Annotated in this window: 53 protein-coding genes and 1 tRNA gene (2 of these 54 cut by a window edge); 25 read left to right on the top strand and 29 right to left on the bottom strand. The window is 64.9% G+C overall.

Features of this window, described 5'->3' with window-relative positions; all coding sequences use genetic code 11:
- Together CAP37_RS03065 and hemC are read right to left on the bottom strand one after the other, a co-directional pair.
- Positions 1-246, bottom strand: partial view of a uroporphyrinogen-III synthase gene (locus CAP37_RS03065; protein ID WP_256926863.1) — the beginning only. 651 nt of this gene lie to the left of the window's left edge; the window shows 246 of its 897 coding nt (coding positions 1-246); it begins with the start codon at positions 244-246; its stop codon lies beyond the left edge, outside the window.
- 4 nt (positions 247-250) lie between these two features.
- Complete coding sequence (hemC, locus tag CAP37_RS03060; protein WP_086122815.1) at positions 251-1,207, bottom strand: hydroxymethylbilane synthase; 957 nt, start codon at positions 1,205-1,207, stop codon at positions 251-253.
- Positions 1,208-1,340: 133 nt separating this feature from the next.
- Between hemC and ppc the strand changes: the two genes are divergently transcribed.
- The 6 genes from ppc to CAP37_RS03030 all read left to right on the top strand — a co-directional run bounded on the left by ppc (position 1,341) and on the right by CAP37_RS03030 (position 8,564).
- Positions 1,341-4,151 (top strand): phosphoenolpyruvate carboxylase, encoded by a 2,811-nt coding sequence (gene ppc, locus CAP37_RS03055; RefSeq protein ID WP_086124790.1) that lies wholly within the window; start codon positions 1,341-1,343, stop codon positions 4,149-4,151.
- A gap of 43 nt (positions 4,152-4,194) precedes the next feature.
- Positions 4,195-5,049, top strand: coding sequence for a 3',5'-nucleoside bisphosphate phosphatase (locus CAP37_RS03050; RefSeq protein WP_086122814.1), 855 nt, complete (start codon positions 4,195-4,197; stop codon positions 5,047-5,049).
- 14 nt (positions 5,050-5,063) lie between these two features.
- The gene (locus CAP37_RS03045) at positions 5,064-5,699 is read left to right on the top strand and encodes an L-threonylcarbamoyladenylate synthase (RefSeq protein ID WP_086122813.1); all 636 of its coding nucleotides are present in this window, start codon (positions 5,064-5,066) and stop codon (positions 5,697-5,699) included.
- Between the two features lie 47 nt (positions 5,700-5,746).
- On the top strand, positions 5,747-6,415 hold the full coding sequence (locus tag CAP37_RS03040; protein WP_086122812.1) for a site-2 protease family protein: 669 nt from the start codon (positions 5,747-5,749) through the stop codon (positions 6,413-6,415).
- Between the two features lie 13 nt (positions 6,416-6,428).
- A complete protein-coding gene (locus CAP37_RS03035; RefSeq protein ID WP_086122811.1) occupies positions 6,429-7,721 on the top strand; it encodes a tryptophan--tRNA ligase in 1,293 nt (430 codons plus the stop codon).
- Between the two features lie 249 nt (positions 7,722-7,970).
- Positions 7,971-8,564 (top strand): response regulator transcription factor, encoded by a 594-nt coding sequence (locus CAP37_RS03030; protein ID WP_086122810.1) that lies wholly within the window; start codon positions 7,971-7,973, stop codon positions 8,562-8,564.
- 6 nt (positions 8,565-8,570) lie between these two features.
- Here the strand turns inward: CAP37_RS03030 and CAP37_RS03025 are convergent, their stop codons facing one another.
- On the bottom strand, positions 8,571-9,989 hold the full coding sequence (locus CAP37_RS03025; RefSeq protein WP_086122809.1) for a HAMP domain-containing sensor histidine kinase: 1,419 nt from the start codon (positions 9,987-9,989) through the stop codon (positions 8,571-8,573).
- 110 nt (positions 9,990-10,099) lie between these two features.
- On the opposite strand from CAP37_RS03025, the gene CAP37_RS03020 reads away from it, so the two are divergent.
- Positions 10,100-10,190: transfer RNA gene (locus CAP37_RS03020), tRNA-Ser, on the top strand.
- Positions 10,191-10,284: 94 nt separating this feature from the next.
- Here CAP37_RS03020 and CAP37_RS03015 read toward each other — a convergent pair.
- Complete coding sequence (locus CAP37_RS03015; protein ID WP_086122808.1) at positions 10,285-10,707, bottom strand: helix-turn-helix domain-containing protein; 423 nt, start codon at positions 10,705-10,707, stop codon at positions 10,285-10,287.
- Positions 10,708-10,788: 81 nt separating this feature from the next.
- Between CAP37_RS03015 and CAP37_RS03010 the strand changes: the two genes are divergently transcribed.
- The 3 genes from CAP37_RS03010 to CAP37_RS03000 are packed head-to-tail and all read left to right on the top strand — an operon-like array spanning position 10,789 to position 12,102.
- Positions 10,789-11,295, top strand: a complete 507-nt coding sequence (locus CAP37_RS03010) for a DUF2938 domain-containing protein (protein ID WP_086122807.1) — start codon at positions 10,789-10,791, stop codon at positions 11,293-11,295.
- 16 nt (positions 11,296-11,311) lie between these two features.
- Positions 11,312-11,884, top strand: a complete 573-nt coding sequence (locus CAP37_RS03005; protein ID WP_086122806.1) for a flavodoxin family protein — start codon at positions 11,312-11,314, stop codon at positions 11,882-11,884.
- Positions 11,881-12,102 (top strand): DUF2798 domain-containing protein, encoded by a 222-nt coding sequence (locus CAP37_RS03000; protein ID WP_086122805.1) that lies wholly within the window; start codon positions 11,881-11,883, stop codon positions 12,100-12,102. Before CAP37_RS03005 ends, CAP37_RS03000 begins: the two co-directional genes overlap by 4 nt.
- A 46-nt stretch (positions 12,103-12,148) precedes the next feature.
- On the opposite strand, the gene serS is transcribed toward CAP37_RS03000, so the two are convergent.
- From serS to CAP37_RS02985, 3 genes are read right to left on the bottom strand one after another with little or no spacing between them, the layout of a single operon-like run.
- Positions 12,149-13,462 carry a serine--tRNA ligase gene (gene serS, locus CAP37_RS02995; protein ID WP_086122804.1) on the bottom strand — a complete coding sequence of 438 codons (1,314 nt, stop codon included), beginning with the start codon at positions 13,460-13,462 and terminating at the stop codon, positions 12,149-12,151.
- 43 nt (positions 13,463-13,505) lie between these two features.
- Positions 13,506-14,477: a 4-hydroxy-3-methylbut-2-enyl diphosphate reductase gene (gene ispH, locus CAP37_RS02990; RefSeq protein ID WP_086122803.1), complete on the bottom strand. Its 972-nt coding sequence runs from the start codon at positions 14,475-14,477 to the stop codon at positions 13,506-13,508.
- Positions 14,474-14,923: a peptidylprolyl isomerase gene (locus CAP37_RS02985; protein WP_086122802.1), complete on the bottom strand. Its 450-nt coding sequence runs from the start codon at positions 14,921-14,923 to the stop codon at positions 14,474-14,476. Before CAP37_RS02985 ends, ispH begins: the two co-directional genes overlap by 4 nt.
- A 65-nt stretch (positions 14,924-14,988) precedes the next feature.
- Here CAP37_RS02985 and radC point away from each other — a divergent pair, with 65 nt between their 5' ends.
- Together radC and CAP37_RS02975 are read left to right on the top strand one after the other, a co-directional pair.
- A complete protein-coding gene (gene radC / locus CAP37_RS02980; RefSeq protein ID WP_086122801.1) occupies positions 14,989-15,681 on the top strand; it encodes a DNA repair protein RadC in 693 nt (230 codons plus the stop codon).
- Positions 15,682-15,700: 19 nt separating this feature from the next.
- Positions 15,701-16,336, top strand: a complete 636-nt coding sequence (locus tag CAP37_RS02975; protein ID WP_086122800.1) for a Smr/MutS family protein — start codon at positions 15,701-15,703, stop codon at positions 16,334-16,336.
- Positions 16,337-16,343: 7 nt separating this feature from the next.
- Here CAP37_RS02975 and CAP37_RS02970 read toward each other — a convergent pair whose 3' ends face one another.
- A complete protein-coding gene (locus tag CAP37_RS02970; RefSeq protein WP_086122799.1) occupies positions 16,344-17,231 on the bottom strand; it encodes an SMP-30/gluconolactonase/LRE family protein in 888 nt (295 codons plus the stop codon).
- A complete protein-coding gene (locus tag CAP37_RS02965; RefSeq protein WP_086122798.1) occupies positions 17,228-18,070 on the bottom strand; it encodes an IclR family transcriptional regulator in 843 nt (280 codons plus the stop codon). Before CAP37_RS02965 ends, CAP37_RS02970 begins: the two co-directional genes overlap by 4 nt.
- A 115-nt stretch (positions 18,071-18,185) precedes the next feature.
- Between CAP37_RS02965 and CAP37_RS02960 the strand changes: the two genes are divergently transcribed.
- The 3 genes from CAP37_RS02960 to CAP37_RS02950 all read left to right on the top strand — a co-directional run bounded on the left by CAP37_RS02960 (position 18,186) and on the right by CAP37_RS02950 (position 20,285).
- The gene (locus CAP37_RS02960) at positions 18,186-18,887 is read left to right on the top strand and encodes an antibiotic biosynthesis monooxygenase (RefSeq protein WP_086122797.1); all 702 of its coding nucleotides are present in this window, start codon (positions 18,186-18,188) and stop codon (positions 18,885-18,887) included.
- A gap of 63 nt (positions 18,888-18,950) precedes the next feature.
- Positions 18,951-19,958, top strand: a complete 1,008-nt coding sequence (locus CAP37_RS02955; protein ID WP_086122796.1) for a TRAP transporter substrate-binding protein — start codon at positions 18,951-18,953, stop codon at positions 19,956-19,958.
- A gap of 69 nt (positions 19,959-20,027) precedes the next feature.
- A complete protein-coding gene (locus CAP37_RS02950) occupies positions 20,028-20,285 on the top strand; it encodes a hypothetical protein (RefSeq protein ID WP_086122795.1) in 258 nt (85 codons plus the stop codon).
- An 8-nt stretch (positions 20,286-20,293) separates the two neighbouring features.
- Here the strand turns inward: CAP37_RS02950 and CAP37_RS02945 are convergent, their stop codons facing one another.
- From CAP37_RS02945 to CAP37_RS02900, 10 genes are all read right to left on the bottom strand, one after another.
- The gene (locus tag CAP37_RS02945; protein WP_086122794.1) at positions 20,294-20,713 is read right to left on the bottom strand and encodes a group II truncated hemoglobin; all 420 of its coding nucleotides are present in this window, start codon (positions 20,711-20,713) and stop codon (positions 20,294-20,296) included.
- The gene (locus tag CAP37_RS02940) at positions 20,710-23,265 is read right to left on the bottom strand and encodes an ABC transporter permease (RefSeq protein ID WP_086122793.1); all 2,556 of its coding nucleotides are present in this window, start codon (positions 23,263-23,265) and stop codon (positions 20,710-20,712) included. The genes CAP37_RS02945 and CAP37_RS02940 overlap by 4 nt, the downstream gene beginning before the upstream one ends.
- A gap of 144 nt (positions 23,266-23,409) precedes the next feature.
- Positions 23,410-24,042, bottom strand: coding sequence for a uracil phosphoribosyltransferase (upp, locus tag CAP37_RS02935; protein WP_086122792.1), 633 nt, complete (start codon positions 24,040-24,042; stop codon positions 23,410-23,412).
- A 54-nt stretch (positions 24,043-24,096) separates the two neighbouring features.
- Entirely contained in the window at positions 24,097-24,957 is an 861-nt protein-coding gene (locus CAP37_RS02930) for a formate dehydrogenase accessory sulfurtransferase FdhD (RefSeq protein WP_086122791.1), read from the bottom strand.
- A 97-nt stretch (positions 24,958-25,054) separates the two neighbouring features.
- Complete coding sequence (locus CAP37_RS02925; protein WP_086122790.1) at positions 25,055-25,441, bottom strand: hypothetical protein; 387 nt, start codon at positions 25,439-25,441, stop codon at positions 25,055-25,057.
- Between the two features lie 47 nt (positions 25,442-25,488).
- Positions 25,489-26,709, bottom strand: a complete 1,221-nt coding sequence (locus CAP37_RS02920; protein ID WP_086122789.1) for a formate dehydrogenase subunit gamma — start codon at positions 26,707-26,709, stop codon at positions 25,489-25,491.
- A 9-nt stretch (positions 26,710-26,718) separates the two neighbouring features.
- Positions 26,719-26,973, bottom strand: coding sequence for a hypothetical protein (locus tag CAP37_RS02915; protein ID WP_086122788.1), 255 nt, complete (start codon positions 26,971-26,973; stop codon positions 26,719-26,721).
- A complete protein-coding gene (fdh3B, locus tag CAP37_RS02910; protein WP_056272861.1) occupies positions 26,970-27,572 on the bottom strand; it encodes a formate dehydrogenase FDH3 subunit beta in 603 nt (200 codons plus the stop codon). The genes CAP37_RS02915 and fdh3B overlap by 4 nt, the downstream gene beginning before the upstream one ends.
- Positions 27,573-27,587: 15 nt before the next feature.
- Positions 27,588-30,551: a formate dehydrogenase subunit alpha gene (locus CAP37_RS02905; RefSeq protein ID WP_086122787.1), complete on the bottom strand. Its 2,964-nt coding sequence runs from the start codon at positions 30,549-30,551 to the stop codon at positions 27,588-27,590.
- A 16-nt stretch (positions 30,552-30,567) separates the two neighbouring features.
- The gene (locus tag CAP37_RS02900) at positions 30,568-30,798 is read right to left on the bottom strand and encodes a formate dehydrogenase (RefSeq protein WP_086122786.1); all 231 of its coding nucleotides are present in this window, start codon (positions 30,796-30,798) and stop codon (positions 30,568-30,570) included.
- A 431-nt stretch (positions 30,799-31,229) separates the two neighbouring features.
- On the opposite strand from CAP37_RS02900, the gene CAP37_RS02895 reads away from it, so the two are divergent.
- On the top strand, positions 31,230-32,624 hold the full coding sequence (locus CAP37_RS02895) for a sigma-54 dependent transcriptional regulator (protein WP_086122785.1): 1,395 nt from the start codon (positions 31,230-31,232) through the stop codon (positions 32,622-32,624).
- The gene (locus CAP37_RS02890) at positions 32,621-34,729 is read left to right on the top strand and encodes a cache domain-containing protein (RefSeq protein ID WP_256926861.1); all 2,109 of its coding nucleotides are present in this window, start codon (positions 32,621-32,623) and stop codon (positions 34,727-34,729) included. Before CAP37_RS02895 ends, CAP37_RS02890 begins: the two co-directional genes overlap by 4 nt.
- A 38-nt stretch (positions 34,730-34,767) precedes the next feature.
- On the opposite strand, the gene CAP37_RS02885 is transcribed toward CAP37_RS02890, so the two are convergent.
- The 8 genes from CAP37_RS02885 to CAP37_RS02850 all read right to left on the bottom strand — a co-directional run bounded on the left by CAP37_RS02885 (position 34,768) and on the right by CAP37_RS02850 (position 44,517).
- Complete coding sequence (locus CAP37_RS02885; RefSeq protein ID WP_086122784.1) at positions 34,768-35,388, bottom strand: molecular chaperone; 621 nt, start codon at positions 35,386-35,388, stop codon at positions 34,768-34,770.
- 14 nt (positions 35,389-35,402) lie between these two features.
- A complete protein-coding gene (locus CAP37_RS02880) occupies positions 35,403-37,472 on the bottom strand; it encodes a 4Fe-4S binding protein (protein ID WP_086122783.1) in 2,070 nt (689 codons plus the stop codon).
- Positions 37,432-38,115, bottom strand: a complete 684-nt coding sequence (locus tag CAP37_RS02875) for a DUF3306 domain-containing protein (protein ID WP_086124788.1) — start codon at positions 38,113-38,115, stop codon at positions 37,432-37,434. The genes CAP37_RS02880 and CAP37_RS02875 overlap by 41 nt, the downstream gene beginning before the upstream one ends.
- A 2-nt stretch (positions 38,116-38,117) precedes the next feature.
- Positions 38,118-38,750 (bottom strand): DUF3305 domain-containing protein, encoded by a 633-nt coding sequence (locus CAP37_RS02870; RefSeq protein WP_086122782.1) that lies wholly within the window; start codon positions 38,748-38,750, stop codon positions 38,118-38,120.
- Between the two features lie 90 nt (positions 38,751-38,840).
- The gene (gene boxA, locus CAP37_RS02865; RefSeq protein ID WP_086122781.1) at positions 38,841-40,133 is read right to left on the bottom strand and encodes a benzoyl-CoA 2,3-epoxidase subunit BoxA; all 1,293 of its coding nucleotides are present in this window, start codon (positions 40,131-40,133) and stop codon (positions 38,841-38,843) included.
- Positions 40,134-40,194: 61 nt separating this feature from the next.
- Positions 40,195-41,622 carry a benzoyl-CoA 2,3-epoxidase subunit BoxB gene (boxB, locus tag CAP37_RS02860; protein WP_086122780.1) on the bottom strand — a complete coding sequence of 476 codons (1,428 nt, stop codon included), beginning with the start codon at positions 41,620-41,622 and terminating at the stop codon, positions 40,195-40,197.
- Positions 41,623-41,753: 131 nt separating this feature from the next.
- Positions 41,754-43,427 carry a 2,3-epoxybenzoyl-CoA dihydrolase gene (gene boxC / locus CAP37_RS02855; protein ID WP_086122779.1) on the bottom strand — a complete coding sequence of 558 codons (1,674 nt, stop codon included), beginning with the start codon at positions 43,425-43,427 and terminating at the stop codon, positions 41,754-41,756.
- Between the two features lie 148 nt (positions 43,428-43,575).
- Entirely contained in the window at positions 43,576-44,517 is a 942-nt protein-coding gene (locus CAP37_RS02850; protein ID WP_086122778.1) for a helix-turn-helix transcriptional regulator, read from the bottom strand.
- A gap of 174 nt (positions 44,518-44,691) precedes the next feature.
- Here CAP37_RS02850 and CAP37_RS02845 point away from each other — a divergent pair, with 174 nt between their 5' ends.
- Together CAP37_RS02845 and CAP37_RS02840 are read left to right on the top strand one after the other, a co-directional pair.
- Entirely contained in the window at positions 44,692-46,266 is a 1,575-nt protein-coding gene (locus tag CAP37_RS02845) for a 3,4-dehydroadipyl-CoA semialdehyde dehydrogenase (RefSeq protein ID WP_086122777.1), read from the top strand.
- 19 nt (positions 46,267-46,285) lie between these two features.
- Positions 46,286-47,845, top strand: coding sequence for a benzoate-CoA ligase family protein (locus CAP37_RS02840; protein ID WP_086122776.1), 1,560 nt, complete (start codon positions 46,286-46,288; stop codon positions 47,843-47,845).
- Positions 47,846-47,849: 4 nt separating this feature from the next.
- On the opposite strand, the gene apbC is transcribed toward CAP37_RS02840, so the two are convergent.
- Positions 47,850-48,941: an iron-sulfur cluster carrier protein ApbC gene (gene apbC / locus CAP37_RS02835; protein ID WP_086122775.1), complete on the bottom strand. Its 1,092-nt coding sequence runs from the start codon at positions 48,939-48,941 to the stop codon at positions 47,850-47,852.
- A gap of 152 nt (positions 48,942-49,093) precedes the next feature.
- On the opposite strand from apbC, the gene metG reads away from it, so the two are divergent.
- A complete protein-coding gene (gene metG / locus CAP37_RS02830) occupies positions 49,094-51,151 on the top strand; it encodes a methionine--tRNA ligase (RefSeq protein WP_086122774.1) in 2,058 nt (685 codons plus the stop codon).
- An 8-nt stretch (positions 51,152-51,159) separates the two neighbouring features.
- Complete coding sequence (locus CAP37_RS02825; RefSeq protein WP_086122773.1) at positions 51,160-51,900, top strand: YoaK family protein; 741 nt, start codon at positions 51,160-51,162, stop codon at positions 51,898-51,900.
- A 12-nt stretch (positions 51,901-51,912) separates the two neighbouring features.
- On the opposite strand, the gene bamE is transcribed toward CAP37_RS02825, so the two are convergent.
- On the bottom strand, positions 51,913-52,422 hold the full coding sequence (bamE, locus tag CAP37_RS02820; RefSeq protein ID WP_256926860.1) for an outer membrane protein assembly factor BamE: 510 nt from the start codon (positions 52,420-52,422) through the stop codon (positions 51,913-51,915).
- A gap of 98 nt (positions 52,423-52,520) precedes the next feature.
- Here bamE and CAP37_RS02815 point away from each other — a divergent pair, with 98 nt between their 5' ends.
- The 4 genes in view from CAP37_RS02815 to nadB are tightly spaced (at most 50 nt apart) and all read left to right on the top strand, a layout consistent with a single transcriptional unit that may run on beyond the window.
- Positions 52,521-54,164 carry a SulP family inorganic anion transporter gene (locus CAP37_RS02815; RefSeq protein ID WP_086122772.1) on the top strand — a complete coding sequence of 548 codons (1,644 nt, stop codon included), beginning with the start codon at positions 52,521-52,523 and terminating at the stop codon, positions 54,162-54,164.
- 50 nt (positions 54,165-54,214) lie between these two features.
- Positions 54,215-54,427: a DUF3460 family protein gene (locus CAP37_RS02810; protein WP_086122771.1), complete on the top strand. Its 213-nt coding sequence runs from the start codon at positions 54,215-54,217 to the stop codon at positions 54,425-54,427.
- Positions 54,428-54,435: 8 nt separating this feature from the next.
- Positions 54,436-55,287 (top strand): ScpA family protein, encoded by an 852-nt coding sequence (locus CAP37_RS02805; RefSeq protein WP_086122770.1) that lies wholly within the window; start codon positions 54,436-54,438, stop codon positions 55,285-55,287.
- A protein-coding gene (nadB, locus tag CAP37_RS02800; protein WP_086122769.1) for an L-aspartate oxidase crosses the window boundary here: on the top strand, positions 55,284-56,119 show its 5' portion. 772 nt of this gene lie beyond the right edge of the window; 836 of the gene's 1,608 nt are visible here — the first part of the coding sequence; the start codon lies at positions 55,284-55,286; its stop codon lies beyond the right edge, outside the window. Before CAP37_RS02805 ends, nadB begins: the two co-directional genes overlap by 4 nt.

The following is a 56,119-nucleotide window of genomic DNA, read 5'->3' as shown; positions in this document are numbered from 1 at the left end:
GTTGACCGCCGCCCCGCTCACAAAAAGAATGGCATCGGCCTGCGGCCAATGGGCGCGCCAGTGGCGAAGGCCCTCTTTCTCATCCGGCGATTCGGGCTCGCCGATGTGGATCAACGGCAGGGCTTCGGCCGGCCACCCCTGCTCGCGCAGGGCCTTCACCCAGGTTTCGGCCTCTGGCGCAGGGCGCGTGACGATGAGTCGATCCAGCCGACGCGCGTCGGCCGCCGGGCGCGGAGCGGGTGTCAAGAAATCAGGCCTCCGCCAGCGGCGGTTTTGCGCCGGCCTGGCGCAAGTCGCCGGCCACCCGCTGCCCGAGTGCTTCGGCGTCCGCCAGCGAGCGCACGGTGGCTTCGCCCGCCACCCGCACCAGCGCGTGCCGCCCATCGGGATCGCCCCAGGCAGCCTGCAGGCGCAGTTGGCCAGCGACGTCCCAATCGGCGTATGCCGCCAGCGGCATCGAACAACTGCCGCCCATGGCGCGCGAGACCGTGCGCTCGGCCGCCACGCGCTGCCATGTGGGCGCATGCGCCAGGGGCGCCAGCGCGGCCAGCAGGTCTGAGCGGTCGGCACGCACCTCGATGCCCAGCGCCCCCTGCCCCGCCGCCGGCAGCGATTCGGTGGGCTCGAAGATGTGGCGAATGCGCGCCGACAGCCCGAGACGCTTGAGCCCGGCGGCGGCAAGCACGATGGCGTGGTACTGGCCTTCATCGAGCTTGCGAAGGCGCGTGTCGAGGTTGCCGCGCAGGGGTTCGATGCGCACGTCGCTGCGGCCGGCCTGGTCCAGCGCTTCGCGCAGCAGCACCAGTCGACGCAGGCTGGAGGTGCCCACGACCCCATTGGCTGGCAGATCGGCCAGGCCCGCGCAATGCGGTGACACCCACGCGTCGCGCGGGTCTTCGCGCTCCATCACGCAAGCGAGTGCAAAGCCGGCCGGCAGGTCCATGGGCACGTCCTTGAGCGAATGCACGGCGATATCGGCGCGCCCTTCCTCCAGTGCCACTTCGAGTTCCTTGACGAACAAACCCTTGCCGCCCACCTTGGACAGGCTGCGGTCGAGAATCTGGTCGCCCAGCGTGGTCATGCCCAGCAAGGTCACGCGGTGGCCCAGGCCTTCGAGCAACGCCTTGACGTGCTCGGCCTGCCAGAGAGCAAGCCGGCTCTCACGGGTGGCGATGGTGATGGCCAGTGGGGCAGCGCTTGAAGACATGGGCAGAGGGTGCGTCTGCCGGGCCGAAACCCTTGCGCGGTCTCGTACCCAGCTGGTAACTGGAAGGGTGTTTTTGAATGCTAGCATGGCCGTTTGCCGCAGCGCCGGTCCACCCCCACTGAACGCCAATCCCATGACGCGCCCACCCAACCGCACCGACAAGGACCAGCCGCTGATCGAAGACATCCGTCTGCTGGGCCGGATTCTGGGGGATGTGATCCGCGAGCAGGAAGGCCAGGCCGCCTACGACCTGATCGAGCAGATCCGCCAGCTTTCAGTGGCGTTCCGGCGCCACGCGGACCAATCGGCCGACAAGGCGCTCAAGAAGCTGCTCAAGGGCCTCAGCGGCGATCAGACGGTCAGCGTGATCCGCGCCTTCACGTACTTCAGCCATCTGGCCAACCTCGCCGAAGACCGCCACCACATTCGCCGCCGCGCGGTGCACGAGCGGGCCGGCGACCTGCAGGAAGGCAGCCTGGCGCGCACGCTGCAGCGCCTGCACAAGGCCGGCATCACACAGGCCGAGGTGGTGCGGACGCTGGCGCAAAGCCACATCTCGCCGGTGCTCACGGCGCACCCCACCGAAGTGCAACGCAAGAGCATTCTGGACGCCGAGCGCGCCATCGCCCGACTGCTGGCCGAGCGCGACGAGCACGACATCCTGCCGCGCGAGCGCACCGACAACGAGGCGCAGATTCGCGCGCGTGTAACCCAGCTCTGGCAGACGCGCCTGCTGCGCTTTACCAAGCTCACAGTGGCCGACGAGATCGAGAATGCACTGAGCTACTACGAAGCCACCTTCCTCAGCCAGATACCGCGCCTGTACCGCGAGCTGGAAGAAGGCCTGGGCGAAGGCGGCCAGTTCGCGAGCATCGCCCCCTTCCTTCGCATGGGCCAGTGGATTGGAGGCGACCGCGACGGCAATCCCAACGTGACGGCACAGACGCTGGAGCTGGCGCTGCACAGCCAGTCCGAAATGGTGTTGCGTCACCACCTCACGCAACTGCACCACCTCGGCGCCGAGCTCTCGGTATCGGCCATGCTCACCAGCGTGAGCCCGGCCATGAAAGCCCTGGCCGAGCGCTCCCCCGACACCAACGCCCATCGCCAGGACGAGCCCTACCGTCGCGCGCTCACGGGCATGTACGCACGGCTGGCCGCCACCTTGAAAGCACTCACCGGCGGCGAGGCCGCGCGCCACGCCGTGGCACCGCAAGACCCCTACACCAGCGCCGACGAACTGCTGACCGACCTGCGCACCATCGAGGCTTCGCTCAAGGCCCATCACGGCGAAGCGTTGGCCCGCGCGCGCCTGGCACCGCTGATGCGCGCGGTCCAGGTGTTTGGCTTTCACCTCGCCACCGTGGACCTGCGCCAGAGTTCCGACAAGCACGAAGAAGTGGTTGCCGAACTGCTCGCCGTGGCCCGCATCGAGGCGAATTACTCCGGGCTGGACGAAGCGGGCAAGCGCGCCTTGCTGCTGCGCCAGCTCAACGACGCGCGGCCGCTGCGCGTGCCCGGCGTTGCCTACTCGGCGCACACGCTGGGTGAACTCGCCATCTTCGACAACGCGCGCAGCGGACGCCAGCGGTTTGGCGCCCAGGCCATCCGCCACGCCATCATCAGCCACACCGAGACCGTGAGCGATCTGCTTGAAGTGCTGCTGCTGCAGAAGGAAGCAGGCCTCCTGCGCGGCACACTCGACGCCGACGCAACGTGCGACCTGATCGTGGTCCCGCTCTTCGAGACCATCGAAGACCTGCGCAATGCGGCGCCCATCATGCGCGACTATTACGCGCTTCCCGGCGTGCGCACCATGGTGCAACGCGGCGCAAGCGACGGCTATTGCGAGCAGGACATCATGCTCGGCTACTCCGACAGCAACAAGGATGGCGGCATCTTCACCAGCAACTGGGAGCTTTACCGCGCCGAGATTGCCCTCGTCGAACTTTTCGATGCGCTCAACAAGGCGAGTCCACAACCCATTCAGCTCCGCATGTTCCACGGCCGTGGCGGAACGGTGGGGCGAGGGGGAGGCCCCAGCTTTCAGGCGATTCTGGCGCAGCCCCCGGGCACAGTGCGTGGGCAGATCCGTCTGACCGAGCAGGGCGAGGTGATCGGATCGAAGTACGCGAACCCCGAGATCGGCCGGCGCAACCTCGAAACACTGGTGGCCGCCACGCTGGAGGCCACGCTGCTGCAACCCACACGCGCCGCACCCAAAGCGTTCCTTGAAGCCGCCGATGAGATCTCTCGCCAGAGCATGGCCGCCTACCGCGCGCTGGTGTACGACACCCCGCGCTTCGCCGAGTATTTTTTCGCCGCCACACCCATCCGCGAAATCGCCGAACTCAACATCGGCTCGCGCCCCGCGTCTCGCAAGGCCACGCAGAAGATCGAGGACCTGCGCGCCATTCCGTGGGGTTTCAGCTGGGGCCAGTGCCGCCTCACGCTGCCAGGCTGGTACGGCTTCGGATCGGCGGTTCACGCGTTCCTGCACCGCGATGGCCCCAAGGGCGTGGCTGCGCAGAAGGCGCTGCTGCAGAAGATGGTGAAGCAGTGGCCATTTTTCAGCACCTTGCTCTCCAACATGGACATGGTGCTGGCCAAGAGCGACCTGGCGCTGGCTTCCCGCTACGCCGAACTGGTGGACGACAAGCGACTGCGCACCAAAGTGTTTTCAGCCATCGAGGCGGAGTGGCACCGCACCGCCGGCGCGCTGGCGCTGATCACCGGCGAGAAACAACGGCTGGTGAACAACGCGGCGCTGCAGCGCTCCATGCGCCACCGCTTTCCCTACATCGATCCGCTTCACCACCTGCAGGTGGAACTGGTGCGCCGCTACCGGGCTGGTGAAAACCATGCCGACCGGGACGAGCGCGTGCGGCGGGGCATTCACATCTCGATCAACGGCATTGCGGCTGGCCTGCGCAACACGGGGTAGCCTCGGCCGAGCGGGGTGAACCAGTAAAACCTAAAATGCACCAGTGAACACCTTGACCAACGCCGACCTCCACTGCCACTCCGTGGTCTCCGACGGCACCCTGACACCCGAGGCACTGGCGCAGCGCGCCAAGGCCAATGGCGTGGAACTGTGGGCGCTGACCGACCACGACGAGCTGAGCGGCCAGGACCGCGCCATGGCCGCCGCACGTGAGGTGGGCCTGCCCTACCTCACCGGTACCGAAATATCGGTCACCTTCGCGGGCATCACAGTGCACATCGTGGGTCTGGGGATGGATCATTCAAATCACGCCCTCCTGGCGGGCCTGCGCGCCACGCGCGGCGGACGCGAAGAGCGCGCACGCGAGATGAGCGACGACCTTGCACGGGTGGGCATCCCGGGGGTTTATGAAGGCGCCCTGAAATACGTGGGCAACCCGGAGCTGATTTCGCGTTCGCACTTCGCCCGCTACTTGGTGGAGATTGGCGTCTGCAAGGAAACCAACGAGGTGTTCCGCAAGTACATCACCGAAGGCAAGCCCGGCTTCGTGCCACACCGCTGGGCCTCGCTGGGCGACGCCGTGCGCTGGATCGTGGATGCGGGCGGCGTGGCGGTGATCGCGCATCCCGGGCGCTACAAGCTCACGCCCACCGAAGAATTCGCGCTCTTCACCGAGTTCAAGGCGCACGGCGGGCGGGGCGTGGAAGTGATGACCGGCGCCCATGGACAGGCCGACTACGTGAAGTACGCCGGCTACTGCCAGGAATTCGATCTGGCCGCTTCACGCGGCAGCGACTTCCACAGCCCCGACGAGAGCCACACGGATCTGGGTTCGCTGCCCGACCTGCCAGGCAGTGTCACGCCCGTCTGGGAACTGCTGGAGTCGCGCATCCAGTAGGTCCACGCCTGGCCATGTCGCAGTACTTCGACGTCCATCCCGAGAACCCGCAACCCCGCCTGCTCAAGCAGGCGGTGCAGTTGCTCGAGCGCGGCGGTGTGCTGGCCGTGCCCACCGATTCGAGCTACGCGCTGGTGTGCCACCTTGACGACAAGGCTGCGGCCGATCGGCTGCGCCGCATTCGCCAGGTCGACGACAAGCACCACCTCACGCTGCTCTGCCGTGACTTGAGCGAACTGGCCAGCTACGCGCGCGTCGACAACCGGCAGTTTCGACTGCTCAAGCTCGCCACGCCCGGCCCCTACACCTTCATTCTGGAGGCCAGCAAGGAAGTGCCGCGGCGCTTGAGCCATCCCTCGCGCAAGACCATCGGCCTGCGGGTGCCTGCGCACAAGACCCTGCAAGACCTGCTGGCCCTGCACAACGCGCCGCTGCTGGCCACCACGCTGATCCTGCCGGGCGCAACCGATCCATTGAACGACGCGCATGAAATTCGAGACCTGCTCGAGCACGATCTGGCCGGCGTGATCGACGCCGGAGCCTGCGCGCTCGAACCCACCACGGTGATCGATCTCACGCCCATGGGCACCGGTGGCGAGCCCGAGGTGCTGCGCACCGGCCAGGGCTCGCTGGCAGCGCTCGGCCTCTAGCCGCGCGCTCTGGGACAATACGCGTTTGCCCGACGCAGCCCCACCCCATGGATTTCGCCCAGATCGCTCAGACCGTTGCTCTCTACGCCATCCCGGTGCTGTTCGCCATCACGCTGCACGAGGCGGCGCACGGCTACGCCGCGAAGCGTTTTGGCGACAACACGGCCGAGATGCTGGGGCGCATCACCCTCAACCCGATCAAGCACATCGACCCGGTGGGCACCATCGCGATGCCGCTTCTGCTGTATTTCGCCACATCGGGCGCTTTCCTGTTCGGCTACGCCAAACCGGTGCCGGTGAATTTCGGACGCCTGCGCAACCCCAAGCGCGACATGATCTGGGTCGCGCTGGCCGGCCCGGGCGCCAACCTCGTGCAGGCGATCGGCTGGACGGTGCTGTTCTATGTGCTGCTGTCCTCGGGCGTTGAGGAACCCTTCTTCCTCAAGATGTGCCAGGCCGGTCTGCTGGTCAATCTGGTGATGTTCGCCTTCAATCTTTTTCCCCTGCCCCCGCTGGACGGTGGCCGCATCCTGGTCGGCCTGTTGCCCTGGAAACAGGCCGAGCTGGTGTCCCGCATTGAACCCTGGGGCTTTTTCATCGTCATGGCGCTGGTCATCACCGGCGTGGTGGGCAACCTCTGGCTGCGCCCGCTCATGATGCTCACCGGCAGCGCCATCGAAACGCTGCTCACGCCCGTCCGCATGTTGCTGCTCTGACCTGAACCCGTTCATGAAAACCCAACGCGTCCTCACCGGCATCACCACTTCGGGCACCCCGCACCTGGGCAACTACGTGGGCGCCATTCGCCCCACCGTGCGCGCCAGCCGGCTGGCCGAAGTGGAGAGCTTCTACTTCCTGGCCGACTACCACGCCCTCATCAAGGTGGGTGAACCTGCCCGCGTGCAGCGCTCCACACTCGAGATCGCTGCCACCTGGCTGGCCTGCGGGCTCGACCCTGAACGTGTGACCTTCTACCGCCAGTCCGACATTCCCGAGATCCCCGAACTCACCTGGCTGCTGACCTGCGTGACCGGCAAGGGGGTGCTCAACCGCGCCCACGCCTACAAGGCCTCGGTGGACAAGAACACCGCCGCTGGCGTCGACCCGGATTCAGGCGTGACCGCCGGCCTCTTCATGTACCCCGTGCTCATGGGCGCCGACATCCTCATGTTCAACGCCCACCAGGTGCCGGTGGGCCGCGACCAGATCCAGCACATTGAAATGGCGCGCGACATGGCCGCCAGCTTCAACCACCTCTACGGCGAGCACTTCACGCTGCCCGAAGCGGTGATCGAGGAGCACGTGGCCACGCTGCCCGGCCTGGACGGCCGGAAGATGAGCAAGAGCTACGACAACACCATCCCGCTGTTCGCCCCGCGCGAGCAGCTGAGGAAGCTCATCATGGGCATCGTCACCGACTCGCGCGCCCCGGGCGAGCCCAAAGCCACCGAGGGTTCGGCCCTGTTCCAGCTCTACCAGGCCTTTGCCTCGACCGATGAAACCACCGCGCTGGCTGGCGCCTACGCTGAAGGCATCGCCTGGGGCGATGCCAAGCAGGCGGTGTTCGAGCGGCTGGACCTTGAGATCGCGCCGATGCGCGAGGTGTATGAGCAACTCATACAGGACCCGGCCCGCATCGAAAAAACCCTGCAGGCCGGCGCTCGCAAAGCCCGCGCCATTGCCACCCCCTTCACCGCCCGCCTGCGCCATGCAGTGGGCCTGCGCCGGCTCGACAGTGCGCAGACCGGCCCGAAAGAAAAGTCGGCCAGGACGGCGGTACCCTCTTTCAAGCAATACCGCGAAAGCGACGGCCTGTTCCATTTCAAGCTGGTGGACGCAGCCGGACAGTTGTTGTTGCAGAGCAGAGGCTTTGATACACCCCGTCAGGCAGCCCAGGCTATTGCCACTTTGCAGCAACACGGTATTGCGGCACTCGACGCGATGCAGCCTCAATTGGCCGTGCAGGCCGATGCCGATGCATTGAGCGCGGCGTTGGCGCACTTCCAGACGCCTGCCGCATGAGGGTCCCCAAGGCACCAGGACCCTCCCCCGAGATTGGTGGAAAATCTACCCCTGCGTGTTCCTGAGTCATGTACATTCGTTCCTCAACCCAAGGTCCAGGCAGTTTTGAGGCAGTGCGTTCGACTCCCGGCTTCAGAAATCATGCAAAAGTAAAAAGAACGACTGCCTTTGAGCGGCTTTGGCTATCGCCAAGAGCCACTGTTCTCGATATGCTGTCTTATTGAAACCCCTTATTACCGCGCGCCAGACATGAGTATTTTCGTAATTGACGACCACCCGCTGATGCGGGAAGCCGTCGTCATGCTGCTTCGCCGCCTGAGGGCGTCTACCCAGGTAGTCGAGCTGGAACGTCTGGCTGCAGTGAGCAAGGCCATTGCCGAGCACGGTGAACCCGAACTGGTCTGCCTGGACCTGAAATTGCCCGACACCAATGGCGTGTCTGGCGTGCGCGAAGTGCGCCAGATGCTGCCCGACACCTCCCTGATCGTGCTTTCGGCGTCCCCCTCGTCCGACTACGAAGACCTGGCCCGGGAAGCCGGTGCCGACGCTTATGTGGAGAAGTCGGCCGGTGCGGCCCAGATCGCGAAGGTCTTGCGGGAATTCCTGGCCGAAGAGGTGGAAGACGAGAACGCGCCCACCATTCCGGAAAAACTCTCCAAGCGGCAAAAACAGTTGCTGGTGATGCTGGACCGGGGCCTGAGCAACCGCGATATTGCGGAGCAGCTTCAGATCAGCGAGCACACCGTCAAGGTGCACCTGTGGCGTCTGTTCCGCCGCCTCAACGTCAAGAGCCGTTCGCAAGCCAGCCACCTGGCCCGAACTGCCGGCTTGCTGGACCTCTAAGCGGCCCTAAGCGGCTTCTGCGCCCGCCTCGGCGGGCGGCTCCTGTTGCGTGAACGCCGGCAGCATCACGCGAAAGACACTGCCTCGACTGGCCTCTGAATTCAGCGACAGCTGATAGCCCATGAGCGACGTGAGCTTGGAGACGATCGTCAGGCCCAGGCCCAGGCTGTCTTCGGTGCCCTGATGCTGGGACACCCGAAAGAACTCCTGAAAAATCGCTTGCTGGTGCTCGCGCGCAATGCCCACGCCGGTGTCCCACACCTCGAACACCAGCATGCCTTCGCGCTGGCGCAACCCTAGCAACACACCGCCCTGGTGGGTGTGGCGCAGGGCGTTGGACAGCAGATTGCCCAGGATGCGGCGCAGCACCACGGGGTCTGACCAGATCGTGCAGGGCCGGGCATGGGTGCGCAGCCGCAGCGACTTGCCCACCGCCACCGGCTCGAACTGCAGCGAAAGATCCGCAAAGAGCTTGCGCACATCCACATGCTGCAACCGAACCTTGTAGTTGCCCGCGTCGATGCGCGTGAGGTCGAACAGCGAATCAAACAGCTCGTTGATCGCACGGGTGGATTGCAGGATGCGCGGCGCAATGTCGCGCGCCATCTCGGGCTCGGTGGCCAGCCAGTCGGCGTACAGGCTCAGCGCGTGCACCGGCTGGCGCAGATCGTGCGCGGCTGAGGCCAGAAAGCGGTTCTTGGTCGCCACGGCGCGCAACGAGGCGCGCGTCTGCAGGGTCAGCGAATCGATCAGTTCCTGATTGGAGAACTGCAGCTCGAAACTGGATCGGTGCACATCGTGCAGCCGTCGGCCAGCCATCACCAGCAACCCCCAGAACACCAGCAGCAGTGCGATCAACACGAGGCTCACCTGGATCGCACCCGGCCGGTCAATGAAGCGGATGGTGTTGGCGAGCAACCCAACGGCAACCGAAAGGATGAGCATGCCCGCGTAGTGGCGGAACACAGGTAGGTAAGCGCTGAACGAGGTGAGGGTGAGCAGGCCATGACCCAGCACCACCAGGCCACAAATGAACTGAACCGAATGCGGCGCCTGCAGGTAAGTCAGGATCACCGGCCCGCCCCAGAGGAACGCCGAAGCGGTCCAGGTCCAGCGGTAGCGCTCCAGAAAGTTCAGGCGCTGCGGACCTTCCAGGCTGTCGTAGCGCAGGCGGTAGATACCAATGAGCCGGTAGCGGTAAATCAACATCACCAGCATGAGCACGGCCCAGACCGCCAGACCACCCGAATGCACATGTCCGGCCATTAGGTACACCAGCAGCGGCAGCGCCAGCGCGGTCGCCAGCAGCGACGGGCCCACGTTGTCCATGAGCACCCCAATGAGGTGGGAGACCACCCATGTGTCCCGCACCTCGGGCGAGGCGGGCATGTGCTGATAGGTGGCGGGTTGGGTGTCGACGAGCATGAAGGGCCACGTGGGCAGGCGCTGAAGCGGGCATTGTCTCACCGGCCAGCGCCGGCCTGGGGAACCCGGCCCGTACAGCGCCTGCTGCTAGAATCGCAGGCTTCGAACACGGAGAGGTGGCAGAGTGGTCGAATGCGCGGGACTCGAAATCCCGTGTACGTTTTCAACGTACCGTGGGTTCGAATCCCACCCTCTCCGCCAGGAAACTGGACCCGTAAAAAGCCCTTTTAGATCTAGCATCTACGAGGGCTTTGTTTTTGGACTTTCCCCTCACGTGGAGAGTGTGATCCACGGGCTATTGATTGCCGAGGGAGCCAGTCTTCGCTTTCGACAGCGCGCCAGAACCGGCAGCGCGAAGCAGCTTCTGGAAAGTGGGGCAGGACGCGTGGTTGGTTGCCGGGCACACGGCTGCATGAGCCAGCCCTCGGCTCATCGCCTTCAAGCGTCTGATCGTCCCATCGAGCTCTTTCGCTTTAGCGGCCAGCATCTGGCGGTCAATGCTGAACTTTCCATCCGGCAACAGCATGGAGCCGATTTCATCCAGCGACAGCCCGCCTGCCTGCCCCAAGGCAATCAACGCCAACTGGTCGAGCACTTCGGGCCCGAAGCGCCGTCGCAGGCCATCCCGCCCCACCGAGTGAATGAGTCCCTTCTCCTCGTAGAACCGCAGCGTCGAGGCCCGCACACCCGTCTTTTTCGCCACTTGCGCGATATCCATAAAAAACCCCTTGACCTCAAGTTGACTTGAGGTTCTACAGTACCTCCAGGTTGGCACTCCAGTCAACTTGAAAGGACTTTAATGAACGACTTGATCGACGCCGCGTCCCGCGTCATCCTCATCGGATTCGGGGCCACAGCCATCATGGACATCTGGCTCTTGCTGCTGAAAGCGCTGGGCGTTCCCACCCTCAATTTCGCTCTCATTGGACGCTGGGCAGGCCACTGGCGCCATGGCGTCTGGAAGCACAAGGCAATCGCAACGGCGCCCGCGATGCGCGGAGAGCTGGCTCTGGGGTGGGTCGTCCACTACGCGGTGGGCATTGGATACGCCGGCCTCGCCGTCGCGCTGTTCGGCGTCGAGTGGATGCACAGCCCGAACCTCTTGCCGGCGGTCGCCATGGGCATGGCAACTGTTGCAGCTCCCTGGCTGGTGATGCAGCCCGCAATGGGCGCCGGCATCGCTGCGTCCAAAACACCAGCTCCGGGGCGCAACCGAATCAGGAGCCTCGTGAACCACACGGTATTCGGTGGAGGCCACTTCCTCTCAGCACTCGCTGTTGCCCGCCTTCAAGGCGCAGCGTCTTAACTCAACTGGATTCATCATGAAAAAACTTGCAGTCATCTATCACAGCGTCAACGGGCATACCGAGCAGATCGCTGGACACATCGCATCTGGCGCCCGCGAAACGTCAGACGTTGACGTGACGCTGCTCAAGGCCGAAGGGCTCGTGCCCCAGGACCTCCTCGCCTACGACGCTTTCGTCTTTGGTTCACCCACCTACCTTGGCGGTGTGTCTGGCGTGTTCAAGTCCTTCATGGACTCCACGGGTGGCATGTGGAAGCGCCAGCAACTGAAGGGCAAGCTGGCCGCTGGGTTCACCGTCTCGGCGCTTCCGTCAGGCGACAAGCAGTCCACCCTGCTCTCCATGTTCGTCTTCGCCATGCAGCACGGAATGGTCTGGGTGGGCAACGCCATCCTGCCCGAACAGCATAGCGGCGTGCCCTATGAGGAAGCTGCGAACCGGCTGGGCTCGTGGTCGGGCCTGATGGCGCAGGCAGGGCACACCCTCAACGGTGACACCCTGGTTCCCGGCGATATCAAGACGGCAATAATGTTCGGCGCCAACATTGCCGAAGCCCTGATGCGGATGACTTCACAGGAGGTCACTCAATGATCCCAAGGAAATTCGAGCCTGTGCTGAACGGGTTGGTCCTCTCGGGGATCATGTCTTTGCTCGTATCGGGCGTTGCGACGCTCCACGCCGCGCAGCCAGGCGCCGCGTCTCTATCTGTTTGGGCATCCTCATGGCTGACCGGCTGGTTTGTCGCCTTCCCGAGCGTCCTGCTCGCCGCACCGTTCACACGCAGCATCGTTCGGAGGATGGTCGGCTGACGATTCACAGCCCACGTCTCCAGGCCACCTTGGCATCTGAGGTGACTCAGGCCGGAGCGAGCCGCTCCAGCCCACCCATGTAAGGCCTCAGCACCTCAGGCACGGTCACGCTACCGTCGGCATTCTGGTAATTCTCCAGCACCGCCACCAGCGCCCGGCCCACGGCCAGGCCCGATCCGTTGAGGGTATGCACCAGTTCGTTCTTGCCCTGGGCGTTCTTGAAGCGGGCCTGCAGGCGGCGCGCCTGGAAGGCTTCGCAGTTGGAGACCGAGCTGATCTCGCGGTAGGTGCCTTGCGCGGGCACCCACACTTCCAGGTCGTGCGTGCGCGTGGAGCCAAACCCCATGTCGCCGGTGCACAGCACGAGCACGCGGTACGGCAGGCCAAGCTTCTGCAGCACGGCCTCGGCATGGCCGGTCATGGCGTCGAGCGCTTCGTAGCTCTTCTCGGGGTGCACGATCTGCACCATTTCCACCTTGTCGAACTGGTGCTGGCGGATCATGCCGCGCGTGTCGCGCCCGGCGCTGCCGGCTTCCGAGCGAAAGCACGGCGTGTGGGCGGTCATGCAGATCGGCAGATCGGCCTCGGCCAGCACGGTGTCGCGCACCACGTTGGTCAGCGTCACTTCGCTGGTGGGAATGAGGTAGAGCGCCTGGGTGTCGGGCACGGGCTCACCTTCCTGGCCGCCCTTCTTCACGGCGAACAGGTCGGCTTCAAACTTGGGCAGCTGACCGGTGCCGTGCAGCGTTTCGGCGTTGACGATGTAGGGCGTGTAGCACTCGGTGTAGCCATGCTCCTGCGTCTGCACATCCAGCATGAACTGCGCCAGCGCTCGGTGCAGGCGCGCCATGGGGCCGCGCATGAAGGTGAAGCGCGAGCCGGCCAGCTTGGTGCCGGTTTCAAAATCGAGCCCGAGCTTTTCACCAATGTCGACGTGATCGCGCAATTCAAAGTCAAACACGCGAGGTGTGCCCCAACGTCGCAGCTCCACGTTGCCGTGTTCGTCGCTGCCCACGGGAACACTGGCGTGCGGCAGGTTGGGCACGGCCAGCAGAAGGGTCTGCAACTCGGCCTGAATGGCTTCGAGCCGAACGCCGGAGGCTTCGAGTTCGGCCTTGAAGGACGCCACCTGCGCCATCACGGAATCTGCGCCCTCGCCTTTGGCCTTGAGCTGGCCGATCTGTTTCGACAGCGTGTTGCGCTGGCTCTGCAGGTCTTCGGTGCGGGTCTGCAGCGCCTTGCGCTCCGCCTCCAGCGCGCGGAAGGCCGCCACATCCAGATAGGGCTGGGGCTGCTTGCGGGTTTCCAGGCGCGCCACGACGGTGTCGAGGTCTTTTCTCAGTTGAACGATGTCTAGCATGCGGCGATTGTAGTTTTGCGCCCTGGACGGGGCGGGCGCGCGCCTAGCGCAGGTGCTGGAGCGGAGCGGCGTCGCCGTCTTCGGACTTGAGGCCCTTGGGCAGTGGGAACTTGATGGTCTCGGTCAGGCCGTCCATGGTGCGCACGGAGATGGCCCCCAGCGCCTTGATGCGATCAATCACCTGGCGCACCAGGATCTCAGGCGCCGATGCGCCGGCGGTCAGGCCCACACGGCGCTTGCCCACGAACCACTCGGCCTTCAGTTCATCGGCGCTGTCCACCATGTGGCTGGCCGTGCCCAGCTTGATCGCCACCTCGCGCAGGCGGTTGCTGTTGGAGCTGGTGGGGCTGCCCACCACAATGACGATGTCCACCTGGGGGCTGAGCAGCTTGACGGCATCCTGGCGGTTCTGTGTGGCGTAGCAGATGTCCTGCTGCTTGGGTTCGCGCACCTGCGGGAAGCGCGCCTTGACCGCGTTCAGGATCTGGGCGGCGTCGTCCACCGACAGCGTGGTCTGCGTGACCACCGCGAGCTTCTGCGTTTGCGCGGGCGAGACGTGGGCCACGTCTTCCACGTCTTCCACCAGGTGAATGCCGCTGTCCAGCTGGCCCATGGTGCCTTCCACTTCGGGGTGTCCCTTGTGGCCGATCATGATGAACTCGAAGCCTTCGCGGTGCAGCTTGGCCACCTCCACGTGCACCTTGGTCACCAGCGGGCAGGTGGCGTCGAACACGTGGAACCCACGCTGTTTGGCCTCCTGCTGAATGGCCTTGCTCACTCCGTGCGCGGAAAACACCAACGTGGCACCGGGCGGCACATCGGCCAGGTCCTCGATGAAGATGGCGCCCTTGGCCTTGAGGTCGTTCACCACGTAGGTGTTGTGCACGATCTCGTGACGCACGTAGATGGGCCGGCCAAACTTGACGATGGCGCGCTCCACGATCTCGATGGCGCGGTCCACACCGGCACAGAAACCACGCGGTTCAGCGAGAACGATCTCTTGCGAATCCGTCATTCCAGCACCCCGATCAATCGCACTTCGAAGCGCACAGGTTGTCCGGCCAGCGGATGGTTGAAGTCGAACAACACCGCGCCGTCTTCGCGCACCTCCACCGCGGAGCCGGCATATTGCCCCAGACCATCGGGCGTGGGGAACTGCACCACGTCGCCGGGCACGTATTGCTCATGCGGGTCGCCCAGTTCGTTGAGCAGCTTGCGCGCCACCCACTGCACCATCTCGGGCTGGCGTTCACCAAAGGCCTCGCCTTCATCGAGTTCGATCACCGTCTGCGTGCCCTCCTCCAGCCCAAGCAGGCGCTGCTCGATGGCCGGCGAGAGTTCGCCCGTGCCCAGGCTGAGCGTGGCGGGCTGTCCCCCGAAGGTGTCGATGATCACCTGCCCCTGCGGCCCGGACATGCGGTAGTGCAGGGTGAGAAAGGAGCCTTCTTGGACGTGGGGCATGGGAGGGGGAGTAGTGGGAACAGCGCCTATTGTAAAAAGCAGGCCACAACAGGGAGAAAAACCACATGGAAGGCCTTCAGACACTCGGGCTCAAGAGCCTGCCGAGCGACGCGCGGCCGCGCGAAAAGCTGCTGGCGCGCGGCGCCTCAGCGCTCAGCGACGCCGAACTGCTGGCGCTGCTGCTGCGCACCGGCATTCCCGGCAAACACGTGGTGCAGCTCGCCCAGGAGCTGCTGGACCGCTTCGGCGGCATGGCCGGGTTGCTGCACACCGGCGCCGATGCGCTGCGCCAGATCAAGGGCCTGGGGCCGGCCAAACGGGCCGAAATGGTGGCGGTGCTGGAGCTTGCCCGCCGCGCGCTGGCGCACCGGCTGCAACAAAGCCCGGTGTTCGACAGCCCAAAGGCGGTGCGGGACTACCTGCAACTGCAGCTGGGCGGGCGACAACACGAGGTGTTCGCGGTGATGTTTTTGGACAACCAGAACCGCCTGATCGCCCTGGAGGAACTGTTTCGCGGCACCCTCACACAGACCAGCGTCTACCCACGCGAAGTGGTGCTGCGCGCCCTGCACCACCACTGCGCGGCCGTGGTGCTGGCGCACAACCACCCAAGCGGCGTGGCGGAGCCCTCTCGCGCCGATGAAACCCTCACGGCCACGCTAAAGGCCGCGCTGGCGCTGGTGGATGTGCGCGTGCTCGATCATTTCATCGTCACGCGTGAACAGGCTGCATCCATGGCGGAGATGGGGTTGGTGTGAGGCCGGCGACAATGGGTGGATGAAAGTCCGCACGCTGGCTGAGCTCAAGGCGTTCAAACGCGCCATGGCCGAACAGGCCGCCGCCGAAGCGGCCACCCAGGAGGCGGAGCGCCTGCTGCAGGTGCGCCGCGAGCGTGAGCAAAAACTGTTTGCGCTCGCCGTCGGGCCGGTGCAACCGCTGGCCGACAAAGGACGCATTCCGCCGCGCCGCGTGCCGGTCGACCCCCAACCCGTGCAGCGCATGCTCGACGAGGCTTCGGTGATGCGGGAAGCCCTGTCGGACGACTTCGATGTGGAGACGCTGCTGCACACCGATGACATGCTGAGCTACCGGCGGCCCGGTCTGGGCCCGGCGGTGGTGCGCAAGCTGCGCGAAGGCGGCTGGAGCATCCAGCGCCAGATCGACCTGCACGGGCTGCGCACCGACGAGGCCCGCGAAGCGCTTGGCCGCTTCATCCGCGAGGCGCACCAGAACGGCCTGCGCTGCGTTCGCGTGGTGCACGGCAAGGGTCTGGGTTCCCCCGGACGAACGCCGGTGCTCAAGCAGCGCGTGCTGCGCTGGCTGGTGCAGAAGAACGAGGTGATGGCTTTCGCGCAGGCGCGTCCGGCCGAAGGAGGCGCTGGCGCGCTGGTGGTGTTGCTCCGGCCGGGTTGAGGGCCCGCTACGGGCGCTGCGCGGGATAGCGGTGCTCCGGCAGGCCCGGCACATCGACCGCCACCGACAACACGCTGCCCGCCAGCGGCTCGCCACGGAGCTGCGCGCGGCCCAGGAATTTGCGGGCGGTGGTGATGTACAGCGTGCGCAGATCGGCACCCCCCAGGCAGACGCAGCTCGGGTTGGTAACGGGGAGTTCAATCACCCGATCCACCTTGCCGCCCGGCGTGTAGCGAACCACCCGGCCACCCGCAAAGATGGCATTCCACACGAACCCCTCGGCGTCCACGCAAGCGCCGTCTGGCCGGTCACGCGGACCGCTGTGGTCCACAAACACCCGCCGATTGGCCAGTGTGCCGGCGGCGGCGTCCATGTCGAACTGCCAGGTCACGTACCGGCGCGTGTCGGAGAAATACAGGCGGTCTTGCGCGGGTGAAAAGGCCACGGTGTTGGAGACGATCACGTCCTGGAACAGGCGGTGGGCCTGGCCTTGCGGGTCCACGCGGTAGAAGGCGCCGTTGGGCCGGTGAAGCTGGTTGTCCATGGTGCCGACCCAGAAGTTGCCCAGGGCATCGCAACGCCCGTCATTGAGTCGGTTGTCGTTCTGTTCAGGCTCGACCTGGCACACCAGCCGCAGCCCACCGGTTCCCATGTCGAACAGGTGCAGGCCCAGGTCCAGCGCGAGCATCACGCACTGGGGCTGGGTGGTCAGGGCCAGGCAGCCGACAAACTTCGCGTCAAAACCAAAAACATCGTGCCGGCCGGTCGCAGGATGAAAGCGCTGAAGCTTGCCGCCATCGATGTCCAGCCACAGCAGGCACTGGGTCTGTTCGCACCACAGCGGGGTTTCACCGAGCAGATCTTGCCCCGGGATCGCGCAGGTCACGGCGCTCATCGACGGGGCACCCCGCGACCGGTGGCCGCCTTCTCCACCACATTGCCCCAGGTCCCCACGTTGGCGGACTTCAGCAGCGGCGAAGCGTTGGAAGCCAGCGCCAGTTCTTCAGCCGCTCGCAACAACGCCGGACCAAACTGCAACATGCGCTTCAAGCCGAGGCGAGAGGTCGGCCCCGCGATGACGATGACGCCGGATGTGGCTTCATCGCCCTTGTGAATCGGTGCGGCCATGGAGCTCATGCCGGGCGCGTAGGCGTCTTGAATGACGCTGAATCCGCGCTTGCGGTGTTCGTCCAGCGTCTTGAGGAACGCCCTCACGCTGGTCGGCGCGTTGGGACCGTAATTTTTGGGAAGCCCCAGCCCTTGCCGCGTGACGTATTCGATCGCCACATCTTCCGGCAAGGTCATGAGCCAGGCCTGCCCCGCCGCGCTGCAGGACAGCCGCAGATCAATGCCCATGTCGGGGTCGTACAGCAAGCCGGACTTCGCGCCCTGCGCCTTCGCCACCAGCGTCAGCCGCTCGCCGTCGACGATGGCGAGCCGAACGAGCTCTTCGGTGACCGAAGCCAGCCGGCTGATCACAGGTTGCGCGATATCCACAACACCCGACTTGCTGAGAAAGCTCAAACCCATGGACGCCATCTTGGTGGTCAGCGCGTATTCGCCGCGCACCGGCAATTGCCGCACATAGCCGTACTTGATCAGCTCCTGCAAAGTGCGATGGCACCCACTGCGCAACTGATTGAGCTCGGTGGCGATCTGCGCCAGGCCAACACCATCGGGGTATTCCGTCAGGTACTCGAGGATCGACAAGGATTTTTCAAGCGCACCACTCATGTCTTTCCTTCAACAAAATCGTTCAAATTTTGAATGATATATTTTTATTGAATGCCTTTCAACTTTATGGCAGCATTCGCCACCTTGGAAACAACGATGAAAAGGTCGGCAGGCAATGTCTCTTCTTGGAAACGCGGCGCTCGCGATGTGGTGGGATATGGCGGCGGATCAGCGCGCGGAGTTTGAAGACTGGCATTCGCACGAGCATTTCACCGAGCGCATGTCCATCCCCGGTTTTCGTCGTGGCACGCGCTGGAGCAGCGCGGAGGGCGGAGAAGGCATCTTCCAGATGTACGAACTTGACGCGTACGACGTGGTCCAGTCGCCCGCCTACCTGGAGCGCTTGAACGCGCCCACGCCTTGGTCCACCAGAATGATGCCGCACCACCGCCACATGGTGCGCAGCCAGTGCCGCGTGCTGGCATCCGCAGGCGGTTCGGTGGCCAGGCACGCCCTCACCATCCGCCTCTCGCCCCGGCCCGGTTCGGAGGCTCGCCTGCAAGCCGCGCTCTCTGAACGCCTTCCCACCCTCGCTGCGCAACCGGGTTGCGTGGGCGCGCACTTGTTGCGCCACGAAACGCCACCCATCGCCGCCACGCGCGAGCAGCAGATACGGGGCAACGATCAATACGCCGACTGGGTGCTGGTGGTCGTGGGCTACGACCTGGACGCACTGCGCGCTCTGCAGGTCGGCGCGTTGTCCAGCACGGCCCTGGGGGAACTGGGTGCCGAAAACGGCGTGCTGGGTGCGTTGCATGCGCTCTGCCATTCCACCACCCCTGCGGATGTTGCTGCACCTGCAAAGGCAGCGGCCTGAGGCATGGCACGCAAGATTTTCATCGCGGCCCAAGGGCCATTTTCAACAACCAGGAGACAAGTCATGAAGGTTCGTCATTGGATGCTGGCCGCCACGCTGGCGGCGATCGGTGTGGGCGCGCAGGCGCAATCGCAGGAGCGGATCATTCGCTTCGGTCACGTGGTGCAACCCGGTCACCCCATCTCGCTGGGTGTCCAGAAGTTCGCAGAGATCGTCTCGGCGAAGACCGGCGGCAAGATCAAGGTGCAGGAACTGGGCGGCGGCACGGTGGGTGGGGAAGCCCAGCAACTGAGCGCCGTGCAGGGCGGCGTGCAGGACATGACCCTGCCCTCGGCCACCATCATGGGCGGCGTGATCAAGGAATACACCTTGCTCGACATCCCGTTCTCGTTCACCAAGGCCGAGCAGGTCGATGCGCTGGTGGCGGGGCCGTTTGGGCAAGCCCTGAGCGCCAAACTGGCCGACCGCGGCATGGTGGGCCTGGCGTTCTGGGAAACCGGCTTTCGCAACTTCACCAACAGCCGCAAGCCGATCGTCAACGTGGAAGACCTGAAGGGCCTGAAGCTGCGCGTGATTCCCAACCCCATGTTCCTTGAAAGCTTCGGCGCACTGGGCGCCAACCCGGTGCCCATGCCCTTCCCCGAGCTCTATGGCGCGCTGGAATCGAAAGCCATGGATGCACAGGAGAACCCGTTCTCGGTGGTGTTGACCAGCAAGTTCAACGAGGTGCAGAAGTACCTGAGCGTCACCAACCACGTGTACACCGCCAACCCGGTGGTCATCAGCAAGCGCACCTGGGACCGGCTCACACCGGAAGAGCAGAAGATCGTGCGTGAAGCAGCCGTGGAAGCCGGTGTGTTCCAGAAGAAGCTGAGCCGTGAAGCGGCCGGCGGCGCGCGCAAGGAACTCGAAGCCAAGGGCATGCTGATCAACGATGTGCCCGCCTCCACGCTGGAGAAAATGCGCGAACTGACCAAGCCGGTGGCAGACAAGTTTGCCGCCTCCTACGACCAGGCCATCGTCTCGATCTACCGCGCCGAGATCGACAAGGTGCGCGCCAGCATCAAGTAACACGCGGGTGGGCAGTGCTGCGCTAAGCTCTCCCTCACGGGGCCACGGTGGCCCGCTTGAGGAAACCACATGAGCCTGCCCACCCTGCGCGTGGTGTTTGTTTTTACCGCCGACGACCAGACCTGGATCCGGCGCTCGTCCATCACGGTTCCCCCGTTCTGGAACGGGCATTCGGTGCCCCCGGTTCGCGGCGACATTGTGCGGTTCCAGGGCCGGCAGTTCACGATTCAGGGTCGCGTCTGGGAACACGATGGCGAAGCGCCCACGCTCAAGCTCTACATGGGCGCAGCGCACGCACCCAGCGACACCGATTTCGGCACGCTCTGATCGGCGCCTCAGGCCGGCGTATTGCGCATCCAGTCGGCGGTCTGGAAAAAGCTGGTGCGCAGGCGCTCGCGCAGCGCCGCATCGACCCCAGTCTCACCCATGGCCTGGTCCATGCACGCCAGCCACTGATCGCGCTCGAGGATGCCGATGGCAAACGGCATGTGGCGCATGCGCAGGCGTGGGTGGCCGAACTGCTCGGTGTAGTGCTGCGGTCCACCCATCCAGCCGCAAAGAAACCAGAACAGCCGCTGGCGCGCGTTGTCCAGCGTGCTGCCGTGCGCCGCACGGAGTTCGCGGTAGCCGGGCTCGATGTCCATGAGGTCGTAGAAGCGGTCGACCAGCGCGCGGACCTTTTCCTCGCCCCCGATCCATTCGAACGGCGTATCGAAGCGCGCGGGCTCCTGCGGGTTGTGGATGGGGAGGTTCATGCGGTCGCCTTGCGCAAGGTTTCAACCACCGGCGTGCGCAACACACTGCGCAGGCCCCACCAGCCCGCCATGAGGGCCAGCACGGCCCCGGCGATGGCACCACCCAGCGGCACCCACGGAGAGGCGGTCCAGGAAAACTGGAACACGAAGCGCGCCAGCGCCCAGCCCACCGCGACCGCCACCACCGAGGCGAGGAAGCCCGCCAGCAGGCCCACGCCCAGCAGCTCGATACGCTGCACCTGCCGCAGCAGCTTCGACCCCGCCCCCACCGCACGCAGGATGGCGAATTCCCGCTCACGCTCGCCACGCGTGGCGGTGATGGCGGAGAGCAGCACCACCAGACCGGCGGCAAGCGTGAATGCAAACAGGAACTCCACCGCACTGATCACCTGACCCAGCACGCGCTGCACCTGCGCAATCGTCTGACTCATGTCGACGTTGGTGATGTTGGGGAATTGGCGCACCAGGGCGTTGTCGAATCCGTTGGTGCTACCTGCGGCCACCTCGGGCGCGCGGAACGCGCTGATGAAGCTCACCGGCACATCGGGCACCTGCGCCACGGGGAACACAACGAAGAAATTCACCCGCATGGAACCCCAGTCGACCTTGCGGAAACTGGTGATGCGGCCTTCGGTGATCTGCCCCGCGATGTCGAAGCCGAGACGGTCGCCGAGCTTGAGGCCCAGCTCCTCGGCCAGGCCGTCTTCCACACTGATCGCGTCGGCCTCGTTGTCGACCCAGCGACCCGAGCTCACCGGGTTGTGCTCGGGCAAAGTGGCGGTGTTGGAGAGGTTGAACTCGCGGTCCACCAGACGCTGCGCACGGTCGCTCGCGAAGTCTTCCGGATTCACGCTCTCGCCGTTGATGCGCACCAGCCGCCCCCGGATCATGGGGTACCAGTCGAAGCGCTGAACACCCGCGTCGCGCAAGGCCTTCTGGAAGGCTTCTCCCTGCTCGGGCTGCACGTTGATGACAAACCGGTTGGGTGCGTCGGGCGGCGTGGCGTTGCGCCAGCTGGCGATCAGATCGGTGCGCAGCAGCACCAGCAGCACCAGCGCCAGCAGGCCCACTGCGAGCGCGCTGATTTGAACCACGGCGTAGGCGGGACGAGCCGAGAGCTGCCGCGTGGCCATGACCAGTGCGCGAGGCGCGGTGGCCTCGTTCACGCTGGCTCGCAGCACACGCACGGCGGCGTAACTGGCGGCCGCGAACAACAGCACCGCGCCCGCAAAGCCACCCACCGCGATGGCGCCGAGCAGCAGGTCGCGGCTGGCGGCCAGCAGCAGCGCGGCGAAGCCCACGATGCCCAGACCGAGCACCGCGAGCGTGGCGGGCTTGAGTTGACCCACATCGCGCCGGATCACCCGCAAAGGCGGCACCTGCGCCAGTTGAAGCACCGGCGGCAGGCCAAAGGCCAGCATGAGTGTGAGCCCCATGCCCAGCCCCAGCAGCACGGGTGTCATGCCCGGCGGCGGGAGGCTCGCCTCCACCAGGCCAGCCAGCAGCAACACGAACGCGTGGTGCACGCCATAACCGATGAGCACGCCCAGCGCGCTCGCGGCCAGGCCAATGAGCACGAATTCCAGCGTGTAAGCGCGCGCCATGGTGCCTTGCGAGAGGCCGAGCACACGCAGCATGGCGCAATCGTCCAGATGGCGCTGCGCGAAACCTCGCGCCGCAATGGCCACCGCCACGGCGCACAGCAGCGCCGCCAGCAAGGCCACGAGGTTGAGGAATTTCTCGGCCCGTGCCAGCGTCTGCTGCATCTCGGGGCGACCGCCTTCGAGCGACTCGAGCCGCAGGCCGCGCACCCCAGGCTTCTTCATTTCTTCGTCCACCCAGCGGCTGAACTGCGCCACCCGCGCATCAGCCCCGGCCACGGCCAGGCGGTAATTCAGACGACTGGCGGGCTGCACGAGGCCGGTGGCGGCAAGGTCGCTGCTGGAAATCATCACGCGCGGCGCAAAGTTCATGAAGCCCGCGCCCCGGTCCGGCTCCACCACAACGATGCGTGCAATCCGGAATGAGGTGTCGCCCAGCAGCAGCGGGTCGCCCATCTTCAGGTCGAGCGCCACCAGCAGCGCCGCATCCACCCAGGCCGTGCCTGGTGCGGGGATCTCACGCGTGTCGGCGTCGGGCGAACCGGGCGCTTCAGCCACGCGCAGGGCACCACGCAATGGATAGCCCTCGCCCACGGCCTTCAGTGCCACCAGGCGCGCCGCACCGCCCTCTTCATCGCGCGCGCGGCCCATGGTGGGGAAACCCAGCGTCTGCGTGGTGGTGAGGCCGAGCGCGCGCGCCTGCGCCTCGAAGCTCGCGGGCGGCGCGTTGTCGCTGCTCACCACCGCGTCACCGCCGATGAGGGCGCGGGCATCGCGCGTCAGACCGTTCTGCAGGCGGTCGGCAAAGAAACCAACCGCCGTGAGCGCGGCCACCGCGAGCGTCACGGCCAGCATCAGCAGGCGCAACTCGCCCGCACGCCAGTCACGCACCAGAGAAGACCAGCCCAGGGTCCAGAAGCGGATCGGGAGCGAGGCAGGGGATGTACTCATTCTTGGACCTTATCGCATCAACAAACTCCACACATCGGACCGGCGCGAAGTGGATTGGTTCAGAACGCCGCGGAACTGGCTTTGCCAGGCCGCAGGCGTTGCCCCTGAGGGGTGACGCGCCGCAGGCGTGGCGCGGGGGGAGCCCTATTTCGTGCCAAAAATTCGATCGCCCGCGTCGCCGAGACCCGGAACGATGTAGCCGTGCTCGTTCAGTCCCCGGTCGACGGCGGGGGTGTACACCGGTACGTCAGGGTGCGCATCGTGAAAGGTCTTGAGTCCTTGCGGGCAGGTCACCAGACAGACGAAGCGGATCGAGCGCGGCCCGGTCTTCTTCAACCGGTCCACGGCGGCCACGGCCGAGTTGCCGGTGGCGAGCATGGGGTCGAGCACGATCACGTCGCGCTCGTGCATGTCCTGCGGCATCTTGAAGTAATACTCCACCGCCTGCAGGGTGGCCGGGTCGCGGTACAGCCCGATGTGGCCGACGCGCGCGCCGGGGATCACCTGCAGCATGCCGTCCAGGAAACCGTTGCCGGCCCGCAGGATGGAAGCCAGCACGATCTTCTTGCCGTCGATCACGCGGGAGGTCATCTTTTCCAGCGGGGTCTCGATCTCGATGTCCTGCATGGGCATCTCGCGCGTGAGCTCGTAAGCCAGCAGCGCGCTGAGTTCGTGCACCAGTTCGCGGAAACTCTTGGTGCTGGTGTCCTTGCGGCGCATCAGGGTCAGCTTGTGCTGCACCAGCGGGTGATCAATGACGTGAACTGCTCGGCTCATGGGGCCCCTCGGTGAAAGGACACCGAGTTTATGCCCGACCCGCAATTCGCCGCTTCAGGAGGGAATGGCGGCGCGATCGCGGGCGATGGGGGCCGCTGCCGGCACGGCATCGAGTTCCAGCCGCTGCGAGTTGGCGTAACAAAGAAAGTGCTTGTTGGTCGCACGCCCGATTGCACAAAGGCCCACTCGCTGGGCCACGTCCAGCCCCATCTGGGTGATGCCGCTGCGCGACACCACCACCGCCACGCCCATCTGGGCCGACTTGATCACCATCTCGCTGGTGAGCCGGCCGGTGGTGTAGAAGATCTTCTCGCCAGAGGGCAGCAAGGATTGGAGTGACATCCAGCCGGCGATGGTGTCGACCGCGTTGTGGCGCCCCACGTCCTCCACGAACAACTGCAGTTCTTCGCCACAGAACAGCGCACAGGCGTGCACCGAACCGGCCGATTTGTAGGTGCTCTCCTTGAGCCGGATCGCGTTGACGATGGCGTAGAGCTCAGACTGCTTCAACCCCGCCTCGGCGGGCAGCTGGATGCTGTCAATTTCGTCCATGAGGTTGCCGAACACGCTGCCCTGGCCGCAGCCGGTGGTGACCACGCGCTTCGATGTGCGCTCCTCGATTCGGTCGATTCCGTGACGGGTCTTCACCGAAACCGCGTTCACATCCCAATCCACCGTGACCGACTCGATCTCGTCGATCGAAGCGATCAGGCGCTGATTCAGCAAATAGCCCAGCACCAGCCACTCGGGGTGCGCGCCCAGCGTCATGAGCGTGACCAGTTCGCGCTTGTCCACGTACACCGTCAGGTCGCGCTCGGCGGGAATCGAGATGACCTCGCGCTGACCGTGCTCGTTCATGACCTCGACTTCACGGGTCAGCGGGGCACGGGCCTGGGTCAGTTGGGGCAAGGACATGGGACGAAGACTACCGCATGAAAAGGGCCGCCACCCGGAGGTGCGGCCCTGGGGGCTGCGCTGGCAGGGGTATCGGTTGTTACCCCGGCCGACACGCTCACTTCTTGGCGGGCGTGGCGGGACCGGCGGGCGCCTGGGTGCTCGGCGGGCTGACCGCAGTGGCGGCAGGAGAATGCGCACCGGCGGCTTCGGCCGGCTTGGGGGCCACGTAGGCAAACTGACCAGGATCGGTGCAGGTCGGTGCGGTGGCCACCGCAGGCTTCACCGATTTGCCCGACGCCGCGGCGGTCTTGAAATAGTTGCTGACCGCCTTGTCCATGGACATGCAGAGCTTGTAGGCGTCGACCTTGGCGGCCCAGGCGGTCCTGGCGGCAGTTTCGGCGGCTTTGGCTTTGGCTTCGTCGGTCGGCGGCGGCGGTGCGGGCAGCTTGGCGTGGGCAGCAAAAGCCATCAGCAGGGAGATGCACAGCAGGCTGCGTTTCATGGGGCTTCCTTGTCTCGGATCGTTGCGGTGGGTGACCATCTTCGGACTCAGACCTTGACCGTCTGACCGGTGTCGGTCGGGCCATTGGCGCTGCGCTGGGCGGGGATCTTGCCGGCCTTGATGTCGTCGTACCAGAGCTCATGGTGTTCCTTGGCCCAGGTCTCATCCACATAGCCGGTCTTCATGGCCTTGTAGGCGCCCTTCATGCCAATGGTGCCCAGGTAGATATGGCCCATGAACAGGCACATCATGAGCACCGCAGCGCTGGCGTGGATCATGTGAGCCCACTGCATGTTGCCCCGGGTGAATTCGACGGCGGGAACCAGCTTGTCGAGGAACAGGCCGGAGCCCACCACGATCAGGCCGAGAAAGAACACGCCAGCCCAGAACACCACCTTTTCGCCCGCGTTGAAGCGGTGTGAAGGCACTTCATGTTTACCGAGCAGGCCACCGCCCTTGAGCAACCAGGTTAGATCACCCTTTGCAGGCAGGTTGTCCTTGATGAAGGTCACGATCATGATCACCAGCGTGACGGCGAACAGGGGGCCCGCAAAGTTGTGCAGGTTCTTGAGCGCGTAGGTCAGCCAGCCAAACAGCGTGCTGCCGATGATGGGAAGCAGGAAGAACTTGCCGAAGGCCATGACGATGCCCGAAATGGCCAGGGCCACAAACGCGATGGCATTGAGCCAGTGCGCCGCCCGCTCCACGTAGGTGAACCGCTCGATCACGCGGCCGGTGGGCTGGCCGTGAAGGTCGATGGACCCTTTGGCCATGTAGAAGAGCGCGATGGCGAGCATCACGATCAGCAGCAGCGAGCCGCCGTAGGGAATGATCCAGTCGTTTCGCACCTGCCGCCAGGCTTCGCCGGCGTTGGTGACGCGCGAACCCGGGTACTGCACGAAGCCCTGAATGAGGTTGCCCGCCTCCGCGTACGGCAGGCTGGTGGTGCCGGTGACACCCTTGCCCACGTCGCGCCACATGGGCGCGTTGTTGCCGGGCTGCACCTTGCCGCGCTCTGCGTTGGTCTGCTCACCGTACTTGGGATCGGTGCTCGCATCGGGCGCGATCTCGAAGATGTTGGCGCTGCGTATGCCGCCTTGCTGCTGGGCAGCCGGCGCGGTTTTGGCGGGCGCCGGATCTTCCGGCACCGGCTCCACCTTCAAGGCCTGAGCGTTGGCCCAGCCGGCGCTCAGCGCCAGCACAGCTGCCGACCAAAAGACCGGCGAACTCAGGCGGCGCAAGCCACGTGTCAACAACGAAGTGGACATGGTTCGGCCTTACTTGCTGTTGCCCATGCGGGTGTAGTCGTTCTGCCCGTACTGCGCGCGCGACTTGAGCTGCTGCTCCCAGCTCGCCTTGTCGCCGGCCTTCCAGCCGGTCTGCGTGTACTGGCTCTGGCCGACGCCCTGGTAGGGCGCGCCGTCCTGCTTGACACCAGCGCCGTTCATTTCCTGGGGCTTGTCGCCACAGGCGCTCAACACCAGCGTCGCAGCAGCGAGCAGAGAAGAAAGGGTCAGGCGGCGGATCGTCATGACTTGGTCCCCTGTGCCGTGCCGTAGGCCGTGCCCCAGCCCCAGACCTCGGCGCCCTTGCCACGCTGCAACACGCGGTTGCGGAAGATGTCGGCCACCACGTCGCCGTCACCTGCCAGCAAGGCCTTGGTCGAGCACATCTCGGCGCAGGCCGGCAGCTTGCCTTCAGCCAGGCGGTTGCGGCCGTACTTTTCAAACTCGTCCTGACTGCCATGGGCCTCGGGACCACCGGCGCAGAAGGTGCATTTGTCCATCTTGCCGCGCACGCCGAAGGTGCCTTGCGATGGGAACTGCGGTGCACCGAACGGGCAGGCATACGAGCAGTAGCCGCAGCCGATGCACACGTCCTTGTCGTGCAGCACCACGCCTTCGTCGGTGCGGTAGAAGCAATTGACCGGGCAGACCGCCATGCAAGGTGCATCGCTGCAGTGCATGCACGCCACCGAGATCGACTTCTCGCCGGGCACGCCATCGTTGAGGGTGACCACCCGGCGGCGGTTCACGCCCCAGGGGACTTCATGTTCGTTCTTGCAGGCGGTGACGCAGCCGTTGCATTCGATGCAGCGCTCGGCGTCACAGATGAATTTCATTCGTGCCATGTTGTGCTCCTGGTCTTACGCTTTTTCGACGTTGCAGATCGTGGTTTTGGTTTCCTGCATCATCGTGACGATGTCGTAACCGTAAGTGGTACCTGTGTTGACGGCTTCGCCGCGCACCACCGGGAAAGCACCGTCCGGGTAGTAGGGCTTCATGTCCTCGCCCTGCCAGCGGCCGGAGAAGTGGAACGGTAGCCACACCGTGTCCGGACCAACACGCTCGGTCACAAGCGCCTGCACATTCATGCGTGCGCCGGTGGGCGTGTTCACCCACACGCGCTCGCCATTTCGCACACCGCGCGCGGCTGCGGTGGTGGGGTTGATCTCGACGAACATTTCCTGCTGCAGCTCGGCCAGCCAGGGGTTGGACCGCGTTTCCTCGCCGCCGCCTTCGTACTCCACCAGACGCCCCGAGGTCATGATCAGCGGGAACTTCTCGTGCATCTTGTCGGCCACGTTCTTTGACTGCAGCGACTTGTACAGCACAGGGAGTCGCCAGCGGGTCTTTTGATCGTCGTGGCTGGGGTACTTGGCAACAAGCTCGGGACGCGTGCCGTAGATGGGCTCGCGGTGCTGCGGCACGGCGTCTGGGAAGTTCCACACCACGGCGCGCGCCTTGGCGTTGCCAAAAGGATGGCAGCCGTGCGCCATGGCCACGCGGATGATCGCGCCGGTCGGATCAGTCTTCCAGTTCTTGCCTTCGGCGGCCTTCTGCTCGGCCTCTGACAGGTCGGTCCACCAGCCCAGCTTCTTGAGCAGCACGTGGTCGAACTCCGGATAGCCGGTGGTGATCTCCGCGCCCAAGGAGTGGGAACCGTCTTCAGCCAGCAAGTTCTTGCCCTCACGCTCCACGCCAAAGTTGGCGCGGAAGTTGCCGCCGCCGTCCATCACATGTTTGGAGTTGTCGTAGAGGTTCGGCGAGCCTGGATGCTTGATTTGCGGTGTTCCAAAACAAGGCCAGGGCAAACCGAAGTAGTCGCCGGTCATGTCGTAACCGGACTCTTTGTCGATCACCGTGCCCTTCACCTTCAGCGTCTTCACATCGAACGCATTCATGTTGCGCATGTGGGCCTTGAGGCGCTCCGGGCTCTGGCCGGTGTAGCCGATCGTCCAGACCGACTTGTTGATCTCGCGAAGGATGTCTTCCGGCACGGGCTCGTCCATGCCCTTGACCTTCTGCATCTTGTAGTTCTTGCTGAGCTCGGTCGCGAAGCCGAGTTTCTCAGCCAACTGATGCATGATCATGTGGTCGCTGCGGCTCTCCCACAGTGGCTCGATGACTTTTTCGCGCCACTGCAAAGACCGGTTGGACGCTGTGACGGAGCCACTGGTTTCGAACTGGGTCGCTGCCGGCAGCAGGTACACCGCGCGGTTGGGGTTGAGGTCTTCGGCCTTGCCGGGCATGGCCGCCATCGACGCAGTGGCTGAAGGGTACGGGTCCACCACCACCAGCAAGTCGAGCTTGTCCATGGCCCGCTTCATTTCCAGGCCGCGCGTCTGCGAGTTGGGCGCGTGGCCCCAGTAGAAGACGCCGCGCAGGTTCGGACCCTGGTCGATGAATTCGTTGTTCTCGAGCACACCGTCGATCCAGCGAGAAACCGTGATGCCGGGCTTCTCCATGGTTCCTTCGGCGTACTGCTTCTTGATCCACTCGTAGTCCACACCCCACACATTGGCAAAGTGCTTCCACGAGCCTGCTGCTAGGCCGTAGTAGCCGGGCAGCGAATCTGGATTGGGGCCGATGTCGGTTGCGCCCTGCACGTTGTCATGGCCGCGGAAAATGTTCGCGCCACCACCGGAAACACCCACGTTGCCCAGAGCAAGTTGCACGATGCAGGAGGCACGCACCATGGCGTTGCCGATCGAGTGTTGCGTCTGACCCATGCACCACACCAGCGTGGAGGGACGATTCTTGGCCATCATTTCGGCCACTTTGGCCATTTGCGCCTCGCCCACACCGCAAGCTTCTTCAACCTTGTCGGGCGTCCACTTGGCCATCACTTCGGCCTTGATGGCCTCCATGCCGTACACGCGATCGTTGATGTACTGCTTGTCTTCCCAGCCGTTCTTGAAGATGTGATGCAGCAAGCCAAACAGGAAAGGAATGTCGGAGCCGGAACGGATGCGCACGAACTCGTCGGCCTTGGCCGCCGTGCGGGTGAAGCGCGGATCGACCACGATCATCTTGCAGCCGTTTTCCTTGGCGTGCAGCATGTGCAGCATGGACACCGGGTGCGCCTCGGCAGCGTTGGAGCCGATGTACAACGCGCACTTGCTGTTCTGCATGTCGTTGTACGAATTGGTCATGGCGCCATAACCCCAGGTGTTGGCCACGCCGGCCACCGTGGTGGAGTGGCAGATGCGCGCCTGGTGATCGGTGTTGTTGGTGCCCCAGAAACTCACGAACTTGCGCATCAGATACGCCTGCTCGTTGTTGTGCTTGGACGAACCGATGAAGTACACCGAGTCCGGGCCACTGGCCTCGCGCAGTTCCTTCATCTTTGCGGTGATCTCGTTGAGCGCCACGTCCCAGCTGATTCGCTGGTACTTGCCGTTCACGAGCTTCATCGGGTAGCGCAGGCGGTATTCGCCATGGCCGTGCTCGCGCAGGGCTGCGCCCTTTGCGCAGTGAGCGCCCAGGTTGATCGGCGAATCAAACACCGGTTCCTGGCGAACCCACACGCCGTTTTCCACGATCGCATCGGTGGCGCAACCCACCGAGCAGTGGGTGCAGATGGTGCGCTTGACTTCGATCTTGCCGGTGCCGTCGATGGACTTGCCTTCAGCGGCCTTCGCCTTTTTTACCAGCGTGAGCTGCGTGGCCGCGAGGCCCACACCAACACCCAGGCCGGAACGGCGCAGGAAGCTCCGTCGATCCATGGTGGGCAGCGCAGATGACAGGCCGCGCTGAAGGTTGTGGACGAAGCCGGAGGAGCTGCGGGCAGCGTGGGCGCCCGAGGAGGATTTTTTGGTCAGCAACATGGGGGCTCCTGTGCGCTCAGATGCGGGTGGTCTGGTAGTACTGCTTGACGTGATCGCTCAAGCTGTAGCCCCCGCCCTTGGTCGGCGCTGGCTTGGGCACGGCGACGGTGGCCTCCGCAGGCACGCCGCGAGGAATCAGCGTGGCGGCAGCGGCCAGGGCACCCACGGTAGAAGCGCCGGCAAACAAGGTGCGGCGGTTGAGGCTCGTGCGGCCATCTTCGGGCGTGGATCGTGGGGACTTGTTCATGCATGTCTCCTGGTTGAACAGGGCTCGCAGCACAACGTGCGGGCCTTTTGCATACGTCGAATCTAACCCGCCCCCACAGCCTGTGCAAGCGACTCCCATGCCCCCGCCCCGCAGCAAGATGAGAGCTATTCTCATCGCCGCATGCCGCACCGCAGCATGCGTCGGTGCTCCCGATTTCATAGCCAGAAGCGTGCCATGCGATGCGCACCGCAGTGGTACTTGCTTTGGTACTCATCTGCCTGCACACACCCCCGCGTTCGCAAGGGATAACCCTGAAGGTACAGCTCGATCTGTGCAACGTTGCGCCAGGCTGTCATGGCGCAATGCGACAAGTTGTCGCACGCGCCGCTTGCATCGAAGCGGACCAACATCCTGGTCAGGCGTCGGATTTGCCCCAATACCCAACTGATTTGGTCGACCTCCTCCGTAGAATGCCTGCGGTGGAGACCACCCTTTTTCCCCCCTCGCCCGAAAAGACGCTTGAAGGCTGGCCCGACTGGTCGATCCTGATCGTGGACGACGAGCAGGGCATGCTCAACTTTCTGGTCAAGACGCTGGCACCGCGCTGCCACTTCGTGATGAGCGCGGGCAGCGCCGAAGACGGCGCGCAATGGCTGCGCGGTCACCATGTGGACCTGGTGATCCTGGACATTTCCCTGCCCGGCAAGAGCGGCGTGGCGTGGCTCAAGGAACTCCGTGAACATGGCTTCAACGGCGAGGTGATCCTGATCACCGCCTTCGCCGATCTGGACACCGCCATCGAGGCGCTGCGCGCCGGCGCTTCCGATTTCATCCTCAAGCCCTTCCGGGTGCCGCAGATCCTCAATGCGGTGAAGCATTGTTACGAGCGTTCGCGCCTGCGGCGCGAGAACTTCGTGCTGCGCCGCGCGGTCAGCAGCACACCAGGGCGCAACGCGCTGGTGGGGTCGTCGCAGGCCATGCAGCGCTTGGGGCAGTCCATTGCACGAGTGGCGCCGGTCAACAGCACGGTGCTGCTTCAAGGCGAATCGGGCACCGGCAAGGAGCTGGTGGCGCGCGAGCTGCACGCCCTCAGCAGCCGCGCCGGTGGTCCCTTCGTGCCAGTCAATTGCGCGGCGGTGTCGCCCGAGCTGATCGAGAGCGAACTCTTCGGCCATGCCAAAGGCGCGTTCACTGGCGCCACCCGGGCACGCGATGGTCTCTTTCACTACGCGCAGGGCGGCACCTTGTTTCTCGACGAAATCGCCGAGCTGCCGCTGTCCATCCAGGCCACGCTGCTGCGCGCCATCGAAGACCTGAACATCCGGCCCGTGGGCAGCGAACAACTGGTGCCACTGAACCTGCGCATCGTGGCCGCCACCAACCGCCAGCTCAGCGAAGAAGTGGCCGCCGGCCGTTTCCGCAAGGACCTGTTTTTCCGCCTGCAGGTCGTCGATCTCACGCTGCCGCCGCTGCGCGAACACAAGGAAGACATCGCCGAACTGGTGGCGCACTTCATTGCCCAGCTCGCGCCTTCACTGGGTGTGGAGCCGCTCGTGATCACAGCGCAGGAAATGGACTTTCTGCGCCAGTACGACTGGCCGGGCAACGTGCGGGAACTTCGCAACCTCATCGAGCGCTCGTTAATTCTGGGCAGTCTCAACGTGTCAGCCCTCTACCCCGGCGTGAAGCCAGCGCCCGAGAGCGGCTCTGCGCCTGCCATGCCCACCGACCTCCACACGCTGGAGAAGCTGCACATCCTCACCGTGCTGGACTCGGTGCAGGGCGACAAGACGCGCGCGGCGCAGTTGCTCGGCGTATCGCGCCGCACGCTGGAGCGCCGCGTGGCCGAGTGGAACAGTTTGTGAGCCTTTGGCGAACGCCCCGCTGGCTCGCCAGTTCGGTTCGGAACAAGCTGCTGGCCATGGCGCTGCTGCCGCTGCTGGTGGCGTTTCCGCTGCTGGTGCTGGCGCTGGCGCTGTGGGGCAACGCGGCCTACGACCGGCTGCTGATCACCAAGGTGCGCAGCGATCTGGCGGTGGCGCATGGCTACTTCGATCAGGTGCTGAGCGAGGTGGGATCGGGCACCCAGGGCGTGGCCGCTTCGCAGGCGCTGTTTGCGGCACTCCGGCCGGCCAGCACCGCCGGCCAGCGCAACGGACTGAGCGATCAGCTCGCCCTGGCGCGGGAACGTCTCGGGCTGGACTTCCTGCTGCTGTACGACCCGCAAGGCCGACCGCTCGCGCGCGCGGTGCCCTCGGGCCTGAGCACTGCCGACACCACCGCACCCGTCCCACCCATGCCTGCGGCGTTGGGTCGCGCAGCGCAAGCGCGCACGGCGCGCTTGCTGGTGCTGGAGCCCGACGACCTGGCCGCGTTGGCGCCGCACCTGATGCCGCGCCTTCGCATTCCGCTCGTGGCCACGCGCAATGCCGCGCCCGCCACGCGAGACGCCGAGCACCGCGCCATGGTGATGCTGTCCACACACCCCGTGCTGGATGCAAGCGGTCGAACCATCGCGGTGCTGACAGGTGGTCTGCTGCTGAACCAGAACCTGGACTTCATCGACCACATCAACCGCATCGTGTATCCCGAAGGCTCGCTGCCCTTCGGCAGCCAGGGCACCGCCACGCTGTTCATGGACGACGTGCGAATCACCACCAACGTGCGCCTGTTCCAGGACCAGCGCGCCATTGGCACGCGGGTGTCGCAGACGGTGCGTGACGCGGTGCTGGGCCGGGGCCAGACCTGGCTGGACCGAGCTTTCGTGGTGAACGACTGGTATGTGTCCGCGTACGAGCCGCTGCTGGACGCACGCGAGCAACGCATCGGCATGCTGTACGTGGGCTACCTGGAAGCGCCGTTCCGGCTGGTGCGCTACGCCATGCTGGCCGCCATGGGCCTGATCTTTCTGGTGGTGATGGCGCTGTCTGCCTGGTTCTCGCTGCGCTGGGCGCGCAGCATCTTTCAGCCGGTGGAGCAGATGAACCGCACCATGCAGCTGGTGGAAGAAGGCCAGCCGCAGGCGCGCGTAGGTCCACTGCCAGCGCGCGACGAGCTCGGCGCATTGGCCGGGCACCTGGACCAGCTGCTCGACGTGATCGACGACAAGACCGAGGCTCTGCAACGCTGGGGCGATGAGCTGGACCACAAGGTCGCCGAGCGCACGCAGGAACTGGAAGCGAGCAACGCCTCGCTGCAACTGGCGCAGCAACAACTGGTAAAGAGCGAAAAGCTCGCCGCCATCGGCCAGCTCACAGCGAGCATCGCGCATGAAATCAACAACCCGATTGCGGTGATGCAGGGCAACCTGGACCTGATGCGCGAGACGCTGGGCAAAGCGAGCGAACCGGTGAGCTCCGAGCTGAAGTTGCTGGACGAGCAGGTGGAGCGCATGCGCATCATCGTGACGCAGTTGCTGCAATACGCACGACCCACGGAGTACGCGGGCTATGTGGAGACGCTGGACCTGAACCGCACGATGGAAGACTGCCTGGTGCTGGTGGGCCACCTGCTGGCGCAGACGAGCATTGCGGTGCAGCGCAACTTCAAGGCTACCTGCCGTGTGGCATGCAACCGGCAGGAACTGCAGCAGGTGATCATCAACCTGATGATCAATGCGATTCAGGCGATGCCACAGGGTGGCGAGTTGAAGCTGCTGACGCGGGACTGGTGGCCCGAGGGCAGCGAAGGTGGCAACGCCATCGGTGCTTTGCTGGTGGTGCAGGACAGCGGCGCCGGCCTCTCACCCGAGGTGCGCGATCGCCTGTTCCGACCCTTCTTCACGACGAAGAACGACGGCAATGGCCTGGGTTTGTGGATCAGCCAAGGGCTGGTGGAGCGTTACGGCGGTGGCATCAGCGCGGACAACCGGCCGGATACCTCCGGCGCCTCGTTCACCGTGCTGTTGTTGACCGAGCCTCGGGCGCCTGAGGCCGCACCTACCGGTGATGGGCGGCCTGGGGCTCTTTGAAACTCTCGCTATTCGACCTTGCGCCGAAAGCAACCACCTCAAACCAGCATGTCGAAGCCCTGAGATTCCACGCTCACGAACGCACGTGTGAATCCGGCGAGAGCTCCATAGAAGCGGGCCTTGGGATGCGCAGCAATCGCATCGCACATCTGCGGCACCCACGGCAGCACGTGCTTGGTGAAGAACTTCTGCTGCTGCGTGAGGTTGGCCACCTCCACCTCGTCTCCCGCGATGAGGTAGCGCATCACTTCGCTGATGTAGGCCACGTGGTCTTCGGTTTCTGGCATGGCTTCGTCGCGCGCCAGACCGAGTTCGGCGAGGTCGCTGCGCAGTGCCGCCAGCGGCTTCTCGTTCAGGAAGCCACTCAGGTAATGCGAACCGAAAAGATAGACCTCGGGTTTGCCAACGCCGCCAAACAGCGAGTCGTACTCGTTCGCCACAGCCTCGTCGTCCACCGCACGCGCAGCGGCCACGAGATCGCGCCAGGGTTCTTCCAGAAAACCACCGGCGGCCGGCGCTTCGGTCACCGCCACCCGCAGTTGCGCCATGAACTCCCGCGTGGGCGGCGCGTAGTAGAGGGCGGCGAGAAGACCATAGACCTCGGCGCGGGCGGTTTCTTCGTCCAGCGCGGAGGGCGAGACAGGAATGGCGTTGTTCATGGTGAGTGGCGAAGTCAGATATCTTGAATACGCGTTTCGCCGGGGTTGGAATAGAGATCCACCACGCGGCAATCGCCACACATTTTCAGGCGCTCCAGCGCCTCGCCCTGGAACATGGCGTGGCCCGAGAGTTTGGCGAGCATGACCTCGATGCCTTTCAAGGTGCCGAAGGGCTTGCTGCAACGTATGCATTGGTAGGGCTGAGCCTCGTTGAGCACGCGCAATTGCTTGCGCTGCTCGCCGAGCAACAGGCGCGGCTGCAGCGTGATGGCGTCTTCCGGGCAGGTACTGGCGCACAGGCCGCACTGCACGCAGTTCTTCTCGATGAAACGCAGCTGCGGGCGCTCGGTGTTGTCCTGCAGTGCGCTCGCCGGGCAGGCGCTCACACAGCTCAGGCAGAGTGTGCAGGTGTCCTTGTTGACGGCGATGGTGCCCAGCAGCGAGGCCTGTGGCAATGGGATCGCTTCCACCGAGGGGCGGTGGGCCACGCTGTCCTGCATGAGGTGATCCAGGGCCAGCTCAACCGTGGCGCGCTTTTCGGCCTGAATGGCAAAGGTAGCGCGGCGCTTCACGCTCTGAGCCGGCGCATCGCCCAGCATCGCGTCCAGCGCCTTCGCGTCGCGCGCCTCGATCAGCCGGAAGTGCTGGCCGCTGTAGCCCAGCCCGCTCAACACTGCTTGCGCCACCGCCATCTGCTCGCGCACCGCGTCGCGGTACTGCGGCGCTTCCTCGCCCGTCATCAGCACCCACACCTGCGACGCGCCGTAGGCAAAAGCCGAGAGCCACACGTCAAGCCCGATGGACGCCGTGTGCCACAGCGGCAGTGGAATCACGCGCGCCGGCACGCCGCGCACGCCCTTGCGGTCGAGCGAGGCCGCGCGGCCCAGCTCGCCGATGAGCGCGGCACCCGCTTCCTGGCTGTGCAGCAGCAGCGCAGTGTCCTTGCCACCGGCCTTGGCATACGTGGCCAGCACGGTACGGAGCTTCACGCCCTGCTCGCTCGCGCGCGGGTAGGCGTACGAGAGCGCGCCGGTCGGGCACACGGTGGTGCAGGCGCCGCAACCCACGCAGAGGTTGGGGTTGACGACGATCTGATTGCGCTTGATCTCGCTGCTGATCGCCAGCGCCGAGCAGATCTCCACGCAGGCATTGCAGCCCACCGTTTCGTTGCGGCCGTGCGCGCAAAGCTTCTGCTTGTAGGTGAAAAATTTGGGCTTTTCGAATTCACCCACCAGGTCGCGCAGCTTGATGACGGTGGCCATCGCGCTCGCATCCTGCAGACCGCCGGCCAGGTGAAAGTAACCCTGCGGATGTGCATGCTGCTCGAAGGCAGGTGCCTCGCGCAGATCGAGCACAACGTCGAACTGCTCGCTGTGTTCCTGCGGCTCGCGCTGGAAGTTGATGGCGCCCACCGATTCGCACGCTTTCACGCACGCACGGTGGCTGCGGCATTTGTCCATGTCGATCTGGTAGTCCAGACCAATGGCGTCTTCCGGGCAGACCGCCAGGCAGGCGTTGCAACGCGTGCAGAGGTCCAGGTCGATGGGGTTGTTGGTCTGCCACTGCACTTCGAAGGCACCGAGCCAGCCGCGCAACTGCTGCAACGCGCCAGCGATCACCGGGTACTGCCGCGCCTGCATGCCGGCGCCGCCCGTGGCCATGAGGCTGACCTCCAGCGTATCGGCCACCATGCCGGCGATGCGCTCGCTCTCGTCCAGCGCGCCGATGATCAGCAGGCGGCCCGAACTCTTGTAGGTGACGGTGGGTACGGGCTCGGCATCGGGCAGGCGTGCAGCGGCCAGCAGCGCGGCCATTTTGGGTGTGGCCTGCGCGGCCTCGCGGCCCCAGCCGCCAGTTTCACGGATGTTGACGAAGTGGATCGGCCGCACGTCCAGCGGCACCGCGCCCTCGGTCTCCTGCGAGAGTTCGGTGAAGAGTCGACTCTCCTGCGTGCAGGCCACCACCAGTTCTTCCTGGCTGCGGCAGGCGCGCTGGAACGCGGGCGCGTCGCGGCGGCACAGCGTGGTGTGCAGCGTCAGGTCTTCATCCAGCGCCTCGCCCAGAACCTTTGGGTTCAAGGGCATGGTCTGGTTGCAATTGCAGATCAGCGTGGTCATCGTGGGGCTTATGGGTATCGGAATCGGAATCGGAATCGGAAACGGAATCGAGATCGGAAGCATCGGCGGCGATGGCTTCCCCCGGCTCGACATCCGCATCAGGGGCGGTGGTGGTGACTTCGGCTTCCGCAGCGGCTGCGGTGTCCGGCAGGGCCGCCACCTTGGGCTTGTCCTCGGGGTCGTCCACCAGTTTCAGGAACTGCGCACCGACCATCTTGGCCATATCGGCCACAGACAGTGGACTGGGTTTGGAGTAGTCGTCGATGTAGATGTCGAGGCCGTCCATCACGTTGTAGTGCGGGTCGGTGAAAAGCTTCTTTACGGCGGCATTGCGCACATCTGCCGGCACGCCGCGCGCCACGAAGGCCGAGTAGTCCGACTCAGGGGTGAGGCGGGCCACGTCTTCCAGCGTGAGCACCGGAGGTGCCTCAGCGGCAGGTTGCTCAGGAAGGGGTTCTGCCTTCGGCACGGTCACCGGTGCCGCCACCACCACCACCACGGGCGCGGCAGGCGCCACAGGTGGCTCTGCCGGCAAAGGCTCGCCCGTGCGCACCTGCACCTTGCGGCGCGACCAGCGCGAGAAAAAGTTGCTGTCGTCTTCGGAGGCCATGGTCATTGCGCAGGTGGTCCGCCACCTCGAATCTTTTCAGTCGAAATTCGCACCGGCTGGCCGAAGCGATCGGTCAACGGCTTGAAGCTGTCGGGGCGCTTGCGCTTCTTTGGCTCGGGCTGGTAGGTGGCGTCCACGAAACCGCGCACCCACTCCACCACCTCGGCGGGTGCGGGCACTTGGTCCACACGCTCCTGCGCATCGAGCCAACGGCCTGCGTCGTGGTAGCTCAGCGTCACGATCTGCGGCACCGCCATGGCTTCACCGTCGAGCAGGCGCGCTTCGTCGGCACGCCAGAACACCCAGAAGCAGGGTTGCGGGCTGTTGAGATTGAGGAAGTAGCCCTCGGCATCGTCGCGGAACAACTCCACCCGAAAACGCGGAAACAACCAGTGCGTCGCCTGTGCACTGGCCTCGGTGCCATCCACGGGCTCTACCGCCTGCGGTTCGTGCGATTCGTTGGCGTCGGCCGGCCCGGTGTCTTCGGGTTCGGAGCGCAGCACCACATCGGCCAGCACCCAGCGCCAGGGCTGCCAGCGACTCATCGGCCCCACCACCGGTTCACGCCGCATCACCACGTCGACTTCGATCGCGGGACGGCTGCGTGCAGATACCGGGGTATGTTCAATCTTCATAAGAAGACCGCAATGTAAGCCATCCCCTGTCCGGCCGATTCCCGCCCGGTGGTTCACCCTGCCACGGGTGACGAAATGCGCGGGCAAACCCTAATAGGTTTCGAGATGGAGACGGCCTTCGCGCTTGAGTGAGGCGCCGATCGTTTCCCAGTTCAAACCGGCGCCCTGGGCCACATCACGCAGCGCCAGCACCACGCCCTCTTCCATGCTCTTCAGGCCGCACACATAGAAGAAGGTGTTCGGGTCCTGCAGCAGCAAGGCCAGGTCGGCGGCTCGCTCACGCATGGCGTCCTGCACATAGCGCTTGGGCGCACCGGGTGTTCGGCTGAAGGCGAAGTTGGTGTCGATGAAATCCTTGGGCAGGCTTTGCAACGGACCGAAGTACGGTAGCTCTTCCTGCGTGCGCGCGCCGAAAAACAGCATGAGCTTGCCGCCTTCAAACTTGCCCGAAGCGCGCAACCGTCGACGCCACTCCGTCATGGCGCGCATGGGTGCGCTGCCGGTGCCGGTGCAGATCATCACGATGTGGCTCTTCGGGTGGTTGGGCATGAGGAAGCTGGTGCCGAACGGCCCGATCACCTCCACCTTGTCGCCAACCTTCAGGTCACACATGAAGTTGCTGGCGACACCGCGCACGGGTTGGCCCTGGTGGTTTTCCAGCACCCGCTTGATGGTGAGCGAGAGGTTGTTGTAGCCCGGGCGTTCGCCATTGCGCGGGCTGGCGATGCTGTACTGGCGGGCGTGGTGGGCGCGTCCCGAGGCATCGGTGCCCGGCGGCACGACGCCGATGCTCTGACCTTCGAGCACCGGGAAGGGCATGGCACCGAAATCCAGCACGATGTGGTGGGTGTCGTAATCGCCGCCAGCGGTTTTCCCGACTTCGGTCACGCGCACATTGCCGGTCACGGTGGCGGTCACGGTCTTCTGCGCGGCCTTGGGACCGTAGAGGTTGGTGTAGGCGTGGGCAGCCGACCAGGGCGGCAGCGTGGCACCGAAAGCCGAGGCGTTGAAGAGTTCCTGTCCGGAGGGGTCGGGCTGGCTGGCGGGGGCTTGGGCAGGCTGAGCATGAGCGGTGGGGCCTTCGCTCAGGCCTTCCAGTTCCTCCGGCGGCAACTCGGCCGGCAGCTCGTCCCAGGTGAGCTGCTCTTCCGGCGTATAGGCGCGCACGCGCGGCATGGTGCGCCAGTTGTCGATGGAGCCCGTGGGGCACGGCGAGATGCAGGCCATGCAAAGGTTGCACTTCTCGGCATCGACCACGTAGTTGCGGTCGTCGTGCGTGATCGCCTGCACCGGACAAGTGGCCTCGCAGGTGTTGCACCGGATACAGATCTCGGGATCGATCAGGTGCTGCTGAATGACAGCGCTGTTGGTAGCCATGTCCATCGTTTGTCTCCTGCACCTTCACCCCAACCCTCTCCCGTCAACGGGAGAGGGAGTAAATCACTCAATTAAAGCGCACGTATTCGAAATCGACGGGCTGGCGGTTGATACCCATGACGGGAGGTGCGATCCAGTTGGCAAACTTGCCGGGATCGACCACACGGCCCATCAGGCTGGCCACGAACGCTCGGTCGGATTCGCTGGGCAACCAGTTGTTCCGGTTGGCATTCCACTCGGCTTCGGAAACCACGCGGCCGTCGGGCGCCACCTTTACGCCCTTGAGCAGGCCGATGTTGCGGTGGAAAGCCTTGTGCGGGACGGTCAGGCGCACGGGAATGCCCGCCTTTTCGATCACCTTGTTCCAGCGCTCGACACCCCCCACGCTGTCCTTGATGTAATCGTCGCGCAGGACTTCGTTGAGCGCGTTGAGCATCGGCACTTCCTTTTCAATCAGTTGGCCGTTCTGCACATTGAGCACGCGGTAGGTCTGGCCCTTGAGCACGTGGTCGTCGGCACGCTTGCCCTCTTCATACCGACCCTTGAGACCGGTGGAGTAGAAGGTGGCGGCGTTGCTCGATTCATCGGCACCAAACAGGTCGATGGTCACCGAAAAGTGGAAGTTCAGGTAACGCTGGATGGTCGGCAGATCGATCACGCCGGCGGCGCGCAGTTTGGCGGGATCATCGGTCTTCAATTCGTTCATCACCTGGCAGGTGCGGTTGATCACGCGGCTCACGCCCGACTCACCCACGAACATGTGGTGCGCTTCTTCGGTCAGCATGAACTTGGTCGTGCGGGCGAGCGGATCGAAGCTGCTTTCGGCCAGGGCGCAGAGCTGGAACTTGCCATCGCGGTCGGTGAAGTAGGTGAACATGAAGAAGCTCAGCCAGTCGGGTGTTTCTTCGTTGAAAGCTTCCAGGATGCGGGGGTTGTCGGCGTTGCCGCTGTTGCGCTCCAGCAAGGCTTCACCTTCTTCGCGGCCGTCCTTGCCAAAGTACTTGTGAAGCAGGTAGACCATGGCCCAGAGGTGGCGGCCTTCTTCGACATTGACCTGGAACAGGTTGCGCAGATCGTACTGACTCGGGGCCGTCAGGCCGAGGTGGCGCTGCTGTTCGACCGATGCAGGTTCGGTGTCGCCTTGCGTCACGATGATGCGGCGCAGGTTCGCGCGGTATTCGCCAGGGATGTCCTGCCAGGCGGCCTCGCCCTTGTGGTCACCGAAGTGGATCTTGCGGTCCTGTTCGGCCGGGTTCAGGAAGATGCCCCAACGGTAATCGGGCATCTTCACATGGCCAAACTGCGCCCAGCCTTGCGGGTCCACGCTGACCGCAGTGCGCAGGTACACATCGAAGTTCTGCGAGCCGTCCGGGCCCATGTCGTCCCACCACTTGAGGTAGTTGGGCTGCCATTGCTCCAGCGCGCGCTGCAGCGTGCGGTCTTCGCTCAGGTTGACGTTGTTCGGGATCTTGTCGCTGTAGTCGATGGTGGACATGAGGGTCTCCTGGGTGGTGTTTCGAAATCCGTTCGCCCTGAGCTTGTCGAAGGGCTCACACGGAAGTGGTTGGCAAGGGCTTCGACAGGCTCAGCCCGAACGGAATGGGTCGGGTTGCTCGGTAATCGTGCTCAAACTCTGTTCATGTCGAACTGCGCCTTGTCGCCTTTGCCATAGACCTTCAAGGCGCCCTTCTCGCCCACGGCGTTGGGGCGAATGAAGATCCAGTTCTGCCAGGCGGTAAGCCGTCCGAAGATGCGCGTGGCCATGTTTTCTTTCTGTGCGAAACGCAGGTTGGCTTCAAGGCCCGTGAGCGCGTCGGGCGACATGGACGCCCGCTCCTCGAGTGCCATGCGCACCTCGTCGGCCCAGTCGATGTCGTCGGGGGCTGCGGTCACCAGGCCGAGCGCCAGCGCAGCGTCGGCGTCGAGCGCCTTGCCGATGGCACCGCGTGCAGCCTCCATGGGTTCCACTTCTTCGTAGAAGCGGCGCTGCAGGCGCGACTGGTCGTTCACCATCGGCAGATAGCCGAAGTTGAATTCGTCGAGCTGCAGCTTGGGCGCGGCATCGGCGTCGTCGGGCAGGGCGAGCATGTAGGCGCGGTCGGCGCAGAAGGCCAGCTCGGCGAGCGAGCCCGCGAAGCAGGATCCCGACTCAATCAGCGCGAACAGGCTGCGAGAAGACACATCGAGGCGCGCGAAGGTGCGGCGCATGAGGCCAAGGGTCTCGCGCACCAGCCAGTGGTCCTTGTTGGCCAGCATCAGCGCATCACTGGCCAGCACGGCGGCGGCGTCGCCTTCGGTCTTCAGCAGCCAGGTACCGATGTCGAGCTCGTTGGTGCGCAGGCACAGGATGGCGTCGTCCAGCTCGCGCGCCATCTGCAGCGGCCACCAGGCGGCGCCTGCGGCCTCGATGCCGGCGATGTCGGTGGGCTGCGCGCCAGTGGGCGCCTTCACGGTGATCGTGGCGCTGCGCTTGCTGCGGTCAATGGCCACGTTCACATGCGCGTAGCCCAGGCCGTCGGCGCTGTCGGTGCGCTGAATGCGTGTCAAGGCCACACCCTTGCCTGCAGCGGGGCGGTCGCTCTTGGCAGCCAGCGCATCCGCCCGTTCCTTCACATGTGCAGCAAACTGCTGCGGCTTGGCGATGGAGTCGACCAGTCGCCAGTCCACCGCCTTCTTGCCGCGCACACCCTCGCTCGTGGTGCAGAAGATGTCGGCCAGGTCGTGGCGCACATGGCGCTTGTCGGTCACGCGCGTGAGGCCGCCGGTGCCGGGCAACACGCCGAGCAAAGGTACTTCGGGCAGCGACACGGCCGAAGAGCGGTCGTCCACCAGCACGATCTCGTCGCAAGCCAGTGCCAGCTCGTAGCCACCGCCAGCGCAGGCGCCGTTGAGCGCGGCAACAAACTTCAGGCCGCTGTGCTTCGAGGAGTCCTCGATGCCGTTGCGCGTTTCGTTCGTGAACTTGCAGAAGTTGACCTTCCACCCGTGGCTCGAGAGTCCGAGCATGAAGATGTTGGCGCCCGAGCAGAACACACGGTCCTTGCCGCTGGTGACGACCACGGTGCGCACTTCGGGGTGTTCAAACCGCACGCGGTTGAGCGCGTCGTGCAGCTCGATGTCCACACCCAGGTCGTAGCTGTTGAGCTTGAGCTTGTAGCCGGGGCGGATGCCGGCGTCTTCGTTGATGTCCACCGACAGCGTGGCAATGGGGCCATCGAAAGCCAGTTTCCAGTGGCGGTACTGGCTGGGGTCGGTGCGGTAGTCGACGGTGGTCGGGGTGGTGATGGCGGTGGCGCTCATGGGTCTTTGTCTCCGGGGCGGTGGTCTCAGGCAGCTTGGGTGGCTGCGGCGGATCAGGCCCGACAACCCACCACTACACGCGGGCTCGAACCTGTTGATGTGAATAATAATTCACAAAGTCAAAAGCGTCAATGCACTTTTATGCATGTTACGCCGGCAGGTCAATCAAGACTCTCACCTGTTCGCGCAAGGCGATGAAAGCGTCGTCCAGCGGGTAGGCGCTGGTGTTGAAGTTCATGTCGGCCTTGGAGTAGAAGGCCGAACGCCCGGCCAGAATGCGCTTCAAATCTTCCATGGCTTCGCGGCTCGCGGCCATGGGGCGCATGTCACCCTGCGCGGCCACACGGCCCATGTGGTCGGCCGGGTCGGCCTGCAGCCACACCGTGGTGCAGTGCGACAGCAGCAGGTTGAAATTGGCCGCATCTGAAACCAGCCCACCGGGTGTGGCGATCACCACTTCCGGGTAGATCTGGATCGTCTCCTCCAGCGCGCGACGCTCGTAGCGGCGGTAGGCCGGCGTACCGTAGAGGGAGTGAATCTCGTTGATGCTGCAGCCGGCGAACTTCTCGATCTCGCGGCTCAGTTCGACGAAGGCAAAACCGAGGTCGTCGGCCAGGCGCTGGCCCAGCGTGGACTTGCCCGCGCCGCGCAAGCCAATCAGCGCGATGCGCGCCTTGCGACTCGGGTCGCCGCCCGGCATGGCACCACCGCCCAGCAACCCACCGATGGCGATGCGTGCGCGCCGCAGGTCCGATTCGCTGCGCTTTTCAAGCAACTCGCGGATCAGCAGCCACTCAGGTGAGCTTGTGCTCACATCACCCAACAACTCAGCAAGTGAACATTGCAGTGCCTGGGCCACCTGCAGCAACACCAGGATCGACGCGTTGCCGGTCCCGTATTCCAGGTTCGCCAGATGGCGCTCGGAGACATCGGCGGCCAGTGCCACCGCCTTGCGCGTCATGCCCCGGCGAGAGCGCAGCGTGCGCACCCGCTCGCCGAGCGACACCAGAAATGGATGGCGCGGCTCCTCGGCTGCCTGCTCGGCAGGCCGGCTGGCAGAAGCCATCACGCTGGAGTCGGCTGCATCCATGGCGAACGGTGCTTTCTAAAGTGTCGAAACTGGAGGGATAACCCTTGGAGGCCTTGCCAATCCGGGAAGCATGCACTTTAATGCACACTTCGCGGCAAGCAAGATAGTGCATTTATAGCGCCATTCGATGACCGCGAACAGCCCTGACTTCCCGGGGCCCCTTCTGGAGACACCATGAACACCACCCTGCTCGCCAACCACCTGGGCGGCCAGTGGCACACCGCCACCGACGCCGGTACACCCTTGTTCGACCCCGTTCTAGGCACCGAACTGGTCCGTGTGGGCAACAACGGCCTGGATCTGGGTGGCGGATTCCGCTTCGCCCGCGAAGAAGGCGGGCAAGCCCTTCGCGCCCTCACCTACGGCCAGCGTGCCGCGATGCTCTCCGCCATCGTCAAGGTGCTGCAGGCCAACCGGGACGCCTACTACGAGATCGCCACCGCCAATTCGGGCACCACCGCGAAAGATTCGGCGGTCGACATCGACGGCGGCATCTTCACCCTGGGCTACTACGCGAAACAGGGTGAGGCCTTGGGTGAGGCGCGTGCCTTGCTGGATGGCGAACGCATCCGCATGGGCAAGGACCCGGTGTTCCAGACCCAGCACATCCTGCAGCCCACGCACGGCGTGGCGCTTTTCATCAACGCCTTCAACTTTCCGAGCTGGGGTTTGTGGGAAAAGGCCGCGCCCGCCCTGCTCTCTGGCGTGCCGGTGATCGTGAAACCCGCCACCGCCACGGCCTGGCTCACCCAGCGCATGGTGAAGGACGTGATCGACGCCGACATCCTGCCGCCCGGAGCTCTCTCGGTGGTGTGCGGCTCGTCAGCCGGCCTGATGGATCAGTTGCAGCCTTTCGATGTGGTGTCGTTCACCGGTTCAGCCGACACGGCTCGCGTCATCCGCAGCCACCCCGCCGTGGCTGAGCGGTCCGTGCGTTGCAACATCGAAGCCGACAGCCTCAACAGCGCGCTGCTCGACCCGGCCGCCACAGCCGACAGCGAAGCCTTCAATTTGCTGGTGAGCGAGGTGGTGCGCGAGATGACGGTGAAGGCGGGCCAGAAGTGCACGGCAATCCGCCGTGTGTTCGTGCCGCGGGCGTTGTACGACGCCGCCGCCCAGGCCATCGGCGCGAAGCTCACGAAAACCAGCGTGGGCAACCCGCGCAATGAAACCGTGCGCATGGGTTCGCTGGTGAGCCAGGAACAGAAGGCGAGTGTGATCGCAGGCATCGCCAGGCTGCGCACCGAAGCCGAGGTGCTGTTTGATGGCAGTGGTGCCGCGCTGGTGGATGCGGACGCGGCCGTGGCGGCCTGCGTGGCGCCGGTCTTGCTGGGATCGCGCGAACCCGCCAAGGCGAAGGTGCTGCACGAGGTGGAAGTGTTTGGTCCCGTGGCCACGCTCATGGCCTACGACAGCATCGAACAGGCCCATGAACTCATCCGCCGTGGCGAGGGCTCGCTGGTGTGTTCCGTCTACAGCGCCGATCCCGCCTTCATCGCCAGCGCCGCGCTCGAACTCGGCTCGGCCCATGGGCGCGTTCACGCCATCTCGCCCGACGTGGCAGCCAGCCAGAGCGGGCATGGGAATGTGATGCCGATGTCGCTGCACGGTGGCCCGGGACGCGCAGGCGGCGGCGAAGAGCTGGGTGGCCTGCGCGCTCTGGCCTTCTACCACCGCCGCAGCGCCGTGCAGGCCAGCAGCGCCGCGCTGGACGCGCTGGCTGCCTCGGCGGTAGCCTTCAAATATTGAGCCGCCGAGGAGACACACCATGACCAACACCGCCGCACCACCCGAACGCTTCAACTTCGCACGCCACCTGCTCGAACTCAATGCCGGCCGCGCGCAGAAAACAGCGCTGATCGACGACCAGGGATCGATCACCTACGGGCAGCTCGCCGATCAGGTGCAACGCTTCTCGGGTGCGTTGTCTGCGCTGGGCCTGCGGCGCGAAGAGCGCGTGCTGCTGCTGATGCACGACAGCAGCGACTGGGTGGTGGCCTTCCTCGGCGCGCTGCACGCGGGCGTGGTGCCGGTGGCGGTGAACACCTTGCTCACGGCCCAGGACTACGCCTACATGCTGGCCAACAGTCGGGCGCATGCCGTGCTGGTGTCGGCAGCGCTGCTGCCGACGCTGCGAACCGCGCTGGCTGCGAACCCGAACGAGGTGCGCCACCTCATCGTCTCGCGGGCCACCGAAGCGCTGCCGCAGGGCGCGCACGATTTCGCCAGTCTGGTGGCGCAGAGTGCGCCGGCACCAGCGGCCGACACGCACGGGGACGAGCCTGCCTTCTGGCTCTACTCCAGCGGGTCCACCGGAGCACCCAAAGGCACGGTTCATACACAGGCCAACCTGTACTGGACGGCCGAGCTCTATGGCAAGGCGGTGCTCGGCCTGCGCGAGGACGATCTGGTGTTCTCTGCCGCCAAGCTGTTCTTCGCCTACGGCCTCGGCAACGCGCTCAGTTTCCCGCTCAGCGTGGGGGCGAGCGTGGTGCTGATGGCCGAGCGGCCCACGCCGCAGGCCTGCTTCAAGCGCTTCGTGGATCTGAAACCCACGGTGTTCTACGGCGCCCCCACGGGCTATGGCGGCATGCTGGCCAGCCCGGATCTGCCGAAGAAGAGCGATGTGGCATTGCGCCTGTGTTCGTCGGCCGGTGAAGCCTTGCCGCAAGACATCGGCCAGCGCTGGACGAACCACTTCGGCGTGGAAATCATCGACGGCATCGGCTCCACCGAAATGCTGCATGTGTTCCTCTCCAACCGGCCCGGCGACGTGCGCTACGGGACCACCGGCAAGCCGGTACCGGGCTACGAGATCGAGCTGCGCGGTGAAGACGGGAGTCCGGTGCCCGATGGCGAGATCGGCGACCTCTACATCAAGGGCCCGAGTGCCGCGCTGATGTACTGGAACAACCGTGACAAAAGCCGCGACACCTTTCAGGGCGGCTGGACCAAGGCTGGCGACAAGTACACGCGCGACGCCGATGGCTACTGCACCTACGCGGGTCGCAACGACGACATGCTGAAAGTCAGCGGCATCTATGTGAGCCCGTTTGAAGTGGAGGCCACCCTGGTGCAACACCCGGCCGTGCTCGAAGCCGCCGTGATCGGCAAACAGGACGCCGACGGCCTGACCAAGACCAAGGCCTTCGTGGTGCTGAAGGCTGGTTCGCAAGCCACGGAAGCCGAGCTGCAGGCCTTCGTGAAGGAAAAGCTGGCGCCCTACAAATACCCTCGCTTCATCGAGTTCCTGCCTGAACTGCCCAAAACGGCGACCGGGAAGATCCAGCGGTTCCGGTTGAGGGAAAAGGAAAGCGGGGCGGCTTGAGGACTCAGGTGTCCTTCGACACCTTGATCGAAGGAAACTTCGACGAAAAATCCTTCGCCTTGGCCGCGATCTTGATCGCCACCTGCCGCGCCACCGTCTTGTAAAGCCCCGCGATCTCACCTTCAGGATCGGCCACCACGGTGGGCATGCCGCTGTCGGCCTGCACGCGGATGCTCATGTTCAGCGGCAGTGCGCCCAGGTAATCCATGCCGTATTCGGCGGCCATGTTCTTGCCGCCATCCATACCGAAGATGTGTTCCACGTGGCCGCATTCCGGGCACACGTGCACGGCCATGTTCTCCACGATGCCCAGAATCGGCACCCCAACCTTCTCGAACATCTTGATGCCTTTGCGGGCGTCGAGCAGGGCAATGTCCTGGGGCGTGGTGACGATCACCGCGCCGGTGAGCGGCACGCGCTGAGAAAGCGTGAGCTGGATGTCGCCCGTGCCGGGGGGCATGTCGACGATGAGGTAGTCGAGGTCTTTCCAGTTGGTCTGGCGCAGCAGCTGCTCCAGCGCCTGGGTGGCCATGGGGCCGCGCCAGATCATGGCTTCGTCGCGGTCGATTAAAAACCCGATGGAGATGACCTGCACACCGTAGTTCTCCAGCGGCTCCATGGTCTTGCCGTCCTCGCTCTCGGGTCGGCCTTCCACGCCCATCATCATGGGCTGGCTGGGGCCGTAGATGTCGGCGTCCAGAATACCGACCTTGGCACCCTCGGCCGCCAGCGCCAGTGCCAGGTTGACGGCGGTGGTGCTCTTGCCCACGCCGCCCTTGCCTGAGGCCACGGCGATGATGTTTTTCACGTTGGGCATGAGCTGCACGCCACGCTGCACGGCGTGGGCGGTGATCTTTGTCGTGACGTTGACCGACACGTTGTCCACGCCGGGCACCGACTTGGCTGCGGCAATGAGCGCACGGCGCAGCGCCGGAATCTGGCTCTTCGCCGGGTAGCCCATCTCCAGATCGAAGGCCACGTCGCCGTCGCCAACCTGCAGATTCTTCAGCGCCCTGGTGGACACGAAGTCCTGGCCGGTGTTCGGGTCGGTCACGGCTTGCAGCGCGGTCAACAGCGCCTGGGAATCAACGGCCATGGGGAAATGTCTCCAGAGGGGAAAGGGAATGCACGTTATCGGGCGAGCGGGGAAGAGTCTAACGTCCCACTTCTGCGGGGGCCAGGCACACAGTCACCAATGATGGCATCGGCCCGTAAAATGGCCGGTTCCCCGACAGAAAGCCCCTTCCCATGAGCCAGCCGCGACGCCTGTTCGTCACCACCGCCCTGCCCTACGCCAACGGCCACTTCCACATCGGCCACATCATGGAATACATCCAGGCCGACATCTGGGTGCGGTTCCAGCGCATGCAGGGGCACGAGGTGAGCTTTGTCTGCGCCGACGACGCGCACGGCGCGCCGATCATGATCGCCGCCGACAAGGCCGGCAAGACGCCGCAGCAGTTCGTGGCGGACATCGCTGCCGGCCGCAAGCCCTATCTGGATGGCTTTCACATCGGTTTCGACAACTGGCACAGCACCGACGCGCCGGAAAACCACGCGCTGGCGCAAGACGTGTACCGCGCGCTCAAGGCCAATGGCCTGATCGAAACGCGCACGATCGAGCAGTTCTTCGACCCCGAGAAGAACATGTTCCTGCCTGACCGGTTCATCAAGGGCGAGTGCCCCAACTGCCATGCCAAGGACCAGTACGGTGACAACTGCGAGGTCTGCGGCAAGGTCTACAGCCCGACCGACCTGATCAAGCCGTACTCCGCGCTCTCTGGCGCGAAGCCGGAGCTGCGGAACTCGGAACACTTTTTCTTCAAGCTCTCCGACCCGCGCTGCCTCGAATTTCTCGACCAGTGGACGCAAAGCGGCGCGGTACAGCCCGAGGTGCTGAACAAGATCAGCGAGTGGATCGAGCCTGATGAATCGGGCAAGACCAAGCTGGGCGACTGGGACATCAGCCGCGACGCGCCTTACTTCGGCATCGAGATTCCAGATGCACCGGGCAAGTACTTCTATGTGTGGCTGGACGCCCCCATCGGCTACCTGGCGTCGCTGAAGAACCTGTTCGACAAGACCGGTCGCGACTTTGAAGCCTTCATGGCCGATCCGACCACCGAGCAGTTCCACTTCATCGGCAAGGACATCATCACCTTCCACACGCTGTTCTGGCCGGCGATGCTGAAGTTCAGCGGCCGCAAGGTGCCCACCGCGGTGTTCGTGCACGGTTTCCTCACTATCAACAACGGCGAAAAGATGAGCAAGAGCCGGGGCACCGGCCTCGATCCCCTGAAGTACCTCAGTCTGGGCATGAACCCCGAGTGGCTGCGTTACTACCTGGCCGCCAAGCTCAGCGCCCGCAATGAAGACGTGGATTTCACGCCCGACGATTTCATGGCCCGGGTCAACAGCGACCTGATCGGCAAGTACATCAACATCGCCTCGCGCGCGGCGGGGTTCATTGCCAAACGTTTCGAGGGCAAGCTGGGCGAAGTGTCCGCCGATGGCGATGCCCTGATCGATCACCTGCAAAGCGCCGCGCCGTCCGTGGCGGAGCTGTACGCCGAGCGGGAATACGGCAAGGCGCTGCGCGAGATCATGCTGCTGGCCGACCGCGTGAATGCTTACGTGGACCAGAACAAGCCCTGGGAACTCGCCAAGCAGGCGGGCATGGACACCCGGCTGCACGATGTGTGCACCACCTGCATCGAGGCCTTTCGCCTGCTCACGCTGTACCTCAAGCCGGTGCTGCCCGCGCTCGCGGCACAGGTGGAGGCGTTCCTGCAATCGCCCCCGCTGGGGTTTGCCGACACCGCACGCCTGCTCGGCAAGGGCCACGCAATCAATACCTACCAGCACCTCATGCAGCGCGTGGACGTGAAGCAACTTGAAGCGCTGTTTGAACCACCACCGGCGCCCGCCGTGGCGGCCACGGTGCCCGGCGGTGAGCCCATCGCCGACACCATCACCATCGACGATTTCTCAAGGATCGACCTGCGCATCGCACAGATCGTGAATTGCGAGCCGGTGGAAGGCTCGACCAAGCTGCTGCGCCTCACGCTCGACGTGGGCGAAGGCCGCATGCGCAACGTGTTCAGCGGCATCGCCAGCGCCTATGCGCCCGAAGACCTGGTGGGCAAGTTCACCGTGATGGTGGCCAACCTGGCGCCGCGCAAGATGAAGTTCGGCGTGAGCGAAGGCATGGTGCTCGCCGCCAGCCACGCCGACGAAAAGGCCGAGCCGGGCATTCACATCCTTAACCCCTGGCCAGGCGCCACGCCTGGCATGCGGGTGCGCTGAGCGGCCCCTTGTTCAAGCCGATCCGCGGTTTCACCAGTCTGCAGCGCACGCCGCAGACCGACCTCAAGCTCGGCTCGGTGCTGGCCTTCGTGGCGGGCGCCGCCAATGCCGGCGGCTTTCTGGCGGTGGGCCAGTACACCTCGCACATGACCGGCATGGTCTCGTCGGTGGCCGACCACCTGGTGCTCGGCCGCTTCACGCTGGCGCTGGCCGGTGTGGGCGCGGTGCTGGCTTTTCTGCTGGGCGCCATGACCACGGCCTGGCTGGTGAACTGGGGCATGCGGCATGAGCTGCGCAGCGCCTACGGCCTGCCGCTGATCCTGGAAGCAGCCGCTCTGCTCGTGTTCGGGCTGTTCGGCGCGGCCATTGGCTTCATGACGCCGGTGTTCCTGCCGCTCACCGTGGTGCTGCTGTGTTTCATCATGGGATTGCAGAACGCGGTGATCACCAAGATCTCGCGCGCAGTCATCCGCACCACCCACGTGACCGGTCTCATCACCGACCTCGGCATCGAGCTCGGCAAGCTGCTGTATGTGAACCGGCAGGGGGGCGGTGCACCGGTGCAGGCCGACCGGCACCGCCTGCGCGTGCATGGCCAGCTGGTGGCCTGCTTCTTCGTGGGAGGTCTCGCGGGTGCGCTGGGCTTCAAATACCTGGGTTTCATCAGCACCGTGCCGCTGGCGCTGATGCTGCTGCTGCTGGTGATGCGCCCTGCGCTGGACGACTGGCAGCGCCTGCGCGCGGCCTGAGTCGCTCACTTCCTACTTCGGATCGATTTCGGGATCGCGCATCGACCCGGTGGACACCACCCGCAGGTCGCGGTCGAAGACCACTGTGAAGATTTTCGAGTCGCCAGGATTGGGGCCGTCGAGGTATCGCCAGTCGTAGTGGGTTTCGCGCTTGAGGTCGTAGGTGGTGACCTTCATCGGCTTGCCCAGCATGCGGCGCACCGCCTCCATCGGCATGCCGGGCACCACCTGCTTGAAGTTCTGTGGCGTGAGCACCTGCCGCAGGGCAGCCATCCGCCCATCGGGCCCGATGGTGATCATGTAGTTGCGGTGGCCGGCAGGCTGGCGGTTGTATTCGTAGATCTGGCCGCCGTCCTCCGCTTCCCAGACCGCCTCCGGCGCGCCGAATCGCTCGCGGACGTCTGCCTCGGTGGACACGCCCTCTTCCAGCTCGCTGATGTTCTGGGGATCGCAGCCGCTGATGAGCCATGCACAGGCCATGAGCAGCACGGGCCAACTCCATCGCTTCCAGGCAGCTTGCATGCGGATCCTCTTCAAAGCAGAAAAATTCAGTTTAGTCGCGCTGGTGCCAGCCGCCGATCTGTCAGCCTCATGAACGGTTGCGAAAGGTAACATGCCCCATGTTCCAAGGATTGCCTCCCCTTGCACCCTTCCGGCCGCGCCTGCTGCAGGATATGAAGGGCTACAACCGGGACAAGCTGGTGCGCGACGTCGGCGCTGGCGCCACGGTGGGCATCGTGGCGCTGCCCCTCGCCATGGCTTTTGCCATTGCCAGTGGACTCAAGCCCGAGGCCGGTCTGTGGACCGCCATCATCGCGGGCTTCCTCATCTCTGCCCTGGGCGGCACCTCCATGCAGATTGGTGGGCCGGCCGGCGCCTTCATCGTCATCGTCTACGGCATCGTGGAACGCTACGGCGTGGCCAACCTGCTCATTGCCACTGCCAGCGCCGGCGTGCTGCTGTTCCTCATGGGCCTGTTCCGGCTTGGTTCGCTGGTGCGATACGTGCCAGTGAGCGTGGTGATCGGCTTCACCAACGGCATTGCGGTGCTCATCGCACTCTCGCAGGTGCGCGATTTGCTGGGGCTGGACATCGCGAAGATGCCCGCGAGCTTCTTCGGCCAGATCAACACCATGGCACTCCATATTCAGAGCTTCAACGTGTTTGCGTTTGTGCTGGGTGCGCTGTGTGTGCTGGGCCTCTTCATATGGCCCAGGCTGTGGGCGGTGGATTCACAGTTCCGCCGCCAGCTGAAATCGATCGAGACCGTGAGCGCGCTCAGGGCCACTTCTCGCATTCCCGGCCCGGTGGTAGCGCTGGTCACGCTCTCCCTGCTGGCCTGGGTGCTGGCCCTGCCGGTGGAGACCATCGGCACGCGTTTTGGCGGCATCCCCCAGGGCGCACCGGCCTTCGCGTTGCCCGACTTTTCCTGGGAAACCGTGCGCCTGCTGGTAACACCCACGCTCACCATCGCCATGCTGGGGGCCATCGAATCCCTGCTCTGCGCCCGCGTGGCCGACCAGCTGGGCGACGCACCCAAGCACGATCCCAACCAGGAGCTCATGGCCCAGGGCATTGCCAACGCCGTGGTGCCGTTCTTCGGCGGCATGCCGGCCACGGGCACGATTGCACGCACAGTGACCAACATCCGATCTGGCGCCGCATCACCGGTGGCCGGCATGGTGCACGCGCTCACCCTGGCCGCCGTGGTGCTGCTGGCGGCCCCGCTGGCGTTTCACATTCCGCTGGCGGTGCTGGCGGGTGTGCTGCTGTTCGTGGCCTGGAACATGGGGGAATGGCGCGAGTTCGCCCGCCTGAAGCAGTTCAGCAACCACTACCGGCTGATGATGCTCTCCACCTTTGCGGTGACCATCGTTTTCGACCTCACCGTGGCGGTGGAGCTCGGGCTGGTACTGGCCGTGGTGCTGTTCGTTCGGCGCCAGAGCTCGATCTTCCGCGCCGAACCGGTGGCGCGCACCGAACAGCAGCTCACCTACAAGCTCTATGGCTCGCTGTTCTTCGGTGCCGTGGCCAAGATCGACCCCATCGTGACCGAGGTGGAGCGTTCGCCCGAACCGGTCAATGTGATGCTCGATGCCAGCCACATGATCTCGCTCGACACCACCGGACTGGACGCGCTGGAGCAACTGCACAAGGCGGTTCACAAGCGTGGTGGCCAGCTGGGGATGGTGGGCCTGCACGAGCAGCCGCGCTCGCTGATCGAGCGATCGGGCTTTGCGACCCGCCTGCACACCTGTCAGTAGCACACCGCTAAAATCCCCTCTTTCCTCTGCGCTGGCCCCGGCCGCCCACCATGTCCTTCTTCCGCCGCCCCGACTACACCTCCGACGCGACCCAGTTCATTGAGTCGCTCAAGCAGAAAAAGCCTTCGCTGGAGCAGGAGCAACGCAAAGGCCGCGCGCTGCTGTGGGACAAGCAGATCGACCGCGAATTCCAGTCCAGGGCCGAAGCCGCTCGCGTGCCGCAGCAGCCCTACGTCTACCAGACCGGCTCCGACCACACCTGAGTGCCGGAATGAACGGCGAGCCCCACATGCTCGACGAGGCCCCCCAGGGCCTGGACGCGGTGCTGCCCAGCGTGGTGGACCACGTGGCGCTGGCCCGCCTGTATGGCGAGCCGCTGTTCGCGATGCCGCGCGATCTCTACATCCCACCCGATGCGCTGCAGATTTTCCTGGAAGCCTTCGAGGGCCCGCTCGACCTGCTGCTCTACCTGATCCGCAAGCAGAACTTCAACATCCTCGACATCCCAATGGCGGCGGTCACCCGCCAGTACCTCACCTACGTGGATGAGATCCGTGCCAGCAACCTGGAGCTGGCGGCCGAGTACCTGCTGATGGCGGCCATGCTGATCGAGATCAAGTCGCGCATGCTGCTGCCTCCGAAGAAGGTGGCCGAGGGCGAGGAACCCGAAGACCCGCGCGCCGAGCTGGTGCGCCGCCTGCTGGAATACGAGCAGATGAAGCTGGCTGCGCAGCGCCTGGCCGACTGCCCGCAGTACGGCCGTGATTTCCTGCGCGCCCAGGTCTACGTGGAGCAGGCGCTGGCACCACGTTTCCCGGACGTGAACGCCGTCGACCTGCAAAGCGCCTGGCGCGACATCCTCAGGCGCGCCAAGCTCGTGCAGCATCACAAGATCAGCCGCGAAGAACTCTCGGTTCGCGAACACATGAGCATCGTGCTGCGCCGCCTGCAAGGCCGCAAGTTCGTCGAGTTCGGTGAACTGTTCGACCCCACACACGGGTCCCCCGTGCTGGTGGTCACTTTCATCGCCATGCTGGAGCTGGCCAAGGAAACGCTCATCGAGCTGACCCAGGCCGAAGCCTTCGCCCCCATCTACGTTCGCCTGGCCTACACACCTGCATGACCGATCTGCACCGTTTCGACGTCCTCATCATCGGCAGCGGCCTGGCGGGCCTCACCACCGCCCTGCACCTGGCCTCCACCCACCGCGTGGCGGTGGTCACCAAGCGCGCGCTTACCGACGGTTCCAGCAACTGGGCCCAGGGCGGCATTGCCGCCGTGCTGGCCGAGGGTGACAGCTACGCCTCGCACGTGGACGACACGCTGGTGGCAGGCGCCGGCCTGTGCGACCTGGAGGCGACGCGCTTCACCGTGGAAAACGCGCCCGCGGCGATCGCCTGGCTGCAAGAGCTCGGGGTGCCTTTTTCCACCGAGGGCGGCGAGCTGCACCTCACCCGCGAGGGCGGCCACAGCCACCGCCGCATCGTGCATGCGGCCGACGCCACCGGCGCAGCGGTGCAGGCCACGCTGATCGAGCGCGTGCTCGCCACGCCGGCCATCCAGGTGTTCGAGCACCACATGCTGGTCGACCTCATCACCGACCGCAAACTCACCGGCCACGACCCGGCGCCGCATGCGGCCGAACGCTGCCACGGCGCCTACGTGCTCGACACCGTGCGCGACGAGGTCGTGACCTTCAGCGCCACCCACACCGTGCTAGCCACCGGTGGCGCAGGCAAGGTGTACCTCTACACCACCAACCCCGACACCGCGACCGGCGACGGCATTGCCGCCGGCTGGCGCGCGGGCTGCCAGGTGGGCAACATGGAGTTCATCCAGTTCCACCCCACCTGCCTGTACCACCCGCACGCCAAGAGCTTCCTGATCTCCGAGGCCGTGCGCGGTGAAGGCGGCTTGCTCAAGTTGCCAGCCTCCCACGGTGGCCACCGCTTCAT

The organism is Hydrogenophaga sp. IBVHS1, from assembly GCF_002127265.1.
In the GTDB taxonomy this organism is placed as follows: domain Bacteria; phylum Pseudomonadota; class Gammaproteobacteria; order Burkholderiales; family Burkholderiaceae_C; genus Hydrogenophaga.
The sequence above is the reverse complement of the archived record's forward strand: the minus strand, read 5'-3'. Positions and strand labels throughout refer to the sequence as shown.

Bases quoted from the DNA above. Each gene is read 5' to 3' on its own strand.
- CAP37_RS02965 (WP_086122798.1), bottom strand. From the start codon at position 18,070: ATGAGTGGTGCGCTTGAAAAATCCTTGTCGATCCTCGAGTACCTGACG.
- CAP37_RS02950 (WP_086122795.1), top strand. From the start codon at position 20,028: ATGAGCCTGCCCACCCTGCGCGTGGTGTTTGTTTTTACCGCCGACGAC.
- CAP37_RS02810 (WP_086122771.1), top strand. From the start codon at position 54,215: ATGTCCTTCTTCCGCCGCCCCGACTACACCTCCGACGCGACCCAGTTC.
- CAP37_RS02920 (WP_086122789.1), bottom strand. From the start codon at position 26,709: ATGTCCACTTCGTTGTTGACACGTGGCTTGCGCCGCCTGAGTTCGCCG.
- CAP37_RS02875 (WP_086124788.1), bottom strand. From the start codon at position 38,115: ATGGCCTCCGAAGACGACAGCAACTTTTTCTCGCGCTGGTCGCGCCGC.
- fdh3B (WP_056272861.1), bottom strand. From the start codon at position 27,572: ATGGCACGAATGAAATTCATCTGTGACGCCGAGCGCTGCATCGAATGC.
- ispH (WP_086122803.1), bottom strand. From the start codon at position 14,477: ATGACGGATTCGCAAGAGATCGTTCTCGCTGAACCGCGTGGTTTCTGT.
- CAP37_RS03040 (WP_086122812.1), top strand. From the start codon at position 5,747: ATGGATTTCGCCCAGATCGCTCAGACCGTTGCTCTCTACGCCATCCCG.
- hemC (WP_086122815.1), bottom strand. From the start codon at position 1,207: ATGTCTTCAAGCGCTGCCCCACTGGCCATCACCATCGCCACCCGTGAG.
- CAP37_RS02870 (WP_086122782.1), bottom strand. From the start codon at position 38,750: ATGAAGATTGAACATACCCCGGTATCTGCACGCAGCCGTCCCGCGATC.
- CAP37_RS03045 (WP_086122813.1), top strand. From the start codon at position 5,064: ATGTCGCAGTACTTCGACGTCCATCCCGAGAACCCGCAACCCCGCCTG.
- radC (WP_086122801.1), top strand. From the start codon at position 14,989: ATGGAAGGCCTTCAGACACTCGGGCTCAAGAGCCTGCCGAGCGACGCG.
- CAP37_RS02900 (WP_086122786.1), bottom strand. From the start codon at position 30,798: ATGAACAAGTCCCCACGATCCACGCCCGAAGATGGCCGCACGAGCCTC.
- CAP37_RS02925 (WP_086122790.1), bottom strand. From the start codon at position 25,441: ATGAAACGCAGCCTGCTGTGCATCTCCCTGCTGATGGCTTTTGCTGCC.
- CAP37_RS02945 (WP_086122794.1), bottom strand. From the start codon at position 20,713: ATGAACCTCCCCATCCACAACCCGCAGGAGCCCGCGCGCTTCGATACG.
- CAP37_RS02970 (WP_086122799.1), bottom strand. From the start codon at position 17,231: ATGAGCGCCGTGACCTGCGCGATCCCGGGGCAAGATCTGCTCGGTGAA.
- boxB (WP_086122780.1), bottom strand. From the start codon at position 41,622: ATGTCCACCATCGACTACAGCGACAAGATCCCGAACAACGTCAACCTG.
- ppc (WP_086124790.1), top strand. From the start codon at position 1,341: ATGACGCGCCCACCCAACCGCACCGACAAGGACCAGCCGCTGATCGAA.
- CAP37_RS02805 (WP_086122770.1), top strand. From the start codon at position 54,436: ATGAACGGCGAGCCCCACATGCTCGACGAGGCCCCCCAGGGCCTGGAC.
- CAP37_RS03000 (WP_086122805.1), top strand. From the start codon at position 11,881: ATGATCCCAAGGAAATTCGAGCCTGTGCTGAACGGGTTGGTCCTCTCG.
- CAP37_RS02930 (WP_086122791.1), bottom strand. From the start codon at position 24,957: ATGTCCTTGCCCCAACTGACCCAGGCCCGTGCCCCGCTGACCCGTGAA.
- upp (WP_086122792.1), bottom strand. From the start codon at position 24,042: ATGAGCCGAGCAGTTCACGTCATTGATCACCCGCTGGTGCAGCACAAG.
- CAP37_RS02940 (WP_086122793.1), bottom strand. From the start codon at position 23,265: ATGAGTACATCCCCTGCCTCGCTCCCGATCCGCTTCTGGACCCTGGGC.
- CAP37_RS03030 (WP_086122810.1), top strand. From the start codon at position 7,971: ATGAGTATTTTCGTAATTGACGACCACCCGCTGATGCGGGAAGCCGTC.
- CAP37_RS02955 (WP_086122796.1), top strand. From the start codon at position 18,951: ATGAAGGTTCGTCATTGGATGCTGGCCGCCACGCTGGCGGCGATCGGT.
- CAP37_RS03025 (WP_086122809.1), bottom strand. From the start codon at position 9,989: ATGCTCGTCGACACCCAACCCGCCACCTATCAGCACATGCCCGCCTCG.
- CAP37_RS02815 (WP_086122772.1), top strand. From the start codon at position 52,521: ATGTTCCAAGGATTGCCTCCCCTTGCACCCTTCCGGCCGCGCCTGCTG.
- CAP37_RS02840 (WP_086122776.1), top strand. From the start codon at position 46,286: ATGACCAACACCGCCGCACCACCCGAACGCTTCAACTTCGCACGCCAC.
- serS (WP_086122804.1), bottom strand. From the start codon at position 13,462: ATGCTAGACATCGTTCAACTGAGAAAAGACCTCGACACCGTCGTGGCG.
- CAP37_RS02845 (WP_086122777.1), top strand. From the start codon at position 44,692: ATGAACACCACCCTGCTCGCCAACCACCTGGGCGGCCAGTGGCACACC.
- metG (WP_086122774.1), top strand. From the start codon at position 49,094: ATGAGCCAGCCGCGACGCCTGTTCGTCACCACCGCCCTGCCCTACGCC.
- CAP37_RS03035 (WP_086122811.1), top strand. From the start codon at position 6,429: ATGAAAACCCAACGCGTCCTCACCGGCATCACCACTTCGGGCACCCCG.
- CAP37_RS02985 (WP_086122802.1), bottom strand. From the start codon at position 14,923: ATGCCCCACGTCCAAGAAGGCTCCTTTCTCACCCTGCACTACCGCATG.
- CAP37_RS02905 (WP_086122787.1), bottom strand. From the start codon at position 30,551: ATGTTGCTGACCAAAAAATCCTCCTCGGGCGCCCACGCTGCCCGCAGC.
- boxC (WP_086122779.1), bottom strand. From the start codon at position 43,427: ATGAGCGCCACCGCCATCACCACCCCGACCACCGTCGACTACCGCACC.
- CAP37_RS02880 (WP_086122783.1), bottom strand. From the start codon at position 37,472: ATGCCCTTGAACCCAAAGGTTCTGGGCGAGGCGCTGGATGAAGACCTG.
- CAP37_RS03015 (WP_086122808.1), bottom strand. From the start codon at position 10,707: ATGGATATCGCGCAAGTGGCGAAAAAGACGGGTGTGCGGGCCTCGACG.
- apbC (WP_086122775.1), bottom strand. From the start codon at position 48,941: ATGGCCGTTGATTCCCAGGCGCTGTTGACCGCGCTGCAAGCCGTGACC.
- CAP37_RS02850 (WP_086122778.1), bottom strand. From the start codon at position 44,517: ATGGATGCAGCCGACTCCAGCGTGATGGCTTCTGCCAGCCGGCCTGCC.
- CAP37_RS02885 (WP_086122784.1), bottom strand. From the start codon at position 35,388: ATGAACAACGCCATTCCTGTCTCGCCCTCCGCGCTGGACGAAGAAACC.
- CAP37_RS02975 (WP_086122800.1), top strand. From the start codon at position 15,701: ATGAAAGTCCGCACGCTGGCTGAGCTCAAGGCGTTCAAACGCGCCATG.
- CAP37_RS02960 (WP_086122797.1), top strand. From the start codon at position 18,186: ATGTCTCTTCTTGGAAACGCGGCGCTCGCGATGTGGTGGGATATGGCG.
- bamE (WP_256926860.1), bottom strand. From the start codon at position 52,422: ATGCAAGCTGCCTGGAAGCGATGGAGTTGGCCCGTGCTGCTCATGGCC.
- boxA (WP_086122781.1), bottom strand. From the start codon at position 40,133: ATGGACATGGCTACCAACAGCGCTGTCATTCAGCAGCACCTGATCGAT.
- CAP37_RS02895 (WP_086122785.1), top strand. From the start codon at position 31,230: ATGCCTGCGGTGGAGACCACCCTTTTTCCCCCCTCGCCCGAAAAGACG.
- CAP37_RS03010 (WP_086122807.1), top strand. From the start codon at position 10,789: ATGAACGACTTGATCGACGCCGCGTCCCGCGTCATCCTCATCGGATTC.
- CAP37_RS02915 (WP_086122788.1), bottom strand. From the start codon at position 26,973: ATGACGATCCGCCGCCTGACCCTTTCTTCTCTGCTCGCTGCTGCGACG.
- CAP37_RS03005 (WP_086122806.1), top strand. From the start codon at position 11,312: ATGAAAAAACTTGCAGTCATCTATCACAGCGTCAACGGGCATACCGAG.